This window comes from Collinsella sp. LCP19S3_H3 (genome assembly GCF_052119145.1).
Classification (GTDB): Bacteria; Actinomycetota; Coriobacteriia; order Coriobacteriales; family Coriobacteriaceae; genus Collinsella.
Window position 1 is genome coordinate 1 of the sequence record NZ_JBQKFW010000010.1, and the last position, 57,671, is coordinate 57,671.

A 57,671-nucleotide genomic window follows, 5' to 3' on the forward strand; every position below is an offset into this window, starting at 1 on the left:
GGAGAGGACCAACCGGGAGATAAAGCGCAGGTCGCGCGTCGTGCAGGTGTTCCCCTCCACGGGCTCGCTGGTGCGGCTCGCGGGCGCGGTCATGTGCGAGCAGGACGAGATATGGCAGGAGTCCAGGTACTTCTCGGAGGCGAGGATGAACGAGCTCTACGACGACGGTCGCACCCGGGGGATCGACGGTCCCGTCGATTGGGCGCGGCTCGAGGCGGAGGCAAGGAAGATGCTCGAGTCCGGCCTCGAGCTTGCGGACAGGGTCGAGGCGGCATAGGATATCAACCGTATTCCAGATTCTGGGACGCCGGGCCGACTCGCTTCGGATCGGGCACTACACCAACTTTCTCGACACTACCGCGAAACATATCGTCATCCTCCAAATGGCGGAACGCCTTTGCATTGATTTTGGGTTTATTTTTCTATCACACTCCCGATGACGCATTATCAATTGCTAATTACTGTCGCTAAAGAAAAACGCCTCGTGTCTCTTTTCAGACACGAGGCGGAGCGATGTGCAGATAGCGCAGCGATTATTTACCTTTGGCCTTTGACTCAAGCAGGTCCCTTTGCTGGTTCGCGAACTCAACCGTTTCTTTTATCGAATAGGTTTTCTCATTGTCCGCCCGCCCATTCGACTCGCCAGCGCTGTCATACTCAGTCCCGTTTAATCGAAAATACTTCCCAGCGCCCAAGCCGCTTGAATACCCAAGACCCGTAATCTCATTCCATTTGTCTGGTTCTTCTTCCTGGCTAATCTCTTCACCATTTACTCTATACGTAGACGATTGACCGCCATCGGCACTCGCCGACGGTGTCATTGTAGTGAAAACCGTTGCAGCGAGCTTTCCCTCTTTATCGGCTGTAACGACAAAATTCTCAAACGTTGTTATGTCATTAGCCATATACATCGACTGTGCAAACAACATCGTTGTTGGACGTTTATCAATTCCGTCTAAAACATATAGGTAGCTTGCGCCCTCAACCGTAGGGTATACATTGAAACAGCCTATTTGTTTAAGCTGACTGCCGTCCACCGTCCAGACTTCGATGGTTTTCAGGTAATACTGTCCGTCCATCATATTGGCATAGTCATCGCTCACTATATCCTTTGCGTCCATCGGGTGGGCAACCACCAACTCCTCAAAGCCGTTACCGTCAAGATCGACCAGATCGATAAATCCAACACCATCGCACGATGACGCACGCCAGTCATCACCACTCGACATCTCAAAATAGCGAGCTTTACCGTACTTCTTCTCAAGTCCTTCGACTTTATCTAGATACAGCTTATATTTTTCCGATACGGACAGTTTTCCCTTGTTATCACCTTTATCTTTCGTTCCGTCAGACTTCCGGTCATCCGCCTTTGTATCATCTTTGTCGGATGGCTTGAACTCGACATTCACGTTGCCGCCATTTGTCACTGACACATCGGCCTTAAGATTTGCATTTGTAGAGGGGTCCTTCGTCGAAATCGTATAACCACCCGATGTCAAACCCAGTTGAGTGGGAGAAAATTCATCCCCATCAACATGATGGGTAGTCGTCACTCCATCAGAATCAGTCACGCTCAGGTCGTAGTCCTTGAGCTTCTCGCCATCTTTACCGTACAGCGCTATCTTTGCATCGGGAGCAATTCTTACCGTTTTAGAACGCCCATATGACACAGATGATATAGCTGGAGAAAAATCAGACGATTCACCTGTCGTCCCGCTATAGTAAATAACACCGGCACCAAGTAGCACAAAAAGCGCAACGATCACGCCACCCACGACAATTCTTTTCCGCCTGATTGTCTCACCCGGCCCTTCCTCCTCAGGACGATGTCCACTCTCGCCATCCGGCGAAACATCCATCTTTTGAGTCTCTTCGTATTTCATGACCGCTTTTGCCCCAAGGGGAGCTCCGCACTGTGGGCAAAATTTCTTTCCTTCAGAAATCTCTTTTCCGCATGAGGTGCAATACATAATTCAATCCTTTATTTCTCGCTTGTTTCGTCACTTTTTGCCCTGATCGCCGATTTTACTTACACCAAGCGGCAAGAGTTGAGCAGTTGCCTCTCCGCTCATGCTTGGATTCAAAATCACATATAGATCGTCCGCCTCAACAAGGTAGGAAGCGTCATCGCAAACCACAGACTGGATATCCACCGCATCGATATCGATTCCGTTCGACTCTGCATACCTCTTAATTGCCGACTGCGCCTTCGCGTTGCGATTTTCTTGCGTTATGCCGAAATAACTTTCGGGCGAAACGGGGTCACCTGTTTGAATATCAAAAAAACTACCGGTCATGGCACTTGATTCGTCACCTGACTCATCGCCATAAGTAAATGAGCATTTTATGGAAGCCAACTCCCGCAACTGGTCAAGCATGACAGCGCTCTGGGCGTATCCAGTCTCAAGAGGATCGCCGCTTGTCTCCGTCCAGTTTCTAGCATTCTCACCCGCAGCATCAAACCGCTCTTTGAGTCTCTGGTTAATCGCCCATGAAGAAATATCGTCGTTATCTTCGGTTATCTGGACATACGCCCACTGATTCGAGTAACCATGGGTCTCGCTTCCTTTTGTATATGAAACATTTACTGTCTGTTTTGTCTCTTCGACTCCATAATGTCTAACCTGCTTGAGCCCCTCTATGCCGTCCGCAGGTTTAAAACGGATGGAATCAGGCTCACCCGCTTCATCTTTCACATCGATGACGATATGAGCGTATTCATACGCCTCCTTGCGCTGGCTTCCCTCAAAGACCCTCATACAATAGTCTCCAAGCGCGATGTCAGAAAAGCTATCGAACGAGAATGAGCCTCCTTGCTTTAGACTCAAAACTGCACCGTCTCTATCCCCGACCGCCGCACCGCCACGCGGTATAAGCTGCACGGCACCGTCATCAATTGGCTCCCCGTTAGAACCACATACGACAATCTTGGTATCGGGATTAACGCATAGGTCATCGCTCCCACCATATCGGACAATGCGAACGGCATCACTACCGCCCGAAAACACGTGCGAAAGCAGTGTCTTTCCCTCGTCGTTCACACCCACCATACATGCGCTAGCGATCGCCAGCGCGACTACGATCAACGCTCCGAGCGCGATATGCGTACCCTTTTGCCTAGATTTACGACCGCTCTGAACAGGAATCCCATGCAAATACTCGTCGTCAACGGCGCACCCACAATGTATGCAGAATTTCTTTCCGGGATCTATAATCGAGCCACACTTCGGGCACTTCATATCAAACACCTATAGCAATAGCGAACAGTTACCAATTGAATTGCGGCATCCATAGATACCATTTGTTACCGATCTTTATCGTATAGACACCAAGGCTCGCAACATCACTACTCTTGGTCTCCCCCTTCTTCAAGGCAGGTAAATCATCCAGGGCAGTGACCGTAACATCAGCCCCAAGCTTATATCCAGCCGTTACCTGATCATCGATGCCATATTCACTTATCTTGTCATTAATGCTGTCGACATCATCCGAATCAAGCTGATCACCAAGCTTAATTGTTGCATTGACGTCCATTTTGTCGAGATAATCTGCAACAGAAGACACGGAACCCATTCCATATTTGAATGCATCTTCCGCCATATCGATAATGTCCTCTTTAGTCATGCTGCTATTTTGGAGCTCAGCATTAATAACCTCGGGCGGAAAGCCGTCAATATAAGCCTCCGCGAATTCTCGAATCGAATCCTCATCAGCACCGCTCGAAAACACCTTATTCAATGGGTCATTGAGCGTCTGGGCCATCTCATTAGCGGTTCCTCGTCCACCGCCGCCCCCAACGAAATTGCCGAAAGCGCAAATCGCAACAACAACAATCACCGCGGCAACAACAGGCAGAACGAGTTTTTTATTGAATTGTACCTTATGGATCGATTGCGAGCTTGGCACAAGGCTGGGGCTTGGCTTGTGAGACGGTTCGCCGTTTTTTCCCAACTGCTGTCCACATTCGCCACAAAATAAAGCGCCCGGATCAAGCCTTGCACCACATCGTGGACAATACGAGATAAAGGTATCCTTGCGGGGAACTTCTGGCATAGGCTTGCCACAAGACCCGCAAAATGCCACTCCGTCCGGGTTATTCGCTCCGCAACTAGGACAAAACATTTTTGTTTCCCTCCTGTTTTCCTACAGCTCTTCGAATCATGCCCAATGCTAGAAATGTGCTTGCGCCAAGAATTGAAAGGTAGATGACCTTCATGAACAGAGAGTTATCGACCGCACGGGCTTTGCTGTTGGCACTTGCCTCCAACGCCCTATCCGCAAACCCATCTCCGTCATCGTCTATTTCCATGCGCGTTTTAACGTCTCCATTGATTCCCACCACCGCTTGCATCGCAGGGTTAACCGAAACATCAGTGAATGAGCGCCGATCGGAATAGTCGCCCGCACTATCCATGAAGTCGCATTCGACCGTCATATCACCAGATCCCGTTCCTTCAATTCTCAATTGATACTCATCATCTGAGCGCAGGCGTATTATCTTGACCTCGTTTGCACGTGTCGTATCGCCCGTGCCTTCGGTTTCAATCTGTACGGTCCCAAAAGACGTTCTCCTGGTTCCGGTTTCTTCAGAAGAGAGCGTTTCCCCGTTACGCGCAACACTCACGTCAACTGGACATGCAACGCGAATATATGTGTAACGAACACCGTTAATCTCTGCAGCAATGTCCTCAAAAAAGCCCTTGAGGTCATCTTCGTTGGCAACATTGAAGTAGCAGCCCTCGCTTGCTATCGAACGCATTAGATCCTGTCCCGAAGCATCGAGATTAAAACCCAAGGTATAGAGCTTGATGTTCTCACTCTTGTATTTTTCAGCGCGGGCTTGTATCTGTTCTTCGTTTTCACCTGTTGTCGGCAACCCATCAGACATCAGAACTATTATTTTCCTTTGCTCACTCTTTTCGCCCGCCCCAGCATCCGATAGTAATTCGTGACCTCCGGACAACCCCAAGCCGATATCGGTGCCACCATTCGAGTCAATCGAATTAATTGCTTCCGCAGCGTAATCTTTACTCTCGCTCAGGGCACATGATGCAACCAGGTCGGAGCTGTACGCGCAAACCCCAAAACGAGCACCTTCTACATCGATGTCGTCAATCATTTTATTGGCGGCTTTTTTGACATTAACCTCCGGATCGCCATCCATAGAACCCGATGAATCTAAAACAAGAGAAATATCTACAGGTTTTAGGCTGCTTGCATCCTGTGGATTCTGCGCTTTTCCGGAATCATTCGAAGCGGCCCACTTTAAAGCAGCGTTGAATTTCGCGCTGTCTACAGGCAAGTTGACCTCAACGAAGGCAGATTTTACACGTTGAGCACGAGAAGCATTCATGCCCATCGACGATGACTTGGCCAATCGTGCCGCCATCATAGTAAACAACCTTGCAAATTCTGGAAAATCAGCGGTCGATGAAAGCATGTTCGTAACCATGAATGTCAGTGTACCAAGTTGTTCGGTGGTTATGGGAGACCCAGTTAGGCTGTTGTCTCCACACATTAGATACGCAGCATGGGATATAACGGTGCTGTTAATATGGCAATCCCTTAGGACAAACAACGTGTTGTCGTTCCACCAGCCGTCTTTTTTGTAGCTACTCGGATACCATCCCGTCCTATCTGCCCGACGTGACGTTCCTTCCATACACCATTCGATAGAGTTATCGAATATCCCATTGTCCGCCTCATCCCTAATTACATAGGACATAATGTCGCTTATTGCTTCTCCCAGCGACTTTTTCTCCGATTCCTCGCCTACCGATGCGGGGCTTATCTCGTTGACAACTCCATGTGTATACTCATGAGCAAGCGTTGAAAGCGTGTAGTATTTCTTACTCTTGCTGACAGAAATAAGCGAAATCGGATTCCCCGGGCTCCAGCCCTGAATTTGGGCATCCGACACCCCTGCATTGGTCAAACCGTAGACGGCACCGCCCACTCCATCTGCACCGCTATAACCCAAATGATTAGCGTAGTAGTCGTATGATTTTGAGAGGGCGTCTTGAAGCGCATCCGCCTTCTCATTCGCTTTGTCGATTCTCAGGTCCTGAGTATCCCTCAGGAAATATCTCGCTTTATCTTTGCTTTCGCCAAAGCAGGGTGACCCTTCATAGGTGCCAGTAAGGACTCGATCCCCGTTCTCGTCTACCCAATAATCTAAATCGTCGCTTATCCGATATATTTTCCCGGACTCTCCATATGCAGACAGTCTTTTTTTTGCCCATTTAACTGCTTTTTCTTTAAGCTTAGTTCCATCTAAAATATAAATATGGCGTTGTTCGTCTGCATATCGGCAGGTTCCGTTATTTGACACGTGCTGCGATTTCTTCTGATCTTCCACTTGCACTGGCGACCGTATCGATTCGTTTTCATCTACCAGATTCGTCTTACAAAGCACATCTCCGCTCACAGCCGAAACAACCACTTCAGATATTCCATTATCATTGGACAGTTCGATGACCCAGGCCCTTTCGATATCTCCATTGTCGCGAGCATACAGAACCGGCTTACTGCTCAACGTCTCGGCCCCATTAAGAGCGCCTTTAGCCACATCAACGGCCCCATCTACATCAACAGATCCCTCTTCGCCAAGCCAGCGTGTCGGAACACAGTTCGACGAAATGCCGATGGCTGCTCCATCCCCAGCAACCGCAACCGTTGCACATCTACCATATACGGGAATGTTGTCGGCTGTCTGATCAAACCGATAGAACGTTATTCCGTTGCTAATGGTTTCCTTTGCAGGAATTAACTCTATTATCTTTTCGCCGCCTGAACCCTTATTAACTATATCGGAAACAAACGCAATTGCATCTTCACCGCTTTCTATCACATCGCTTGCGCCTGAACAATCAATGACTGATGAAGTTTTGATATTTGTACTTGCGCCAGGGTCAACGACCCCTGCCGCCGCAACAACGTCCTCGACAAAATCAAGTACCGATTCACGCAAGCCCAATACGTTGTGCAACCAAATGCCAGCCACCATCAGCAAAGCGAGGCCCACCACCATCAGCTTGGCAGCTGCAGACCTCGCCCGATGTCGTTTATTCCCAATCATCATTTATAAAGATTCGTTTTATCTACTTATTTATGGATGTCCGCGACAAATAGGCGCAAATGCCCGTCATGGCCGCGCTGGGTATCACGAAGAGCGAAACTTCGGGCCACACCGAATTCATAAAAGCGTAAATGCACATCGTCGTTGTGCTGTGAAACGTATTGTCATCCGCATAAGGACCGATAAAGCCCACCAGCACCAATGAAACCAGAACGATCATTCCGAACTGAACCGCGATGAATTTCCAATCTTCACAGCGCATCGAACCCGGTTTCAGACGCTTTATAACTCTTAAAAAAGCATCGAGCGGAACAAAAACAAAAGACAGGGAGAAGACTGCGTAGATAAGCACGCCCATGGCAGGCTCTATTCCGCTGTACATGCCCATAAGATTCGTAACCTTCTCGAAATTAGAGAAGAACGCGACCGCGGCACTGGCCGCCATCAAACCACCGACAATGAACGCACCCGCCAAAGCAATCTTTTCGATGGAAGACAGCGATCCCAAAAAAGCCTCTCCCGTTGCATGACCTTTTATCGGCGGCACCGGAGTCTGCAGAGCCGGAGGTGTTTGGTTTTCTCGTGAGCTGCTTTCAATCTTTTGGCCGCACGAAGGACAGAACACAGCTTCGTCTGGAATTTGTGTTCCACAATGCCCGCAAAACATAACTCTCACCCCTTGCTACAAAACTCGACCGCATTCACCGCAAAAAACATCATCTGCCTCAACCGGTGAGCCGCAGTCGGGACAGACCGCGGACCCCACAGTCACCTTTACGGCTGTGTCCTCGGGCTCTACCGGGTTCGGTTCTATACTCATTTGACTAGAGACCTGTTCATTTCGACGCCTTACTGGCGACCCGCACTGCATACAGAACTGCTTTTCCTCACCGTAGCTGGCACCGCAGGCCGTACACACCCAATCGCCTTCGAACGCACTTTCTGTCGGCATCTTTGCGCCGCAGCCTACACAAAACGCAAAGCCAGTTGAATTGACTGTGCCACATTTGGTGCATGTTATTCCATGTCCTCCGCCGCTATTCCCTTGGTTTCCGCCCTGAAGCTGTACGAGCTGTCCGCGACACACTGCCATACGCTCTTCAATATCAGAAATAGAGGCAAACTCTTGCGAAAAGGCACTACAAACATCGTCGTTGCTCCTGCATCTTTCGTAAGCAATCTGGCCAAGCTGTTGTATCAAGTCTTTTTTCTGAGATTGCAGCCTGGTGATTTCAGCCTGAATCTTCAGGCCCCTTGTTGCCTTATCAGCCGAATCGATTCCGCGACCAAGATAGTACGATGCACTGTCCATGATCCCCATGGCACCCTCCTCTTATCGACTGTCTCATTGTTTCCCGAAAAGCGTCGCATCGCATTAACATTTGATAATGCCCAAGAAGTTGGATTTATTCTGGATTGAGATTTGTTTGCTGCACAATTCATTTGGAGTAGGAAGCACGTCGACTGAGCCACTTTTAGACGTTATGCTGCACGCGAGCACTGGGGTCTGCGCTCCACAGTCCCTCAGTTGGTATAACTCCAACAACGGATTGCACTCTCATTAAGCTTAAAATTTCGGATTTCTACAGAGCAGCAGAAAGCATCCCTCAAATTTTGTCCATTTATAATTCGTTGCTTGAGAGTGCATGCCACAATCACTGGAAAGTCGAAAACGTCATCAGGCACCTCAGCGCAAAGAATCGATACGAATGGTTTCTGAGAGAATATCCTGGACTGATCGATGCTATTCCCCATAGGTATATAGCATCGTTCTTAGGAATGACTCCGGTAACCCTGTCTCATGTTCGAAGTCAGCATTGGACTCGATCGGCATCTGCGCAACAACCGCACTAGCAGCAAACGGCTCAATCTGAGCAAAAAGAGGATGCGGACTGGTGAACAATTTATACTTTGATGTGTGCCGGGCTCGTGACAATGATGTTTGTCACGAGCCCGGCACGGTATTCATCTATGGCATTCCCCATCTTCACACGTTCGGCGTGTCTTAGCTCTCATTCTCTCGTGTACGTTTCGTGGTTGATAACAAGCTCATCCCCATTGAGAAAATAGAGCATATCATTCGCCTCTTCAGCTTCCTCTTTGCTGCTAGCTTTCTTCCAATGTTGAGAGCTGATATTTCCTTGACTGCTGCTTAGAACCAATGTCTTGTCTTCTTGAATCGTATAGCGATCGCAGCTTTCCAGCCACGCACCGTTATAGGTAAAAGGAACCGAACAGTCACCATTCTCATCAAATTGGAGTATTTCGTCTCCATCGTCGTTTGCCCAAGTTCCAACAATCGACTTCTCACCACATCCAACTAGACCAATCAGCGGGACAGAAGCCGCGGCAACGGCCATTTTAATTGCTGTTCGTCTCGTAAATAATTGTGCACCCATCTTTGCTCCCAACAGACAGCACCCGTACAAAACATAATTTGATTATCCCCATAAGATTATTTAGCGCATTATCATTTAATAATAGTCCGGCGTATCCCGAGCATAAAGAAGAGCAAATGGCTCTATTAGGCTAAATTAATCTCTTGCCGGATCGCGCCTCTTGGCGAAGCAATTGGACTATGAGCATCAAGTTGTGGCAATCGTTTGCCTCAAACAACGTAGATCTCAATGCATAAAAAATGGCGGTTAAGCGTACCTCCGACGCTTAACCGCCAACACAAACCAACGACTAGTGTACCGGATCAATTGCCACCTTACCGCTCTCCAGCACGTGGACGCGGCCGTCAGCGAGCATCTGCACGACCTCGGGATACAGCACGTGCTCGATCGCATGGATGTGCTCCTCGAGTGTGTCGACATCCCAGCCTTCCTCAACGGCCAGCGCGCGCTGGGCGATGATGGGGCCGTTGTCGTAGATCTCGTTGGCAAAATGCACGGTCACACCGGTCACCTTGACGCCGCGCGTAAAGGCATCGTCGATCGCATGCGCACCGGTAAAGCTCGGCAGCAGCGCCGGATGCAGATTGACAACGCGGTTGGGGAACGCCGCCAGCAGCGGCGTATGCACCATTCGCATGTAGCCAGCCATGACCACATACTCGCAGCCGCGCTCGAGAAGCTCGTGCGCAATAATCTCGTCGGCGGCGATAGGGTCGGCGTAGACATCCTTGGAGAGCGTCAGCGTCTGGATACCCGCACGCTCTGCACGCTGCAGGCCCTTGGCCGAAGGACGGCTCGACACCACGAGCTCGATCGAAGCATTGAGCTTGCCGGCGGCGATCAGGTCGATCAGCGCCTGCAGGTTGGTGCCCGAACCGCTGATGAGCACGCCGATCTTGAGCGGCTCGGTGGTATCGGTACCGGTCGGACGGGTGTAGGGCACAAAGTCCAAGCCCTCGGCGGCAGCCGTCTGCTCGTTAGCGCTCATCGGAGTACACGACCTTACCGGAGCCCTCGACGCATTCGCCCACGCGGAACGGCTTCTCGCCCAGCGCGACCAGGGCATCGGTTACCGCGGCCTCATCTTCGGGGGCGACAATCAGGCACAGGCCGACGCCCATGTTGAAGGTCTTGCATGCCTCGTTGGGCGTAAGCTCGGCCTGGTGCGAAACATAGGTGATGACGGGCGGAATGTCCCAGCCCATCTCGGCGCCATTGCGGGTGACCACGGCGTCGACGTCGTCGGCCAACGCACGGTTAAGGTTCTCGGTGATGCCACCGCCGGTGATATGGGCGATGGCGTGCACCGGAGCGCCGCCGCGGAGCAGCTCAAGAATCGGCTTGACGTAGATGCGCGTGGGGGCCAGCAGAGCGTCTGCCAGTGATGCGCCGCCGAGCTCCTCGAGCGGACGGCTCAGCTCCTCGGCCTTAGCGGCGGCCTCGGGCGTACCCGGCTTGATGCCGTCAACGCCGATGACTTTACGCACGAGCGAGTAGCCGTTGGAGTGCACGCCGGTGGAGGGAAGGCCCAAAATCACGTCGCCGGGGCGGACGTTGGCGGGGTCGAGCATCTTGGGACGGTCGACGACACCCACGGTAAAGCCGGCGAGGTCGTAGTCGGCGGGAGCCATGACGCCCGGGTGCTCGGCCATCTCGCCGCCCACGAGCGCGCAGCCCGCGAGCTTGCAGCCGTCTGCCACGCCCTTGATGATCTTTGCCATGTGCTCGGCCTCGATGTGGCCGATGGCAACATAATCCAGGAAGAACAGCGGCTCGGCGCCCGAAGCCAAAATGTCGTTGACGCACATGGCGACCAGGTCCTGGCCCACCGTCTCGTGACGGTCCATGATCTGGGCGAGGACGAGCTTGGTGCCCACGCCGTCGGTACCGCTGATCAGAATCGGGTCTTCCATATCCTTAAGCGCGGCGGCCGAGAACAGACCGCCAAAGCCACCGATGCCGCCGATAACCTCGGGACGGTTGGTATCCTTAACCATTTGCTTAATAGCGTCGACGGCGCGGCCGCCCTCGGCGGTATCGACGCCGGCATCCTCATACGTCACATGCTTGCTGTCGCTCATCTGAGCCTTCCTCTCCCACTACCGTTTGACACACAGACGCCAAACAGTGCTCATAGTTGCGTTCATATCGGCGCACACCGCAGCGGTGCGCGCCGTCATATCAACAAAACAGCAGGTAAAACCTACCAAAATAAACCTGTCCCTAAATGGCAGGTTCTAGGCCTCGCCGTGCTTCTCTTCCCAGCTGCGGTCATCGTATTTCTCGACCACGGCGTCGTCGCCAAAGTGCAGCGGCTTATCCAGGTTGCGGGGCTTAAAGCCCTCCATAAACTTGTCGCGGCCAAAGCTCTCGGGAATAGCCACGGGATAACGGCCGGTAAAGCACGCATCGCAGTAGCCGCCCTTGGGCATGACCTTCAGCAGGCCCTCGACCGAAAGGAAGGCGAGCGAATCGGCGCCAATGTACTCGCAGATCTCATCGACCGTCTTGTTAGCGCTGATGAGCTGCGACTGCACGTCGGTATCGATGCCGTAGAAGCACGGCCAGATGACCTCGGGCGAGTTGATGCGGATGTGAATCTCCTTGGCGCCGGCGTTGCGCAGCATCTTGACGAGCTGCACCATGGTGGTGCCGCGAACGATGGAGTCGTCGATGACGACCAGGCGCTTGCCCTCGATATTGTCGCGCAGTGGATTGAGCTTCATGCGCACGCCCATGGCACGCAGCTCCTGCGTGGGCTCGATAAACGTACGGCCCACATAGCGATTCTTGATGAGGCCCTCGCCAAAGGGGATGCCGCTCTCGCGCGAATAACCCTCCGCAGGCGGCAGACCGGAGTCGGGCACGCCGATGACCAGGTCGGCATCGACGGGCTCCTCGTGTGCCAGCTGACGACCCATGTCGTAACGGCAGGCGTAGACGCTCTTGCCATTCATGATGGAGTCGGGGCGGGCAAAGTAGACCTGCTCAAAGATGCAGTTAGCGGGCTCTTCGGCAGCGGGCACACCCTGCTCGGATACCAGGCCCTCGGCACTGATGCGCAAGATCTCGCCGGGACGGACATCACGGACGTACTCGGCACCCACAATGTCGAGCGCGCAGGTCTCGGAGGCAACGACCCAGCCGCCAGCGCGCGTGACATGAGCGGCAGCGTCGACCCTCGCGGCGTCGTCTTGCGACGGTAGCTGCGAAACGGATGCGGCGTCGGCCTGGTCCAGGCCCTCGTCCACGAGCTTGCCCAGCACCAGCGGACGAATGCCATGCGGGTCGCGGAAAGCGTAGAGTGCCTGCTCGTTGATGAGCGTCATGGCGTAGCCGCCGCGCACGAGCTCCATGGTCTTGCGAATGCCCTCGCGCAGGTGGCCCGTACACTGGGTAAAGTAGCCAATGAGCTTGGTCGCGACCTCGGAATCCGAATTGGAAAGGAACGGCACGCCGAGCTCGATCAGCTGGCGGCGCAGCTCGTCAGTGTTAACCAGGGTGCCGTTGTGCGCAAGCGCGATGATGACGCTGTTGATGGTGGAAAGATGCGGCTGCGAGGCTTCCCAGCTCTTGGCGCCGGCGGTGCCATAGCGCACGTGGCCCACAGCCAACTGGCCGGAGAGCGTCGACAGGTCGGCGTTGGAGAACACGCGATCGAGCAGTCCCAGGTCTTTGCGAACCATAACCGTGCCGCCATCGCCCACGGCGATTCCCGCCGATTCCTGGCCGCGATGCTGCAGCGCACGCAGACCAAAGTACGTCAGTCGAGCCACGTCGCGATCGGGCGCCCACACACCAAAAACGCCGCATTCCTCATGCAGCTGGTCGGAGTCCGGATCGTACGTCGACATGGTCGTCACCTGTCCCGTGGCACGCTCGGCCGCGCGGATGGTTTCTTGAGACATGGCATCCCCTCAGAGCCTCGTTATTTGGCGTTACCTGCCTTATTATACGCACGGCAAGACAAGCTCCCCAGCGCATGAGCAGCGCTTTTTAAAAGCCCACCGAGCTTATTATCCGTTTTGCGACCAAACATTTTATTGGGTAGTCCACTCTCAGGGGCAACGGCCTCGAAGACTTCCCGTGCGCCGTGTCTCGCCCACCGTTAGGGCTTACATTGCTGCAATTGGGCCATTCGTCCTGTCTTTAAGCAGGTCGTCGGCGTATCCTTGTAGGCTACTACAAGACGAGAAAGGTGGCGTATGGATCGAAATCAACTCGACCCCAGTGTACCCAGCACCACGGAGGCCAAGAAGATCCCCCTTATCATCAAGGTCTACGCAGTCCTGTGCACCCTATCTGGCGTGGGCACGCTCCCGTCAGTCGCCGTCTTTATGTGGCAGGTCATCACCGCACTCATTAACGGCAACGTCGCCGCTAAGCTCGGTGATAACACCCTGGTCGCGGTTGGCCTTATCGTCGCCGGCATTATGCTCTCGGCGGCAAGCGCGATCATCTTGATCGTCTTTGGCCTGGACCTCATCAAGGACCAGCGGCGCAATGCCGCCCGCCTGTCTTACGTCCTCATCGCATTTACCGTCGTGGAGCTTTTAGTTGACGTGATGCTCCAGGGTATCGGACCCTTCCTGCTGCGCCCCGCCGTCCAGCTCGGCATCCTCATTGCGCTGTCGGCCACCGTCGACCCCACGCTACGCCAGGAGCGCGAACTGCAGCGCCGTCTGCAAGAGATGCTCGACCGCGATGCCGCCGCCGAGGGGATGCTCGGCCGCGACGAAACCGGCGAGGGCTACATCAAGCTCAACTACTTCAACCTGTTCTGGGTATTCTTCGTCTGCAGCGTGTTAGGTCTCATTCTCGAGGAAGTCTGGCATATGGTCGTCGTCGATCCCGGCGTCTATCAGGACCGTGCCGGTATGCTATTTGGCCCCTTTAGCCCCATCTACGGATTTGGCGCGGTGCTCATGACCATGGCGCTCAACCGCTTCTATAAAAAGAATCCTCTGATCATTTTCCTGGTAAGTGCCCTGATCGGCGGCGCTTTCGAGGTGTTTGTAGGCTGGTTTATGCAGACCTCATTTGGCGTGGTGTCGTGGAGCTATTCACACATTAGGCTATTCGGCATGCCCGATCCCATCGCGGTATTGACCGGGGGACGCACATGCACGCCGTTTGCCTGCATATGGGGCCTGGGTGGCCTCATCTGGATCAAGGTCTTGCTGCCGCGCCTGCTTAAGCTCATCAATATGATTCCATGGAAACGCCGCTACTCTGCTACCGTCATCCTGACCGCCGTCATGTTGATCGACGGCGTCATGACGTTGCAATCGCTCGACTATTGGTATCAGCGCGTCAACGGAACCGTTCGAAATATTCCCGTCGCACAGTTCTATGACAAGCATTTCGATAACGAATATATGGAGAACCGTTTTCAGAGTATGACCATGAGCCCCAAGGACGCCACACGCGTGTAGCAAACGCCAGAGCAAAATAGCTCCAACACATCAAAGCCCGCTGGCAGATCTACATGAACTGCCGGCGGGCTTTCGCTATAGACAGACTCGGATTGCCGACGAGGCCTTACGCCTCGCGCTCGACCTCGCTCACGCACTCGTTCTTGATGGTGCCGACGAGCGACTGCAGCGCATCGACCACATGCGGGCGGATATCCCCTCCAATAAGTACAAGCATGATGTCATCGCCCACGGCAAGCTCACCGCTCGCCAGCCATACGCGCACATAGCCGATGCCGGGCATCGCACGCGTCGCTTCGATGGCAGACCGTACCTTGTCGGCGTCGTAGCCAAACACCATGCCGCTTACTTTATGACCCGGCGCCACGCCATCGGTCTTGACACCACGGGCCTCAGACTTGGGCGTTGCGCGCACCACGCCGTTATGCGTCAGGTACATACCGCACGCCGGTGCCGAGGTGTCGGCCTTGGCCTCGCGCAGCCAGACATCGACCGAAGGCATCATCTTGCCATTCTCAAGCATCATTTCCCCTTATTGTCGTCGAGTAGCCTTGGGGCGGGGTTCCTTATAGCTACCCTTCGATTACCAGCCAGATTCTCTGTCAAACAGAATGAGAGCGACTAAAAGATCCCCGTCCCAAATTAGCCACCCTCGGGCAATTTATTCTTCAACCGGCGTGAGCACCATCACGGCACGCGTATCGCTAAAGGAAAGGGAGCGGCAGGTGATGAGCGTTACGGCCTTGGTTGCCGAAGACGCACGATCACTCGCATCATAGGCCTTCGCCGATGCTCCATCCAGCATTTCGGAAAGATAGTTCTTTAGACCGTCTTCGCCATCGAAGCTCGGTGTGCGCGCTTTGTTATACGTATCCTCAACAATCTTGGTCACGAGCGGCTTGAGTTTATACGTACCGTCGCGCGTAATGTAGTACACATACTCGATGCTATCGAACTTTGCCTGGTCGGTTGTGTCCGAAATAATGTTGAACATCGAGCCGTCGTTCATATGATGGCCATAGATCGTGGTCTGCTGGTCCACCATACCGGGGGCCGTATCGTCGCAGTCCAGGAAAATTGCACCGGAAGCGTTGGATGTACCGTCAAACAACGTGTTGAGGTACTTGGAGTTATTGTTGGCCTGAACCACCGGATAATTGATAGTAGTATCCGGAACGTAAATCCAGCCGACAATCTCGGGGTTCGTCTGCGCAAGGGCATCAAAATCAACGACGGGGATGCCGCTGCCATCCTTATCGCTCACATATTGTTTCTCGATCTTTGCATACGAGTCGCTTGCCTGTTTGTAGCCAATTTGCGCATTGATGTAGATAGCCGCTGCGGCAACAATCAATCCGATTCCGACAATGATGAGCAAGATAGGGAAAATCGACCGACGTTTTTTGCGCGGCTGTTGGACATGTCCCGCCGAGTCCTTATGGGCCGGTGGCGTAGTACGCTGCGGCGATTTCGCCGTGCTATACGCCGAAGGACGGTATGCGGCAGGCGTATTCTGGCGCTGGCGGCGCTGCCCTGTCGGCACCACGGGGCGTGGGGCACGGGCATGCTGGGGAGAGGATGCCCGACCCTGCTGAGGCGCACGGCTGTCAGCGGGCTTTGAAGGGTCGGGGATTTGAGAGGACCTAAAACGTTTTCCCTGATAGTCGGACATAACTCTCCTTATGGCACAAAAGGAATGGTGGCGATCTTACGCGTCAGCCATCTCCTGTTTCATTTTCTCAATGACCGTACGATACTCGGGGTCGCAAGCACCCAGAATCTGTGTGGCGTAGATAGCGGCGTTCTTGGCGCCGTTGATGGCAACACAGGCTACGGGCACGCCCGAAGGCATTTGCACCATCGACAACAGCGAATCCATGCCGCCCAGGTCACTCGTCTTCATAGGAACACCGATAACCGGCAGCGGCGTAAAGGCAGCCACGACACCGCCCAAGTGAGCGGCCTTGCCGGCGGCGGCGATAATCACCTTGATACCGCGATCGGCAGCAGTCGAAGCCCACTCGTGAACCTTCGCCGGCGTGCGGTGCGCGCTTGCGATCACGAGCTCATAGGGCACGCCCAGCGCCTCGAGCTCGGCGGTGCAGCCTTCCATAACGCCCAGATCGGACTTGGAGCCCATGATGATCCCGACAACCGGCTTCTGATCTGCCATAAATAAAGACCTCCTGTTGAGAGCGGTGACGCGGCGAATCCGCGACCCTTAACTACTGAGAGTAGTATAGCCACTCCCGTCCCTGCGGTCTGTGGGTGCTCTGCAGCGGCCCGGTGTTTTCATCTTCACTCCGGTTGCTACGCAAAGTCGCTCAGCTAAATAACCCAGCCCGCCGCGGGGCACCCGGGGACCTACCGGATATTGCCATGACGTACGTTGGCTGATTTGGTTTGGAATGGGAGGTTGACGAGGCTGAAAGTCCCTCCTACATAACGTGGGCGCCGTCGTTCGAATGAACGACGGCGCCCACACTCAATTTTATTCAGCCCTAATCATCGCGCAAAGTCCCTTCGACAGCACACGGTGCAGCAAAGTCACCGCAGGCCGGGGCGGGAGGGGCCGAGTTTCCTCCTGAGCGACTCTGCTTGCAGCCGGAGCGAAAGGGGGAAATCTCGGCCCCTCCCGCCCCGGCCGACCAGGTCACATTACACCGTGTACTGCGGCAGGTCCTGCAGGGCGATGACGTCCATGCCCATGTCGTTGGCGCTGCCGTGGCCCTGCTGGTCCTCGCGCACCGCCTCGATAGCGCTCACGTAGGTGTTGGCGGCAGACATCGCCGTCACACAGGTCACGCCGCGGCGCACCGCCTCGGTGCGCAACAGATAGCCGTCGCCGCGCGAGCCCGGGCCGTACGGCGTATTGATGATCACCGCGATCTTGCCATCGGCGATAAGGTCACCGATGTTGGGCCGCTCGCCGTCGTGTGGGCCGCTGATCTTTTCCACGACCTCGCACGTCACGTTGCCTCCGCGCAGCACGCGCGCCGTACCCTCGGTAGAGCAGATGTCAAAGCCCAGATAGCGCAGGATACGGGCGACCGAAAGGATATGGCGCTTGTCGCGATCGCACACGCTAATGAACACCTTGCCAGCGCTCGGATCGGGCAGCTTGTAGTCAATCGCCAGCTGTGTCTTGGCGTATGCCTCGGGATAGCTCTTGGCGACACCCATGACCTCGCCCGTCGACTTCATCTCGGGCCCCAGGATAACGTCGGCTCCCGGGAAACGGCCCCAGGGCATAACGGCTTCCTTCATGCAGAAGCAGTCCAGCTGGCGCTCGTCGCTCGGCAGGCCCAGGCTCGCGATGGAATCGCCCGCCATGATGCGCGCCGCGCACTTGGCCAGCGGCACGCCGGTGGCCTTGGAGATAAACGGCACGGTACGGCTTGCGCGCGGGTTGGCCTCGATCACGTAGACGGTCTCGCCCTTGATGGCATACTGCACATTGACCAGGCCGCGAACTCCCAGCGCCATCGCGATGCGGCGCGTGGTCTCGCGGAGCTTCGCCTGCAGACTCTCGCTAAAGCTAAACGGCGGAATGCAAGTCGCGGAGTCACCGGAGTGGATACCGGCCTCCTCGATATGCTCCAGAATACCGCCGATGTAGACCTCCTCGCCGTCGCACAGGGCATCGACATCGGACTCGATCGCGCCCTCCAGGAAGCGGTCGAGGTACACCGGGTAGTCGGGGCTAATGCGGGCAGCCTCGGCCATGTAATCGTGCAGATGCTCGGCATCGTAGGCGATCATCATGCCGCGGCCGCCCAACACATAGCTCGGACGAACCAGCAGCGGGTAGCCGATATGCGCGGCCACGGCCTCGGCCTCCTCAAACGAGGTGGCCTGACCCGCCGGCGGGTACATAATGCCCAGCTTGTCGAGCAGGGCGGCAAAGCGCTCGCGGTCCTCGGCAAAATCGATGGCATCGGGCTTGGTACCCATGATGTTCACGCCGCTCTCCTCGAGCATGCGCGCCAGCTTAAGCGGGGTCTGGCCGCCGAGCGTCACCACGACGCCGTCGGGGCGCTCAACATCGATAACGTCCATGACGTCCTCGTAGGTGAGCGGCTCAAAGTACAGACGATCGGACGTGTCGTAGTCGGTCGAGACGGTCTCGGGGTTGCAGTTGACCATGATGGTCTCGAAGCCACGGGCCGCCAGCGCGTAGCTCGCGTGCACGCAGCAGTAGTCAAACTCGATACCCTGGCCGATACGGTTGGGGCCGGCACCCAGAATCATCGCCTTGGGCTTATCTGCCGGCGTGGTCTCGTCGGGGGCAACGCACTTCTTGGCGACCGGGCTCGTGCGGTAGATGTTTTCGTAGGTCTTGTAGTGATACTCCGTGGCACTCGAGAACTCAGCAGCGCAGGTGTCGACCGTCTTCATGCTGGGAACCACGCCCAGGCCCTTACGGTAAGCGCGAACAAAGCGCTCGTCCGAGCCGGTCAGCGCGGCAATCTCGGCATCGCTCGTGCCATACTGCTTGAGCAGGCGCATCGCGTCGGCGTCGATGCCCTCCACGCGCAGGCCGCGAATGCTCTCCTGGACCTGCACCATATCGTTGATACGGTTGAGATACCACGGATCGATGCCGCAGATGGCGTGGATGCGCGCGACATCCCAGCCACGACGCAGGGCCTCGACCACAAAGAAGATGCGGTGCTCAGTCGGGGTGCCCACGGCCTGAGCGAGCTCGTCGTCGCTCAGCTTATCGGCACCTTCCTTGCCACCAGCGCAAATGCCCTGATGTCCGTCCTCCAGCGAGCGCATGGCCTTGCCAAAGGCCTCCTCAAAGGTGCGGCCGATCGCCATGATCTCGCCCACGGCTTTCATGCGCGTTGTGAGCGTGGGGTCGGTACCCTTGAACTTCTCAAAGGCAAAGCGCGGCACCTTGACCACACAGTAGTCAATCGTGGGCTCAAAGCAGGCAGGCGTGGCTTTGGTGATGTCGTTGACGATCTCGTCGAGCGTGTAGCCCACGGCCAGGCGAGCGGCGGCCTTGGCGATGGGGAAGCCCGTGGCCTTGGAGGCCAGTGCGGACGAACGGCTCACGCGCGGGTTCATCTCGATGACGATCAGGCGACCGGTCTGCGGGTTCACGGCAAACTGCACGTTGGAGCCACCGGTCTCGACGCCGATCTTCTCCAGAATGGCGAGCGAGGCGACACGCATGCGCTGATACTCAAGGTCGGAGAGGGTCTGCGCCGGCGCCACGGTGATGGAGTCGCCGGTATGCACGCCCATGGGGTCGAGGTTCTCGATGGAGCACACGATGATGCCGTTGCCGGCGTGGTCGCGCATGACCTCCATCTCGTACTCTCTCCAACCCTCGATGGACTCCTCGACCAGTACCTCGTGGGCGGGCGAAAGCTCAAGGCCCTGGCTCACGATGGAGACGAGCTCCTCGTGGGTGTGCGCGATGCCACCGCCGGCGCCGCCCAGGGTAAAGCTCGGGCGCAGCACGCAGGGATATCCCACGCGCTCGGCGATGGCCTCGGCGTCGGCCACGCTGTAGGCATAGCCCGAGCGCGCGACCTCCAGGCCGATCTCAGCCATGGCCTCGTTAAAGAGCTTGCGGTCCTCGCCGCGCTCGATGGCGGCAAGGTCGCAGCCGATCATCTCGACGCCGTACTGGTCGAGCGTGCCGTCCTTTGCCAGCTCGACGGCGGCGTTCAGACCGGTCTGGCCGCCCAGCGTGGGCAGCAGCGCGTCCGGGCGCTCCTTCTTGATCACGCGCTCGATAAATTCGGCGGTGATGGGCTCGACATAGGTGCGGTCGGCCAGGCCCGGGTCGGTCATGATGGTCGCCGGGTTGGAGTTGACCAGGATGACCTCAAAGCCATCCTCCTTGAGCACCTTGCAGGCCTGGGCGCCGGAGTAATCGAACTCGCAGGCCTGGCCAATGACGATGGGACCCGAGCCAATGACGAGGATACGCTTGATGTCAGTACGCTTAGGCATGTTAGTTCTCCTCGGTCTCGGTCGTGGCGGAACCATCGTCGGCAAAGTTCCAGCCCTGCAGGCGGTCCTTCGCGGTGTCGATGTCCAGGTAGTTCTCCTCGCCGTCCATGAGTCGCGTAAAGGCGGTAAAGAGATAGTGGGCATCGGTGGGGCCGGGCGAGGCCTCGGGGTGGTACTGGACCGAGAAGCACGGGGCGTCGAGCAGCTGAATGCCCTCGGCGGTGCCGTCGTTGAGGTTCACGTGCGTCAGGCGAATGCGGCCAAAGCGCTCGTTCATCACGACGGGCGCGATACCACGGCGCACCCAGACGCGCAGATCGCCGTCGGCCGCATGCTCGGTCTCGCCGCCCGAAAGTTCGGGGACAAGCTTGCCCAAGCTGGGGAACAGCAAGCCAAAGCCATGGTTTTGCGCGGTAATTTCCACGCGGCGGCTGACCAGGTTCATAACCGGCTGGTTACCGCCACGGTGACCGAATTTGAGTTTTTCCATCTGGGCGCCGCATGCCAAGCTGATCATCTGGTGACCCAGGCAAATGCCAAAGACGGGCACCTTGCCGATCAGCTGCTGCACCTGCTCGTAGGTCTCTACCACGGCATCGGGGTCGCCGGGACCGTTGGACAAAAAGACGCCATCGGGATTCATGTCGAGTACCTGACGCGCGGGTGTATCCCACGGCACGACGGTGAGGGCGCAGCCAGCACGGACCAGACCCTCCAGGATGCCACGCTTGACACCGCAGTCATACGCGACCACGTTGTGGCGGGCGGGAGCGGGGGCCGCAAGCGCAAAGCCATGCTCGGCGGGCAGATCGCTCCCGGCGAACGGATGGGGCGCAGGGCAGCTCACGGTCTTGACCAGGTTCTCCCCCACCAGCGTGGGAGCAGAGGCCAAGCGCTCGGCAAGCTCGTCGATGTCGAGCACCTCGGTCGAGATAATGCCCATCTTGGAGCCATTGTCGCGCAGGTGGCGCACCAGGGCTCGGGTGTCGACGCCCTCGATAGCGACGATGCCGTGTGCGCGCAGGTACTCCGGCACGCTGACGGCCGAGCGCCAGTTAGAAGGCGTGGCACACATGTCGCGCACGATCATGCCGCGCATGGCGGGAGCACTCGCAGGGCGTACGTCATCGCCGGGGAAGGCGGACTGAACATCGGTCTCGTCGATGCCATAGTTGCCAATCTGCGGATAGGTCATGGTAACGATCTGGCCAGCATAGCTCGGGTCGGTCATAACCTCAAAGTAACCCTCGAGTGAGGTATTGAAGCAGACTTCGCCGGTCGCGGTGCCCTCGGCACCACATGCACGGCCATAAAAAATGGTCCCATCCTCAAGGTACAGGATGCAGGGACCGCAAGCACCCTTGCTGGTTTTGGCCAGCATGCGCTGGCACAGTTCGCTGGGCGCGATGGTGCGGGCGGCAGCGCCCGCAATATGGTTGTTCGCCATAGTTCTCCTTCCCGGTCTCTCGGGACCGGCTTAAAGGTGTGTAGTTAGGCCTCGCGGTATTCTAACCGTAAGTATGCCGTATGGCGTTAATTACATAGAATTGTTTACAAAATGATAATTATGACTTCTTATGCATAATGATTTTCTAGGACGGGATTAAAAAATCATTCTGAAAGCAGAGCTTTGTCGCTGAGTAGTCAATTTGGGACGGGGCTATTTTAGCTGCCCCGTCCGTCAATCAACCTAACCGTCGTGCCACTAGCCGGGGTAGCTAAAATAGCCCCGTCCCAAATTGACTACTCGCCAACCGCATACATGACAGAATAATTTTTTAATCCCCGTCCCAGAAAAATCATCCCGCGTGGGCTTGCGGCTCACGCGGGATGTCATCGTTCTATGTGGCTGCGGACTACTTTTGCTTGTCCTGCTCAAGTAATTCGGACGGGGTGCGGCCAAGCTTGCCGCCACGGAAAATCTCGCGGCCGTGCAGGCGGTGCTCCAGGTCACGTTCGGCCTTTTCCTCGTCAATCTTAGTCTGGCTCACCGCCGGGTCCTCGATGAGCGACGATACCGAGTTCACCTGTTTCTGAATACGCTCGGCAATGGTGTCATCCATGCTCACGATACGCATCTTCCAGTCGATATTGGTGGCGTTGGAAGAGCTCTTGGTCCAGACGAACGTCAGGATGGCGCTCTGGTGGCCCTGGGCGGGAAACATGCCAAAGAAGGAATCATGCTGAATCCTGCTGTCCTCGTCGATATAGGCGTGGACGTTATACACCACACGGTCAATCTTGTCGTTGAGCAGGGCATTGGTTGCGAGCGCCGCCGCCTGTATCTGACCGTTGGACAGCAACTCGAGTTCATTGGCAGAAGACGTGTCCAGCACCGTCACCTCAACCGTGCCCGTACCCTCGTCGGCCTCGTCGACGGTAAAATCGAGCGGGAACTGCGTAAAGCCGTTGCCCCATTCAAGTCCACCTTTGAGCGCGGTCGAGACGGTATCCACCGAAACGCTCTCGGAGAGGTTCGCGGTGTTCAGGCGTCGCATCACGCCGTAGCCGATCTGCATGCCCACAATCAGCACCAGGATGCCGATAACAACGACCATGGCAGTCTTCGTAATGGTATGGCTCACCTGCGAACCCGAAGGATCGTCCTCGGACAGCGGGTCGATATGTTTTGCCTGGCTCGCGCGATCCTCGCTGCGCAGCCGCGCCAGTGTCGCCTTGTCACCGCGTTTGACGGCAGACTCTTTCTCGCGCATGCGCTCGGTACGCTTTTTGGCGAGCGTAGGATCCAAGACGCCGGATGCATCGATTTCGGAGAATAACTCCGTCACTTCTTCCGGAGTCAGGTGGTTCTTATCAGCCATAACCTTCCTGTCATATCAATCAGTCGAGCTCGTGCGCACGCGCACCTTCGAACTGCATTCGATAGTAACGGGCATAAGTGCCGCCACGGGCGAGAAGCTCCTCGTGCGTGCCACGTTCCACAACGCGACCATGCTCAACGGTCGCAATCTCGTCGGCATGCTTAATGGTCGAGAGACGGTGAGCGATGATGATCGTGGTGCGGCCACGCGCCAAGCGCTCGAGCGACTCCTGCACCGCCTCCTCGCTCTCGTTATCCAGAGCACTGGTCGCCTCATCCAAAATAAGGATCTTGGGATTTTTGAGAAACACGCGCGCGATGGCGACGCGCTGCTTTTGACCACCAGAAAGACGGCTGCCGCGCTCGCCCACCACGGTGTCATAGCCCTGCGGAAGCGACTCGATAAAGGTATCGATATTGGCACGGCGGGCCGCCTCGGCGATTTCTTCTGCCGTGGCGCCCGGCTTGCCATAGGCGATATTCTCGCCAATCGTTCCGTCGAACAGATAGACATCTTGCTGCACCAGGCCGATGGATTGGCGCAGGCTACGCTGCGTCACGCCGCGCACATCCTGGCCGTCAATGCTAATGGAGCCAGCGGCAACGTCGTAAAAGCGCGGCAACAGCGAACAAGTCGTTGATTTGCCGCCGCCCGAGGGACCAACCAAAGCGATGGTTTGACCGGGCTTAATGGACAGATCCATATGGTCGATAACGGGACGCGTCCCGTCGCCCGCGCCCAGCTCGACATCCTCGTAGCTAAAGCACACGTCGCGATACTCAACAGCGCCGGCCGTCACCTGCAGATCCGCAGCACCCGGCTTATCCTGAATATCGGGGACAGTCGAGAGCACCTCGTCCATGCGCTTAAAGCCGGCGATGGCTTTCTGATACGTCTCGGCCGAATTGACGAGCGTCTCAAGCGGCGTGCAGAACAGCGAAATGTAGAGCGCGAAGGTTGCCATATCGACCGCCTGCAGCTGGCCTTGGGCAACGAGCCAACCGCCCAGCAGCACCACGATCACATAGAGCACGCCCGAGAGCAGACCATACGTCGCGGTGTAGACGCCCATGGCGTGATACATGTTTTCCTTGGACGAAAGGTAGCGATCGTTAGAGGCACGGAACTTAGAGCGTTCGGTCTGCTCATTGGCAAAGCTTTTGACCACACGCATGCCCGCCAGCGAATCCTGCAGCTGTGCATTGATGCCGCTGATCCTTTTGCGGTTATCGCTAAAGACCTCGCGCATGCGCATATTCTGCCAAAACATAATGACCGCGAACACCGCCGTCACCACGGCCATGGCGAGCGCGAGCACCGGCGCAATGGTAAACAGAATCACAAACGAGCCAATGATCTCGATACCGCAAATAATGATCCATTCGGGCACGTGGTGCGCCGCCTCGCAGATATCGAACAGGTCGTTGACCACGCGGCTCATCATGTCACCCGAGCTGTTGCGATCAAAGTACGCAAAGCTAAAACGCTCGTACTGATCGAACAAGTCCTCGCGCATCTTGGACTCCATGCGCGCGCCCATCACGTGGCCCCAATAGCTCACAAAGTAGCGGCAGGCGCAGCGGGTGGCATACATCAGCACCAGTCCCACCGCGATCATACCGAGCGCCTGCATAATGGCAGTCTGGCCCTGGGTAAACAGCCCGCCGCACAGATTGCGCAGGATAATGGGAAACGCCAGGTCAATGGCAGCAAGCACCAGGGCGCAAATGGTATCAGCAACAAAAAGCCCCATCTGGGGCTTGTAGTAAGACAGAAAACGCTTCAGCATGTGATCCTCAAAGAAATATCAGCAACGTAAGACCCTGGGACAAAGCAATCAGTAGTACTTGTCCCAGGGCTATCCCCACTCGTTACAGCTCAGAACCACCAAGGCGGTGCGCGATGCTGTCGCAGGCAAGCGCGCCCACGACGGTCTTGGCATCCTCGATCTTGCCGTCGAGCACGGCATCGATCAGCTCGTGCAGCGGCACCAGGTCAACGTTGACAAACTCGTCATCGTCGGGGTTGGGCGCATCGAACTCGAGCTTGGTGGCCAAGTAGATGTGAATAATCTCGTCGCAAAAACCACAGGTCGTGACAATCGACGTTAAAAAGCGAATGCGCCCGGCCTTAAAGCCCGTCTCCTCATGCAGCTCGCGCCTGGCACAATCGAGCGGGTCCTCGCCTGGGTCGAGCTTGCCGGCGGGAATCTCAACCGTCACGCGGTCGATGGCGGTGCGGTACTGACGCACCAGTACGATCTTGCCGCTCTCGGTCAGCGCCACAACGGCCGCCGCACCCGGATGGCGAACGATATCGCGGGCGCTGCGGTGACCGTTGGGCAGCTCAACCTCAAGACGGTGGACGTCGAGGATCTTGCCCTTCCAGGCGCACTCCTCCGAAAGAATCTTCTCGTGCAGCTCGGCATCGTGCGGGTCGTCGTCGCCCAGCACCAGCGCCGGCTCGTCAGCGACCTCGCCACCAGGCTCACCCTCGGCGTGCCCATACATGCGGCTGTCCTCTTCGACGATTTGCGCGTCCACGAGCTCTTCGTTCTTCTCGTCCATCCGTCTCATTCCTCTCGGATTTTAGGCATCCCAGGCGTCGCGGCCGCGCAGCGCGCGCAGTCCAATGTCGTGACGCAGGGTCTTGCCCTCAAAATCGATCTTCTCGCAAGCCTCGTAGGCAAGGTTGCGAGCGTTCTCGAACGTGTCGCCCAGCGCGGTCACGGCGAGCACGCGGCCGCCGTTGGTCACGAGCTGGCCGTCCACCACGGCGGTGCCGGCGTGATACACGGTCACGTTCTCCATGGCCTCGGCATCCTCGATACCGGTGATGACCTTGCCCTTCTCGTAGCTGCCGGGATAACCCGCGCTCGTCAGGACAACGGCCACCGCCCACTCGTCACGCCAATCGAGCTCAATCTGGTCGAGCTCGCAGTTAGCGCAGGCAAGCATGACCTCGACCAGGTCGTTCTTAAGGCGCGGCAGCACGACCTGCGTCTCGGGGTCGCCAAAGCGGGCGTTAAACTCCAGCACCTTGGGGCCGGCGGGGGTAAGCATAAAGCCGCCGTACAGGCAGCCACGGTAATCGATGCCCTCGGCGGCGAGCTCGGCCACGGTCTGCTCCATGACCTTCACCATGGTGGCGTGCTCCTCGTCGGTCACGATGGGCACCGGGCTGTAGACGCCCATGCCGCCCGTGTTGGGACCAAGGTCGCCCTCAAGCGCGCGCTTGTGGTCCTGCGAGGTGGCCATGGGGCGCACGGTCTTGCCGTCGGTAAAGGCCAGCAGCGAGCACTCGGGGCCAACGAGCATCTCCTCGATAACCACGGTGTTGCCGGCGTCGCCAAAGGTGCCGCCAAAGCACTCGCGCACGGCCTCTTCGGCCTGCGAAAGCTCGGTTGCCACAATAACGCCCTTGCCCGCGGCAAGACCGTCGGCCTTCACGACCAGCGGAGCGCCCTGCTCGCGCACATAGGCGAGAGCCGAAGCCTCGTCGGTAAACGAGCCGTAGGCGGCCGTCGGAATGCCCGCGCGCTCCATGAGCTGCTTGGAGAACAGCTTAGAGCCCTCCATCTGAGCGCCCTCGGCACCCGGGCCAAAGCAGGGAATACCCGCCGCGCGCACGGCGTCGGCCACGCCCGCCACGAGCGGAGCCTCGGGGCCAATTACCACGAGTCCGCATTCGTGGCTCTGTGCAAACGCCGCCACGGCAGCAGGATCGCAATCGTCGAGAACCACGTTCTCGCCGCAGCTCGCGGTGCCGCCGTTGCCCGGGGCGATGTAGAGCTTGCCGGCGCGCGGTGATGCCGCGAGCTTGGCTGCCAAAGCATGCTCGCGGCCGCCGCTGCCCAACAACAGGATGTCGATGGTTTGAGTGTCCGCCTTCAAGGGTGCCTCCTCTATGGATTAACGGCCCGTCAACCATGCGGGCCCATTACAAGCAAATATACCCCTCGGCCGCCCGTCCGGGCTGCGAAGGGGTATATCGCAATAACCAAATAACGCCGATTACTTCCAGAATCGGTTGATGATCTGCTCGCGGCCGGCGCCAACACCGACAAACGTCACGCGCGTGTGCGCCAGATCCTCGACAAATGCCACGTAGTCCTGAGCCTCCTGCGGCAGCTCCTCAAAGCTGCGGCAGCCGGTGATATCGCACTTCCAGCCAGGAAGCTCCTCGTAGATGGGCTTGGCATGCTCAAAGCGCACCTGGTGCTCGGGCACGCTGGTGTAGCGCTCGCCGTCGACGTCATAGGCCACGCACACCTTAATGGTGTCGAAGACCGAAAGCACGTCGAGCTTGGTCAGGGCGATGTCGGTAAGACCGTTGACGCGCGAGGCGTAGTTGGCGATGGGACCGTCAAACCAGCCGCAGCGACGACGGCGACCGGTAGTCACGCCGTACTCATAGCCCTCCTCGGTCAGCGTATGGCCGGCCTCGGACTCATAGGAAAGCTCAGTGGGCATGGGGCCTGCACCGACGCGGGTGATGTAGGCCTTCATGACGCCCAGCACGCGGTCGACGTTTTTCATGCCAACACCAGAACCGGTGATCGCGCCGCCGGCGGTGCAGTTAGAAGACGTGACAAACGGATAGGTGCCGTGGTCGATATCGAGCAATGTTGCCTGGGCGCCCTCAAAGAGCAGGGTCTTGCCCTCATCGATCATGTTGTTGAGCAGCAGGCTCGTCTCGGTGATGTACGGGCGCAGGCGCTCGGCCATGGGCAGGTACTCTTCACAGATCTGGTCCACGGTGTAGGTGGGCAGGCCGTAAAGCAGCTCGAGCTCGGGATTCACGCGGGCAAGAGCGGTTTCCAGCTTGTCGCGGAAGAGCTCCTCGTCCAGCATGTCCTGCATACGAAGACCAATACGAGCCATCTTGTCCTGATAGCACGGGCCAATGCCGCGCTTGGTGGTACCGATGCTCTTCTTGCCGAGCTTCTGCTCAAAGGCGCCGTCCAGGTCGACGTGATACGGCATGATCACGTGTGCGTTGCCGCTGATCTTGAGGTTCTTGGTGGTGATGCCATCGGCCTCGAACATGTCGATCTCCTCAAGGACAACCTTGGGGTTGACGACGCAGCCGTTGCCAATCACCGACACGTGGTCGGCGTACATGATGCCGGAGGGCACCTGGTGCAGGCCGTACTTCTTGCCGTTGACAACGATGGTGTGGCCGGCGTTGTTGCCGCCCGAATAGCGCACGACGGCATCGAAGTCGCCGGCGATCAGGTCGCAGATCTTACCCTTGCCCTCATCGCCCCACTGGGCACCGACCAAAACGGTTGACGGCATGTTTACTCCTTACATACATGGACTGTCTGCGCGCCACACGGCGGGCAGAAGCACAAAACATTCCCAGTATACCCGTGCAACGGGCGCCTGTCCTACTCCTCGGTATGCACCCCATCAAGCTCATAGAACTTGGTGGATGCCGGCAGGAACATCAGGTCGACGTCGCCGATCGGGCCCGAACGGTTCTTGGCCACGACAATACGCGTGACGCCCTCGTCGGGTCGGTCGTCGCGCGAGGCCTCAGCCTCGTCGGCGGAACGGTCCAAGAACATGACGATATCGGCGTCCTGCTCGATGGAGCCCGATTCGCGCAGGTCGGAAAGCTGCGGGCGCTTGCCGGTACGGGATTCGACCTGACGCGACAGCTGAGACAGCGCGATCAGCGGAATCTTGAGTTCCTTGGCCATAATCTTTAAGCCACGCGACATCTCGGAGACCTCGACGGTGCGGCTCTCGGAACGGCGTCCCGGCGGAGGACTCACCAGCTGCAGGTAGTCCAAGATAATGATGGCCTTCTCCTTGTTGTGGAGCATGCGGCGGCTCTTGGCGCGAATCTCGGTCACCGTGGTGCCGGGCGTATCGTCAATCAGAATATCGAGCTTGGACAAGGTCTGCGTGGCCTCGTTGATATTGGCCCACTGCTCGGGGCTAATGCGACCCATGCGAAAATCACTGATCGAAATCATGGCATAGGCGCAAATCAGGCGCTGAGCAATTTCCTTGCCCGACATCTCCAGCGAGAAAAAGCCGACGGTGTAGCCCGCAGCGGCGGCATTGAGCGCCAGGTTTAGAGCGAACGAGGTCTTACCCACGGCGGGGCGGGCGCCGATAATGATGAGCTGGCCCTCGCGGAAGCCCATAAGCATGCGGTCGAGTGACGGGAAGCCCGTGGGAACGCCCGCTGCCTGGCCACCGGCCTGGCACACTTCCTCGGCCTCGTTATAGGCCTCGACCATAAACTCGGTCAGTGTCTTGTAGCTCGACTTAACCTCGCGCGCCGTAACCTTGAGCAGCTTGCTCTCGGCCAGCTCAACGACCTCTTTGGTATCGGTGGGGGCGTTATAGGCCAGCGCGTTAATCTCGTTGGTGGCGCCAATCAGCTCACGCAGCATCGAGTCGCGACGAACGATGGCGGCATGGTGCTGCCAGTTGACGAGCGACAGGGTCTGACCCATCAGCTCCAAAATGTACGCCTCGCCGCCCACGGCATCGAGCTTGTTGATGCTTCGCAGGTAATCGATTAGCGAGATAGAGTCGATGGGGATGCGACTGTTGTACATATCGACCATCGCGGTATAGATGGTCTTATGAATAGGCCGGTAGAAATCGTCGGGCTGCAGTTCGACCTGGGCTTCTTCGACCACCTCGGGCGATAGCAGCATGGCGGCCAGTACGTTGGCCTCTGCATCTTGGTTTTGGGGGAGACCCAACTTGGAGCCGCGGTCCTCGACCGTCAGCCATGTCTCCCTATCGTCATATGCCATGAGCATCCTCATTCATATCGCTTGCGAGCATCCATAGTATCAGCCACAGCTTTAAATCGAGGCGCGCCTTAACAATCATCACCGAACCAAACGGATGAACGGTCCCTTATGTGGAACTACATCTCAATGTATGACGTGACGCCCACTCAGCGCAAAAAATAAAAGGGCGCCCCGGTCTCCCAGAGCGCCCTTCTTAGAACAAGATTGTTGCGTTGCAGCAAATGCTACTCAGCAGCAGCCTCGGTCTCGACCTCGGCGGTCTCGGCCTCGGCGACCTCAGCGGCCTCCTCGACCTCAGCCTCGGCAGCGAGCTCCTCGGCGGTAACGCCGACGAGAACGACAACCTCGGCCTTGATCTCGCGGTACAGCGAGATGGCAACGGTGTGGGCACCGGCAACCTTGATGGGCTTACCGAGCTCGACGCGCTTGCGGTCGATGTCCATACCGAGCTGATCCTTGATGGCGTCAGCGATCATAGCGGCGGTGACGGAGCCAAAGAGGATGCCCTCGTCGCCGACCTTGACGTCGACGGTGACCTGCTTGCCCTCGAGGGCAGCCTTGGTCTCGTTGGCGGTAGCCAGACGGACGGCCTCGCGCTTGGCGATGTTGTTGCGACGCTCGTCAAGCTGCTTGAGGTTGCCCTTGGTGGCGGCAACAGCGAGCTTCTTGGGGAACAGGAAGTTCTCAGCGTAACCCTGAGCGACCTCTACGACGTCACCCTCGCCGCCCTTGCCCTTGATCTCATCGAGAAGAATAACCTTCATGATGCGTCTCCCTTCTTAGCCGCGGTCGCGGTTGCCACGGGAGGAAACCACGGGGACGGTGTACGGCAGGAGAGCCATCTCGCGGGCGCGCTTGATGGCGTTGGCGATGTCATGCTGATGCTGCGTGCAAGCGCCAGTGACGCGACGGGGCTTGATCTTGCCACGGTCGGTCATGTACTTACGGAGAAGCTGAGTGTCCTTATAGTCGATGAACTCAGTGTTCTCCTTGCAGAACTGGCAGTACTTACGACGCGGCTGACGTGCAGAAAAATCATTAGCCATGTCAAAATACCTTTCATTTGGCAACTTCGGCGAACCGAAGCCGCCTCTCACTCAAAAATAGGTGAACAACCCTTAAAACGGGATGTCCTCATCGTAGACGTCGACCGCGGGCGGCGTAGCCACCGGTGCGGCCGGACGTGCTGCGGGCGCGGGAGCTGCGGGGGCGTAACCGCCCTGATCGTAGCCACCCTGGCCACCACGGGAGCTCATAAACTCGATCTCATCGACGATGACCTCAAGCTTGCTCCTGCGCTGACCGTCGCGCTCCCAAGAGCTGTAGCGCAGCTTGCCCTCGATCGCGACCTTGTTTCCCTTTGCCAGGAAACGGCTCACGGCCTCGGCGCGGGTGCCGAACATAGTGCAGTCGACAAAGTTGGGATAGTCCTCCCACTCGCCAGTCTGCGCATTGCGGCGGCGATCGTTCACGGCGACGCCAAAGGACAGAACCTGGGTTCCGCCGGCAGTGGCGCGCAGCTCGGGATCGCGGGTGAGGTTACCGGTGATGTTCACTCGATTGATGCTCATTACTCACTACTTCCTCTTGGGGCACAAGCCCAGTCCAAAACGACAGTCTTACTCCTGGTCGTCGCGACGGACGATCATGTGGCGGACCACAGCGTCGGTGATGCGCAGGACGCGATCAAGCTCGGCGATCTGGGTAGGATCTGCGTGGAAGTTGATGAGGGTGTAGTCACCATCGGTGAGGTCGTTGATCTCGTAGGCGAGCTTGCGCTTGCCCCACTCGTCAACGGAGTCGACCTTGCCAGCGCCCTCAGCGATCGTGGTATCGATACGCTTCATAACAGCGAGACGAGTCTCGGGGTCGAGCGACGGGTCAACAAAGAACAGCAGTTCATAAGCCTTCATATTGTCACCTCCTCTGGACAAATGTGGCTTCAGGTCGTGAAGGTGCGCCTGAAGCAGGAAAAGACTTGGTAATAGTATCTTTCAACCTCCCAGGCTGCAAGAATATGCAGCTACAACCTCATGACCTCCACATATGTCCATACTCGCACGGCCTTTCTTGCGTATTCCAACCAAATGCTGTCCAAGAGCTTGACGGATTTGAGGACAAGGGCGGGTACATACCGACTTTCTGCCAGATAACCGCAAGTCGCTCGCAGCATGGCTACGGTCACAAAATGCATACCAGCGGTACAACGCGACATTTTGAATTATTAAACTTGATTCCCGACCGTCCGTAACTACCTCATTTGAACAGTTCGCCTGGGCCGATTACACAGGTCATCGATTGGTTTCGGCACGGTTGGGCAAACGACGGAGCGATGCGATTTAAAAAATGCCAAGTTTTTGGTTTGCACTTTGCGATTCCTCGTGTATACTGACTTTCGCATTTAACGGAGAGTTGTCCGAGTGGCCGAAGGAGCACGATTGGAAATCGTGTAGGCGTCAAAAGCGTCTCCAGGGTTCAAATCCCTGACTCTCCGCCAGTTAATTCCAAAGCAGGCCTTTGTGCCTGCTTTGTTTTTACCCCACGCGGAGGGGTGGCAGAGTGGTTGAATGCGGCGGTCTCGAAAACCGTTTGGCCTGTATAAGGTCACGAGGGTTCGAATCCCTCCTCCTCCGCCATTTTGGTTGAGAAAGCTCCCAACAAAGGGAGCTTTTTTGTTTTGATTCCCTTACAGACAAATACGGCGGCGGAGGAGGGGTTCGAACCCGACAGGGCGTTCAACACCAACCCAGATCTCCAAACATGTACATCACCCTCCAAAGATGTCAAAAAATGTCGTTTTTGGATGCTGATGTACATGTTTGGAACCTGTGACCGCGCCCAGTTCCGACCGTTTACCGAGCAATGGGGTCACGACCTCCCACAACCATGTACTATGTACGGGCATTTTCCAATCCAACTACCCAAAGGAACCCACCTTGCCCGTCATCGCCACTGTAATCGTTACCGCACACGCCTCGGATGCCATGGTTGCCATCCCGTTTTGGCTCGAGATGTTCGCTGTCGTCGCGGCGTCGATTTCGGGTGTACTGGTTGCGCGCGAGCACAAACTCGATCTGGTGGGCGCCGTCGCGCTCGCCGTGGTCTGCGGTCTGGGCGGCGGTCTTTTGCGCGATATGACGCTCCAGGTGGGCAACGTCTACATCCTTAACCAGCCCATGGCGCTTCCGCTGTCCATCGCCACGGCGGCCATCATCTACATCTTCCCTGCCATCGTCGACAAGCCCGACAAGCTCATCCCCCTGCTCGACATCATCTCGGTGGGTATTTATGCGGCAACCGGCGCAGATAAGGCGCTCGTGTACGGATTTGCACCGGTCGTGTGCATCATGATGGGCTTTTTTACCGCGGTAGGCGGCGGCATGCTGCGCGATGGTTTTATGGGCGTGGTGCCGGGTATTTTCCAGCGCACCAACTTCTATGCCATCGCGGCTATCGCTGGATCGGCAAGCTATGTTTGCCTTGTCATGAGCGGCTTGGTCAGCAATGTCGTCGCGCTGGTCGTTTGCGTCGCAGTGACCATGGGCCTGCGCTGGCTCTCGCTGCGCTTTGACATCAAAAGCCCCACCGAGGACGATATCGCGCGTTTCCTACATCGTAAAAAATAGATAGCACGGCCCGGCCCATCGCAAGGTGACAGCCTATCTACAACCGGCCGCAGGCCCGATATCCCACGACGCCTTACGTAGGCAATTGCCCATGCAGAATACTGCAACCGCGAGTTTCTTTTAGAGCGAAGGCGCAATGGGTACCATATTGGGCGTATGCAAATCACCAAGCAAAGGATTCACCATGCCTCACAACCAACCCGCGGCGGCACAACGTCACAACATGCGCGGACGCCTCATTATGGCCTTCGCGCTTATCGCGCTGGCGTTTACCGCGCTGCCTTCCATGGCATTCGCCGGCACCGACACCGCGGGCAATGTTTTCGTGTCCGACGGGGATTCCAGTCCATCCGGCGTCGGGGGCGATCTGTACTGGGCCGGTCAAATCCTTAGCCTGGACGACGCGTCCATCGACCGCGATATCATCGCCGCCGGCGAAAGCCTGTCGATTCGCGACTGCACCGTAGGCGGCGCCGTTCGCCTGGCGGCGCGCACCATCGATATCGCCAAGACCACCATTGATGGAAGCGTGACAGTTGCCGCTCAGCACGTCGTACTTAACTCCGGCAGTACCGCCAATTGCTTCTATGCCGCAGGTGAGACGGTTGCCCTGCGCGGCTCCGCCAAGTCGGCAGTGCTCGCGGGCAGTACGGTAACCATCGACGGCACTGTCGATGGCGATGTTGAGGTCTGGGCCGACAAGCTGGTGCTCGGCAAAAACGCCAACATCACCGGCACCGTAAACGCTCATGTCTCACAGGACCCCGAACGCGCCGACGGCGCCAAAGTGGGAGCCCTCAAGATCGACCGCACCGAGAACGAGGATACCTCCACCATCAACGACGTCATCGGCGGCATCGTTGCCGCAGCTCTTTCCACCTGCTTTGTCGCGATTCTCCTTGAGCTCGTCTTTCCGCGTGCAACAGCCAGCGCGGCCGGCATGCTTCACCAGCACCCCGCCCCGCTGTGGGTGAGCGGTCTTTTGGGCACGGTAGCCGCCGCTCCCGCCATCTTGCTGCTCATCATCTCGATTGCCGGCCTGTCGCTCGCCGGAGCCCTGATGTGCGGCGTCATCGGCATCGCCCTGGTCTCGGCGGCCTTTGCGGGCACCGCGGTCGCACGCATGGTCGGGCACAGCCAGAACCGCTACGCCATGGCCGCCGTGGGCGGCGCCATCGCCGGCGCCCTTACAGCACTTCCCCTTATGGGCAACTTTATCAGCGGCGTAGCCTTCGTCTTTATGCTGGGCTATCTCATTCAGATCATCTGGCGCAGCGCCCACGTCAAACCGCAACAGGCCCCCAACACCCCGGGCCTTCCCTCCGCCTAACCGCCAACCACCGCAAAGGTGCCCTTCCTCTTTGTGGTGGTACAAAAAGGGCGCCGGCCGCGATGGTCGACGCCCTTTCTTGTGAATACTACAGAGCTCAGCGCTTATTTGTTGACCTGACCGGCGCGAACGGCAGCCTTCTTGCGATCGGTGGCGTTGAGCAGACGCTTGCGCAGACGGATGTTCTTGGGGGTGATCTCCACCAGTTCGTCATCGGCGATGTACTCCAGCGCCTCCTCCAGCGAGAAGGTGCGAGGCGGCACCAGCTGCACGGAGATATCGGAGGTCGAGGAACGCTGGTTGCCCAGGTTCTTGGTACGGGCGATGTTGACGACCATGTCGCCGGCCTTGCTGCGCTCGCCCACGATCATGCCCTCGTAGCACTCGACACCCGGCTCAACAAACAGCTGGCCGCGCTCCTGCAGCGTGCCCAGAGCGTAGGCAACGGCCTTCTCGGTGGTCATGGAGATCATGGCGCCGTTCTGACGGTTGCCGATCTCGCCGGCGTAAGGACCGTACTCCAGGAAGGTGTGATAGAACACGCCCTCGCCGTGAGTGACGTTCATGATGCGGTTCTTAAGGCCCATGATGCCGCGGGTCGGGATCTTAAACTCAAGGTGCGTCACGATGCCCGAGGTGTCCATGCTGGTCATAATGCCGCCAGAGGTGCCAAAGACCTCGACGACCTTGCCCGAGTACTCGTCCGGGCACTCGACGACGGCCTGCTCGACTGGCTCCATCTTGTTGCCGTTCTCATCCTTCTTAAACAGAACGCGGGGACGGCCGACCTGGAACTCAAAGCCCTCGCGACGCATGGACTCCATCAGGACGGACAGGTGCAGAATGCCGCGGCCCGAGACCTCGACGCCGCTCTTGTCCTCGAGCTCCTCAATCTTCATGGTCACATTGTTCTCGGCCTCATTGAACAGGCGCTCCTTGAGCTGACGAGCGCCCACAATATCGCCATCGCGGCCGACGAGCGGAGAGGTCGAAGCCTCGAAGACGATGGACAGGGTCGGCGGATCGATCTCGATAGGCTCGAGCTCGACGGGGTTCTCGGGATCGGTGTAGACATCGCCGATGTCGGTGCGCTCGATACCCACGACGGCGGCAATGTCGCCGGCGCCGACTTCCTGGCACTCGGTGCGGCCCAGGTAGTCGAAGGTAAAGAGCTGCTTGACGGTAGCGGTGGCGCTGGAACCGTCGTTCTTGACGACCAGGATCTGATCGCCCTGGCGAATGGTGCCGGAGTACACACGGCCAATGCCGATGCGGCCGACAAAGTTGGAGTGGTCGATGGTCACGCACTGCATAGCGAGCGGCGCGGTCTCGTCAACCTCGGGCGCGGGCATGTCGTCGATGATCATGTCGAGCAGCGGGTACATGTCCATGTTGCCGTCGTTGGGGTCAAGGCGGGCAAAGCCATTCATGGCGCTGGCATAGACCACGTGCTCCATGGCAAACTCGAGCTGGTCGTCGGTGGCGCCCAGGTCGGCCATAAGGTCCAGACAGTCGTTATAGGCCTTCTCGGGGTTGGCGCCCGGACGGTCGATCTTGTTGATGACGATCATGATCTTAAGGCCGGTGTCGATGGCGTGACGTAGGACAAAGCGGGTCTGGGGCATGGGGCCCTCAAAGGCGTCGACCAGCAGCAGGGCGCCGTCGGCCATGCGCAGCACGCGCTCGACCTCACCGCCAAAGTCGGCGTGGCCCGGGGTGTCGATGACGTTGATCTTAACGTCCTTGTACTCGATAGAGATGTTCTTGGCGAGAATCGTGATGCCGCGCTCGCGCTCCTGGTCGTTGGAGTCCAGGACGCGATCCTCGACCTGCTGGTTGGCACGGAAGGCGTCCGTGGCACGCAGGAGCTTGTCAACCATCGTCGTCTTACCGTGGTCGACGTGGGCGATAATGGCGATGTTCCTCAGATTGTCTACGCGCATGTAGTTCCCCTATCTTCTATCTATATACAAACGGCACGCGTATGCGACCCGTCCAGCAACACAACGCTCGGCGGGAATATTGAGCCTTTTACCGAAAACTCGTTTATTTTAGCGATTCTAGATGAGAGGGGTTTCCTCACCTGCAGGTTCAGGGTCGCTCCACATAAAACCATCGCCGGCGCCCATGCCCTCGTACAGCACATATGCCGAAAAACCGCTCTCGAGCGTGGTCTCGAAGAAGCTAACGAGCAAAGCGTCGTGATATCCACCCTCGATCTCCACACAGCCGGTGTAGCCGATGGCATAGCGGGCGATGCGGCCCAGGCCTTCGTCCTTGAGACCCATCTTGTGCTCGGAGATAAAGTTGGTGGCAGCCTCCAGGCATGCTTCCTCACCGTCCTCGTCGAGAGCCGCAAGGTAGCGGTTGGAGGCGGCATCCTCGATCGCCACGACAACGCCCGGGTTTTCACCGGCGGCAAGGTCGTCCAAAAACGCACCGATCAGATCGCACACCATGGCGTCGAGCTCGGCGGAGACGTTACCGGCGTCCTGCATATCCTGTGCCATCTTTTGACCTTCCCATCGCATTCGGCGTCGTTATAACTCCTGTGCCTCGGCCGCGATTCTGGCGGCAGCGTCACGGGCGCGAACCATATCCGCCGCGCGCTTGTCGAGCACCTTGATCTGGTTGGTCAGCATTACCGCATCGACCACGCCCCAGATCACCAGGCCCGTCGAAATCGAAAACCCAAGCGCACCAACTGTACCACGAAGCCGCGACAAGATTACCGCGGCAAGCGCGGAGACAACAACCATCTTGATATAGGAGTCACGGCGCTCGCGAAGAGTGCGAGCCTGCGTCACATACGCAATGCGCGCGGCCTCAAATGCCTCGGCGCGCATATGGGCCTCACGCGCGATAGCGGCTGCTTCGGCCGACACGCTGGTGCCCATCAGCGCTCGCCGTGCATCGTGCTCAACCGACATTTAGAAATCATCGGGCGAGAGCGTGTGGACAAACTCGTCAAACTTCTCGAACTCACTCTCGTCGTCAACCTCGTCGGCAAGCGGAGAGACGGTGCCCAAGCGATTCATGATGTCGTCCTCCACAAACATGGGGGCATTGCTGCGCACGGCAAGGGCGATAGCGTCGCTCGGTCGTGCGTCAAGCATATGCTCGCCCCTATCGGTGTGCACGACGACCGTCGCGTAGAACACCGGCGGCTCGGCGCGCACGATCTCGATACGCTCGATCTTCGCTCCCACCACTTCGATGGTATCGAGCAAAAGATCGTGGGTGATGGGGCGATCGGTGCGGCCGGTATCGATACCGCGGCTGATGGCCGCTGCCTCGTAGGAACCGGTCTGGATGGAAAGAGAGCGCAGCGGCGCGGACGAATCCGACTTACGGCAACGCTCGCGCAAGACGATCAGCGATGGCACGGGACCGGCGGCCATGACGATGGTCTCTATGTCGACACGAACCATGGAACACCTCCGGTACGTTGTTATTGGCATGCGCGGCAGCTCCGCCGCGTTGAATAGCTATACTACCCAAACTTTCGCACCGCACACAAAAACTTATTGGATAGGTAAGAAAAGAGCCCCGAGGCAATAGCTCGGGGCTCTTTACGTTTTAGATGGTGGACCTGACAAGATTCGAACTTGTGACCTCCCGGTTATCAGCCGGACGCTCTAACCAACTGAGCTACAGGTCCATCATGGTGGAGGTTAGGGGGATCGAACCCCTGACCTCAGGCTTGCAAAGCCCGCGCTCTCCCAGCTGAGCTAAACCCCCACGGAGACAGTAATAAACACCCCAGCGGCGACTCGGCTCTCGCTGGGGTGTTTATTGCGAAAGAAAGTGGTGGACCTGACAAGATTCGAACTTGTGACCTCCCGGTTATCAGCCGGACGCTCTAACCAACTGAGCTACAGGTCCATCGCGCAAGGGATATATTAGACGAGTCGTTACGCACGCGTCAACAACTTTTTTGAAAATCTTTGAAGGGTGTCGGCCCCGGCTGCCCGGCGTGGGGTTCAAAGATTGTCAAAAAAGCGGTCGGCGCGCAGTGCGCCGACCGCCGATATATGGGGTCTGATGATTTTTACCAGCTAGGTCCTCTTACTCGTCTAGGAGATCCTCTGGCATGTCGTTGCCGTCGCCTAGGTCGACTGGGGCCTCTTCGGTGACGTCTGCGGTCTCGGCACTTTCGCCCTCGGGCTTCTCTTCGGCGGCCGTCATGCGGGCAACGGCGCACACGCGGTCGTCATCGCTTACGGTCATCATCTTGACACCCTGCGTGGTTCGACCGGTCTGGCTGATCTCGTCGGTCTTGACGCGAATGACCGTCGCGCCCTCCGTCACGATAAACAGCTCATGCTGCGGGCCGACCGCCTTCATGGCCGCAAGGTTGCCCTTGCGCTCGGTCATTTGGATGGTGTAGACACCCTGGCCGCCGCGGTTTTGCTCCGGATAATCCGAGACCGGCGTGCGCTTGCCGTAGCCGCACTCGGTAATGACAAACAGGTCGCCCTCGCCGTTGGTGACCTCCATGCCCAGGACACTCACGCCGTCCTTCATGCCAATGCCGCGGACACCGCTGGTGTCGCGGCCGGTAGCGCGAACCTGGTCCCCGGGGAACATGATCGCCTTGCCCGCAGTGGTGGCCATGATGATCTTGTCGCCCTCGCGTACGCGGCGCACGGCGAGCAGCGCGTCGTCGTCCCTCAGGTTGATGGCGATTAGGCCATCGCGGCGGCTGCGATCATAGGCACTCATCACGGTCTTCTTGACCATGCCGTTCTTGGTGGCAAACATCAGGTACTCATCGGCGGGGAACTCACGACAGCTAATGACGCTCGCGATCTTCTCGCCCTCCTCAAAGGGAAGCAGGTTGACGATTGCGGTGCCGCGCGCCTGGCGCGTACCAACCGGCAGCTCGTGCACCTTCAGACGGTAGACCTTGCCCTTGCTCGAGAAGAACAGCACATACTCGTGGGTGGACGCGATAAACATCTCGTCGATAACGTCGTCCTCTTTAAGGTTGACGCCCGACACGCCCTTGCCCCCGCGCTTCTGGGCGCGGTAAGCGGCCACCGGGATACGCTTCACATAGCCGGTGTGGGTGATCGTCACGACCATGTCCTCGTCGGCGATGAGGTCCTCGACGTCCAGATCCTTCTCGACCTGGCTGATCTCGGTACGGCGCTTGTCGCCAAACTTCTTGGAGATCTCGCGCATCTCTTCCTTGATAACGCCCAGAATCTTCTCCTCGTGCGTCAGCAGGTCCTCGTAGTAGGCGATAGCACGGCGCAGGCCGTCCAGCTCTTCCTGGATCTTGTCGCGCTCCAGGCCGGTCAGGCGACGCAGCTTCATCTCGAGGATGGCCGTGGTCTGCTCGGGCGTAAAGCCAAAACGCTCAATCAGGCGGCTGCTGGCCTCGGCATCGGTCTGCGAGGAGCGGATGATGCTAATGACCTCGTCGATATGGTCGAGGGCCATAAGGTAGCCCTCAAGGATATGTGCACGGGCCTGGGCCTTTTTAAGGTCAAAGTGGGTGCGGCGGGTGACTACGTCGACCTGGTGGTCGATGTAGTGCTGCAGCATCTCGCGCAGGCTCAGGCATTTAGGAACGCCATTGACGAGCGCCAGATTGTTGGCACCAAAGGTGGTCTGCAGCGAGGTGTACTTATACAGGTTGTTAAGTACGACCTGCGGGATAACGCCCTTCTTGAGCTCAATGACCAGACGGATGCCCTTTTGGTTGGACTCGTCGCGCATGTCCGAGATGCCCTCGATGCGCTTGTCGTTTACGAGCTGGGCGATTTTCTCCTGCAGGGTGCCCTTGTTGACCATGTAGGGAATCTCGGTAAAGACCAGGCGGCTGCGGCCGGTCTTGGTGGACTCCACATGGGCCTTGGCACGCACGGTGATGGAACCGCGGCCGGTCTCGTAGCTCTGCCTAATGCCGGCGCTACCCATGATGATGGCACCGGTGGGAAAGTCCGGGCCGGGCATAATCTGCATGAGCTCGTCGACGGTGGCGTCGGGGTTGTCGATCAGGTAGCAGGTGGCCTCGATCGCCTCGGTGAGGTTATGCGGGGCGATATTGGTGGCCATGCCTACAGCGATGCCTTGGCTGCCGTTAACCAGCAGGTTGGGGAAGCGTGCGGGCAGTACCACGGGCTCGGCGAGCGACTCGTCGTAGTTGGGCTGCCAGTCGACGGTATCCTTCTGCAGGTCGCGGAGCAGTTCCATGGCGGGCTTTGCCAGACGGCTCTCGGTGTAACGCATAGCTGCGGCACCGTCGCCGTCGATGTTGCCAAAGTTGCCGTGGCCGTCGATAAGCGGCGTGCGCATGGAGAACCACTGCGCCAGACGAACCATGGTCTCATAGACCGCGGAGTCGCCGTGGGGGTGGTACTTACCGATAACTTCGCCGACCGTCCAGGCCGACTTCTTGTGCGGGCGGTTGGGGTAGATGCCGCTCTCGTTCATGGCGTACAGGATGCGGCGGTGCACCGGCTTTAAGCCGTCGCGCACGTCCGGCAGGGCGCGTGCCGTAATGACCGACATCGAGTATTCGATAAACGACTGTTTTATCTCGCGGCCAAACTCCGAAATCTGGAGCTGGCCGCCGTTGATGTCCTCGCCGGCCGAGGCACCGCGATCGACCGCGCCAAAGCTCTCCTCGAGCTCGGCGTCGTCATCCTCTTCCTCTTCATCCTCGACATCGGGGTTGTAGGAATCCGGATCGCCATCCTCGCCCTGCTCGGCGCGGGCGAGCAGGCGCTTCAGATCATCGGGCATACCGGCGTCGCCGGCCGCGTCCATACCCTCGTTGTTGTTGATATCGTCTGCCACGTTACCTCCTCATGGTTTGCGTGGTCCATTAGTTCCCTACCACGGAGACGGCTTTTCCAGGTGCCGCAGATTCGCCCGAAAGAGGAGGGAAGCGTACTTGGGTACGCAACCGACGATTGAGGGCGAAGGTGCGGTGGCTGGGAAAGCCGAACAGGTTAGGCATCTAAGAAGCGTGCATCATGCGCGTGTTTTTCAATGTACTCGCGGCGATAGCCCACCTCGGAACCCATGAGCTCGCGTACGGCACGGTCCGCCACCACGGCATCCTCGATCGTCACGCGCTGCAAAATGCGGGTCTTGGGGTCCATCGTCGTCGAGGCAAGCTGCTTGGGGTCCATCTCACCCAGGCCCTTGTAGCGCTGGACGGTATAGCCCTTGCGCTTCTTGGTGATCTTGCCATCCTTGGCCTTGCCGCCCTCGTCGTTGTCGTCGGGGTTCAGGCCCAGGCTCTGAATGGTGTCGCGCAGAATCTCGTCTTCGGGCTGTCGGCCGTTGGGATACACGTAGTGGATCTTGTTGCGCACCTTAATGCCAAAGATGGGCGGGCAGGCAACATAGACATAGCCGGCATCGATCAGCGGACGCATGTACTTGTAGAAGAACGTCAGCAACAGGATGCGGATATGCGCACCGTCGACGTCTGCATCGGTCATGATGATGATCTTGTGGTAGCGCGCCTTGGTGATATCGAAGTCGCCGCCGTCGCCGGCGCTCGTCGTGACGCCGCAACCGATCGCGGTGATCAGCGACTGGATGGTGTCGCTCGAGAACGCACGATGGTCACCCACGCGCTCGACGTTCAGAATTTTGCCGCGCAGGGGCAGAATCGCCTGGATGTCTCGGCGGCGGCCGTCCTTGGCCGAACCGCCTGCCGAGTCTCCCTCTACGATGAAGAGCTCGGTCAGCTCGGCATCGCGCACCGAGCAGTCGGCGAGTTTGCCGGGCAGCGACGCCGTCTCGAGCAGGCTCTTGCGACGGGTCGCCTCGCGCGCCTTGCGGGCGGCGTTGCGGGCCTTGCAGGCCTGCTGCGCCTTCTTGACGATCTCGCGGGCGGGCTTGGGGTGCTCCTCGAGGTAGTCGGCAAGACCGTCGGTCACGATCTTGAGCGTAAGCGCGCGCATGTAGGAACTACCGAGCTTGGCCTTGGTCTGGCCCTCAAACTGCGGATCGGGCAGCTTGACCGAGATGACGGCCGAGAGACCCTCGCGCACGTCGTCACCGCTCAGGTTGGCCTCTTTCTCCTTAAGCAGGTTCTGCTTGCGGGCGTAATCGTTAATCACGCGGGTGAGGGCGGTGCGGAAGCCCTCAAGGTGCATGCCGCCCTCGGGGGTGTAGATGTCGTTGGCAAACGACATGACGTTCTCGCCATAACCGGCGTTCCACTGCAGGGACACCTCGACCTCGCCCATCTTGGCCACGGGCGCATCCGGGTCCGATTTGCCCTCAATGTAGATGGGCTCCTTAAAGGCCTCGGGGACGTCCTTGCCGTCGTTGAGGAACTTGACGAAGTCGATGATGCCGCCCTCGTAGCAAAACTCCTCCACGCGGGGAGCCGCCTCACGCTCGTCAGTCAGCACGATCTTGAGGTTCTTGTTGAGAAACGCCGTCTCTTGCAGACGATTGTGCAGTGTATCGAAATCGTAGACGCAGGTCTCGAAGATCTCGTCGTCGGGCCAGAAGGAGACGGTGGTGCCCGTCGAATCCGAGGTGCCCACGACCTCCATCTTCTTGACGGTCTTGCCGCGCGAGAATTCCATCTCGTAGATATTGCCGTCGCGGCGCACCTGCACGACCACGCGCTTGGACAGGGCGTTGACAACGGAGATGCCCACGCCGTGCAGGCCGCCGGAAACCTTATAGGCCGAGTTATCGAACTTACCGCCGGCGTGAAGGATCGTCATGACGACCTCGAGCGTCGGAATCTTTTTGACAGGGTGCTCGTCGACGGGGATGCCGCGCCCGTTATCGACGACCGCAATGGAGTTGTCGGCGTGGACCGTCACCTGAATCTCGGTGCAGAAACCGGCCATGGCCTCGTCGACGGAGTTGTCAACGATCTCCCACACCAGGTGGTGCAGACCGCTGGCGCTCGTCGAGCCGATATACATGCCCGGGCGCTTACGGACGGCCTCGAGACCCTCGAGGATCTTAATTTCGCCGCCATCGTAATCGTTTTCGTTTGCCACACGTCCTCCTTCGGTTAAGAAAATCTGTATAGCCTTACTATTTTATCGTAAAAAATACCCTCGGGGACGAGGGTATTTGCCTATACAAGGCCACCAGATGCGATTTAAGACTCTTTTTTGCTTTGCACGCCCTTGGCCCACTCGGCACTGGCCCTCATGGCGTTCTGGAGGGCCTCACGCAGTTTTTGGTCTTCGATGGGCGACACCTGGCGCTCGATCTCGGCGCGCTCGGCTTCATTCAGGTCGGCATGCGGCGCGGGCGGGCGCTCGGTCGCGACCGGGCGCAGGCGCTCTTTTGCCGCAGGCGGCGTGTGGCCGGGGCGGGTCGTCTTAAATACCAGGCCATCCACATGCGCGCCGGCACGCTCCATGCGTGCGCGGATTATCTCGCGCAAAAGTGTCATCTCCTGTGTCCACGAGGGCGAATCGAGATACACCAGCAGCTCGTTGGACTCGGGAAGATAACGCAGCCCCGTCACGTGCCGGCCCTCGCGCGTGCCCGAGCACACCGCGTTCCAAGCACGGTAGACCGCGCGCGATTCCTCGGCGGCCTCCATTTGCGCACGACGCTCGGGCGTAGCCGACGCCAAGATGCGCTGGCGCTCGGCACCCAAAAAGTCACTGAAGGCAGCCGTGCCGTTCTCACGCTCGTAATTAGCATGCCTCACCCATGCTCACCACCTTGGCTCGATCAAGTAACTCATCGGTAAAGTATCCCAAATTGGTGGTGGTTATGACTGTCTGGATGTCGTCGCCGATCAGCTGCAAAAAAGCGGCGCGGCGATCGCCGTCGAGCTCGCTCATCACGTCATCCAAAAGCAGCAGCGGGGCGGTACCCAGAATATCGCGGGCTACGGCCACCTCGGCCACCTTCCAAGCCAGGACCAACGTACGTTGCTGACCCTGACTGGCAAACGATCGGGCCGAGCGGCCGGCGACCGAAAACTCAATCTCGTCGCGGTGCGGACCCACGAGTGTCACGCCGCGGCGGATTTCCTCGTCGGCGCGCTCGTCGAGCGCCGCGAGCATGCGCTCGTATGCCCAGCCCCTCAGCTCCTCGCGGTCATCGGTCTGGGGCAGCTCCCCCAACGTGGACGCATAGGCCACATCGGCCTCCTCCCCGGACGCAACCAGCCCGTAGGCGTTGCGCACGTGGGCGTCCAAGCGATCGAGCAAGGCCAAGCGGTGCACCAGCAGGGCCGATCCGGCGCGGGCAATCGACTCATTCCACGCACCAAGCATCTCACGGCAGCACCATGTCTCTTTGAGCAGGGCGTTACGCTGCGTCACGCAGCGGCCATAGGCGCTTGCCAGATCGGCATAGCGGGCGCTCAGCTGCACACCAAAGTCGTCGAGCGCGGCGCGACGCACGCTGGCACCGCGCTTAACCATATCCAGATGATCGGGGCAGAACAAAACACTCGGCAGCACGCCGCGCACGCCAGAGGCGGCACATCGCTTGCCGTTGCGGCTAAACGAACGCTTACCGTCCTCCACGCATAGGCCCATGTCCAGTACGCGGCCATCGCCCTCGAGCCTAAGCTCGGCCTTGCACAAACCCGTGCCGTCGTGCACAAGCTCGGCGGCAGTGGAATGCCTAAACGAGGCGCCGCTCGTTAGCAGCTGCAGTGCCTCTATGAGGTTGGTCTTTCCCGCCGCGTTGGGCCCCGCGAGCACCGTCACGCCATCGCTCAGTGCCAGGCGATAGCTATCGAAGCTGCGGTAGCGCGCGACAGAAAGGTCGCGGGCGAACATGGCCATAGGGCGCCGCTAGATGCGCACCGGCATGACCAGGTACAGATAGTTGATCTTGTCGTAGGACTTAAAGATGCCGGCCTGCGAGTAGCTCTTGAGCTCCAGCGTGATCTCCTTCTCCTTGGACAGGGCGTTGAGACAGCCAAAGATGTAGTGGTAGTTAAAGGCAATGGTGCCCGACTCGCCCTCGGCCTCGACATCAATCGTCTCCTGCGCCAGATCCTGGTCATTGGAGATGGAGGACAGGCCCATCTGGCCGTTCTCGACATCGATCTCAAACTTGACGGCGGGGTTGGCGCTCGCGATGACCGCCACGCGCTTGAGGGCGGCATTAAAAGCTGCCACGTCGATCTTGACGCTCGTTACGCATGAATCGGGGATGAGCTGCTTGTAGTTGGGATACACACCCTCTATGCGGCGCGACACGTAGGTGGTGTTGCCGGCTTCAAAGACAACCTGGGTGTCGGTGGCACCGATCATAATGGTCGCCTGGCTCGCCATGATGCTCAGGGCGTCGTTGAAGGCATCGGCCGGCACGTTGAGCTCAAAGGAACCCTCGAGCGTCGAGGTCTCCACCTGCGTATCGCACACGGCCAGACGGAAGGAGTCGGTCGCCACCAGGCGCACGGTGTTGTTTTCGACTCTCATATGCACACCGCCCAGGATGGGGCGGGCCTTGTCGGTCGAGGTGACGCGCCACACGCGGCTGACCATCTCGGACAGAATGTCGGTCGGGAGCTCAACGGCGCTCTCGATGGCATAGGCCGGGAACTCGGGGAAATCGTTGGCATCGAGCGTATTCAGGCGGAAGGAACTCTTCTCGCAACCGATCAGCACCTGGCGCTCCGAAAGCTCAAAGGTAACTGGGGCATCGGGAAGGGTCTTGGTGATGTTGGAGAGCATCTTGCAGGGGATTACCATCTCACCTTCCTCTTCCACATGTGCCGCGATGCGGTGACGAATCGAGATAGTGTAGTTAGAGGTCTGGAATTCCAAGATGCCGTCTTGTGCCTTGATGAGCACGCCCGACAGAATGGGGAGGGTGGATGCCGAAGCGACGCCCTTCATGACGACGCCGATTGCTTGCGTAAGCGAGCTCTGGCTGACGGTGAACTTCATCTTTTAATACCTTTCTATAGATATAAATATCTTAATAATAGTAATAGTACTGACGAAACTGTTGATTACTCCCAAACATGCAGGTCAAACCCAAAAAGAGAATCGACAGTTCCCTGTGTGCAACAGGGGTCGTTTTCCACGTTCAAAACCTGCGCAAAACTTTTCATCGGAGCGGGCTGGGTTTTAGACACCTTATGCCCGCGGTTTCGACAAGTTTTCAACAGGTGTGCCTATTTCCCTACGAGCGCAGTGTAATTTTGTCTCGTAGCGATTTGAGGTCCTCGGTCACGGTCCGGTCTTCCTGGATCATCTTCTGGACTTTTTTGTAGCTCGTGCTGACGGTCGAGTGGTTGCGGTTGCCAAACTCCGCACCCACGGCGGTGGTTGTCATCTCGCACATCTCGATCGCTAGGTAAATGGCGATATGGCGCGCCTTGGCGATATTGGCATTGCGGCGCGGACCAATGAGCTCCTCATGCGTCACGCCGTATTGCTCCTCGATAACAGACTGAACTGTCTGCACGTTGATCTTTTTGGCCGACGTGTCGAAGTACTGGCTGGCGATGGCATCGATGTCGTCGAAGCTCAGCTCGCTACCCTCGCGCTCGCGGTCGCCCGCCTCCCCGGCGCAGCGCTCGCAGAAGCTCTCGAGCTCACGGATGTTGGTGCCCGATACCTCCGCCATATGTTTAAAGTGCTCGTCGGTCAGATGTCCGCTGTCGCCACCGTAGGCCGCCAGCAGCGAGTCGTCGCCCGCTTCGGGCGCCGCCGCGATCGTGTTCTCGTAATAGCGCTGCAGAATCTTGTATTTCATCTCGTAGCTGGGCTCTGCTACCAAGCAGAGCATGCCGGCGTTAAAGCGGCTGGTCAGGCGCTCGTCCATGTTCAGGTCCTTGGGCGCACGGTCTGCGGCAATCACGACTTTCTTGTTGTTGCGGATAAACTCGTCCATGAGCTGGAAAAAGTAGTCCACGCTCGCGCGTTTGCCGATGATGTTTTGGATGTCATCGATGATGAGCACGTCCACGCCGTGGTATGCCTGCATGATGGGAGCGTTACTCTTCTTTTGGCGGTCGAATTCTGTCATCAGATCATCGATGTATGCCTGTGAGTTGGCATATTTCACTTTGATCTCGGGCGACTTCTCGGCGAGCTCGTTTTTGATGGCGAGCAGCAGGTGGGTCTTGCCTAAGCCCGATTTGCCATAGATGAACAGGGATGTGCAAGTACCGCGTTCGTCTGCGAGTGCGGCGAATTTAAGCGCCGAACGATAGGCGTGGCTGTTTTCGGGGCCGTAGACAAAGTTTTCGAAGGTGAATTTTGAGTTGGCCACGAGGGGTGCGCCATCGGCGTTCTGCTCGCCCGGCGCCGCAGCCGTGGGGACGCTCACAGGCGATGTCGAGACTGGTTTTGCGCTCTTGGCGGGTGCCACGCCCTTCATCTGATTCATCATGCGGCGGAAATCGTCGGCCGACAGCGTGTTTTTGATCGCGACGCCCGGTTCTTCGCCCGGCGTCGCGTCGTGCGCGACGGGCATGTGTGAAACGCTGGGCGCGGTTGCTACCGGCACGGCTGTTGCGTGGGGCATGGTTTCACGGGAAACATCGCTCGCATTGGTCTCCGGAGCCGCCACGGGGGCGACGGTCGTCAAAGGGGGAGTGACGGGTGCCGTCCCTGTGGCGCCTGTCGTGGGACCCTGCGGGGCCACGATGTTGAGCGCGATCGGCGCAAAGGCAATCTCTTCTAGGTAGTGCTCGATAGTCGGCTGGTGCTTTTTGAGCTGCGCAATGGCAAAGCGCGACGGTGCCTCGATGGTCAAGGTGTCCTCGGTCAGGCTCACGGCACGCGATTGCCCCAACATGTTGATGAGGCGTGCATCTTGGCCGTCGCGCTGGCAAAAGGCGATGGCATCCTCCAGGATGATGCTTGCTTCCTCGTCCACTGTCTCTCCCGTTCCTTAACTTTGGGCACGCACGCGAGCGCTGCCGAGTTCGGTCAGATGGTATTTCTGACCGTGTTTGATTACCAAGCCGGCCTGCGCCAAGTCATTGAGTGTGCGTGACCATGTGGGCGCGGAGTTTCCAAATGCTCGCGCCAGGTCGGTGGCGCCGCACTCTTGGTTTTGAGACAGATATCCCAGCGCCGCGTTGCCGCGCTCGCTCACAAACACGTCCGGTTGCGGCTGTGCGTATTGATTCGCCGCATTAGGATACATCATTTGAGCTGCTGGTTGTTGAGAACTCTGCATGGTTGGCATCGGCTGTTGAAAACTTTGCGGCCACTGTTGGTATGGCTGCGGCGGCATCTGCTGGGCCCAGGGATGGTACGGCTGCGGCATCTGCTGATACGGCTGCTGATAGCCCTGGGGATACTGCTGCATATATTGCTGGGAGTATCCCTGCTGCGGCATATATTGTCCCGGATATGCCTGCGGGTACGGTTGGAAGCCCATCTGCCGAGCTCCTTGCATGCCCGTCACCTGCTGCATCGCGGCTGCATCCAAATCGGCCGGGACCATGGACTCTGCCGAGCCTTGAGTTGTCGTCTGTCCCGCGGGCTGGGGGTCCTGCATGGGCGGCATGCTGGGTTGATGCATCTGCTGCGAAGCCATGGGCCGTTGCAGTGGGGACGCGGCCATGGTTTGCTGCGGAGTCATCATTGCTTGCTGTGGAAATGCTCCCGGCAGTGGGTATTCCGACCCCTGGGCCTCGGGGCGCACGGCTGCCCCGCGCCCTCCCGCGCGCTCAATTTCCTGCACGCGCTTGGGGTCGAGGCTCACCGTGACGACGGTGCCGTTGCCCATGTTATCTTCGATGGAGACTGCCCCGCCGGCGTTTTCCAGGTATTCCTGCACCATGGGAAAACCTGCCCCGGTGCCGCGTATATACCGCTTCATCTTGCTGTTTGCGCTGGTGACGCCAAAGTCGAAGGCGCGCTCTTTGTCGTCGATGCCCGGACCTTGGTCGGCAAAGCGGATAGTTTCCCCGCCGTCCAGGATCGAGATAATGGGCTCGGCAAAGTGGGCGTGGATAAAGTTTTCGACAATCTCGCGGATAACCATGAGCGAGATGTGTCCGCCTTGCTCTTTCATGCACTGGTAGACGGTGTTAGTCGTCTCTTCCAGATACGTGCGGATGTCTTGCGGCTCGATGACGATCACGCGCGGGGTCGAAAGCATGTCGTCATAGACGGCGACGCGCGCCGCATACATGGTTTTCGGTGTCTGTTTTGATGTCTGCTCGCCCTCTTCGCGCTCTTCGCGTACGCCGTTGATGTGCTCGTTGTCGGGTGCCGGGTCACCGGAATCGACCATGGTGTAAAAGTCGTCAGACATGCCGCTCGCAATCTTTCAAAAGGTTTCGGATAAATAGTAGCTCACCGCGCAATGTTTCTCATCTTTCGACAAGTTTTCAAAACATGTTGAAAACTTTGGAAAATGGGCGAAAAGTTCTCAACATTGCCAACATGACCTGTCGAAAACTCGGTGAAATATCGTGAAAAGTTGGAGTCATACTCAAAAACTCATCCGGCTTATGGCGGAACCGTGTGAACTGCGCAACCTTTTACCTTTGATTTCTTGACATTTGAACATTGATTTCCCTACAATCTTCAAGCTCACGTGTCTATATCTGCGTCCGCGCCCTCGCGGACACTCGAAATGCAGCAGGAGGAACTTAAGATGAAGCGTACGTATCAGCCTAATAAGCGTAAGCGTGCCAAGACCCATGGCTTCCGTGCCCGTATGGCCACCAAGGGTGGTCGTGCCGTGCTCGCCCGTCGCCGCGCCAAGGGCCGCAAGCGTCTCACTGTCTAGCAGCGATACACACATCTCGCATGAAGACTATTAAGTCTCGGCAAGATTTCGAGCATGTGTTCAGTCAGGGGCGTCGTTTCAATCATCCTCTGATTCGAATGACCATATGTGAATCGGTTGGCGAAGGCGACTCTGGAAGGGTCGCCTTCGTTGGTGCTAAACGACTCGGTTGCGCAGTTGTGCGCAACCGTTCTAAGCGTGTGATGCGCGAGGCCGCCCGCAGCTGCGGATTTCCCGTTGCGGGTTATGACATCATCTTGTTCGCGACCCCCAAGACGAGGATCTCGTCGCCGGAGGAAATGAACGAGGCATTGCGTTCGCTTGTGATACGCGCCGGCGTTGCCGGGGAGGAGCGATGAGCAATCACGTTTTGCGACGTGTTGCCATCGCTCCTATTCGCATATATCAACAGGTTATTTCGCCCTTATTGCCTGACGCCTGCATTTATTATCCAACGTGTTCTCATTACGCCGTCCAGGCTATCGAGAAATACGGTGTTTGTAGAGGCTGCTGGCTTGCCGTGAGGCGCATCGCTCGCTGCAATCCCCTGCACGTCGGCGGTTATGACCCTGTGCCCTAGCGGGCACTCGCTATCGGAGGAAAAATTACATGTGGGATTGGATTGTTAACATCCTTTTCGAGCTGCTCAAGCTCATCCAGACCTTTGCGGTCGACTGGGGCCTGTCCATCATTATCCTGGTGGTCATCGTCCGTCTGCTGCTGACGCCGCTCATGCTCAAGTCGACCAAGTCGACGGCCCGTATGCAGGTGCTGCAGCCCAAGATGCTCGAGATCCAGGAGCGCTACGCCGACGATCCCCAACGTCAGGCCGAGGAGATGCAGAAGTTCTACAGCGAGAACAAGTTCAATCCGCTGTCCGGCTGCCTGCCGCTTCTGATTCAGATGCCTATCCTCATTGCCCTGTTTACGCTTCTGCGCAACCTGCCGCATTACTTTAACGAGGGCACCTTCTCGTTCTTCAACATTCTGCCCGATCTGACTACCACGCCGAGTGCCTCTTTTGCCGATGGCTTTATGGTCGCACTGCCTGCGCTGGTTTGCCTGATTCTGTTTGCTGTCCTGACCCTGATTCCGCAGCTGTACATGTCGCGCAATCAGACTGGTCAGCAGGCCCAGAGCATGCGCATGATGGCCGTCGTCATGACCGTCATGATGCTCTGGATGGGTTGGAGCCTGCCCGTTGGTGTTCTTTTGTACTACGACGTGTCTTCTGCCTGGCAGGTCATCCAGCAGATCTTTGTGACGCAGAAGGTTATCGATAAGGCTAAGGCCGAAGAGGAGGAGCGTCTTAAGAACGCCCCGCTGCAGGTTGAGGTCATGCGTCGCGAGAAGAAGCCGCGCCCGCACAAGAAGAAGTAGCGGTATAGTAATCTTATTTAGGTACCTAACTTTTGGAGTACGTTATGTCTGAAGAGATCGTCGAGGATATGCTTGAGGAGGTTGCCCCGCAGGCCGCGGGCGATTATCTCGAGATTGCACAGCGCTACAAGGCTGGTGAAGAGCTTACGGACGAAGAACTCGACACCATTGCCGATGTTGCGATTTCTATTCTTCGTTCCATCCTTTCGCATTTCGACGCGGCCAACTCTCCTATCGATGAGTATGAGGGCGACGAGGGCGAACTGATTCTTGATGTAACGGCTCCCGACCTTGCCGTCCTTATTGGTCGTCATGGTCGCACCCTTGATGCCCTTCAGGTTATGTTCTCGCTGTTGGTGAGCCGCAAGCTTGGCTTTAGGTATCCGGTCGTCGTCGACGTCGAGGGATATAAGAGCCGCCGCCAGGACAAGGTTGCCTCTATGGCTCAGTCTGCTGCCGAGCGGGCAGTTCGCACTCACAAAAGCGTTTCACTTCCTCCCATGAATGCCTACGAGCGCCGTCTTGTTCATATTGCTCTTCGCGGCAACGACGCTGTCGACACGCATTCTGAGGGTTCTGACCCCGATCGTCATGTTGTGATTGTTGCTCGATAACCTAAACGAGCTTATCTTAAGGGGGCGTGGTTTCCACGTCCCCTTTTTTTGTCAAAAGTTCTTGATACACTGATTTTTGTCAGATAGGAGTTTGTCTTGTTTGTGCTAACCGATGAGCAGACAAGCCAGATGCTTAGTCGTCTAATTTCGTATTGCGAAGACTATTCTTTGAAGGTCTCCCATGATGCCCTTCGCTCCTGTATTGAGCATCTAGATCTTGTTTTGGAGGCTAATAAGACCACCAATCTTACGCGCATCCTAAATATCGAAGATGCGGCTGTTCTTCATATTCTTGATTCGCTTGTGTTGCTTCCCTATATAGACATAGCTCCAGAAGGCGCTTTGTTAGACATGGGTACTGGTGCTGGGTTTCCTGGTATCCCTTTGACAATTGCTTGCGGACGTAAGGCTACCTATATCGATTCGGTTGGCAAGAAGGTTGATGCCGTCAACTCATTTGTTGAGGCTCTCGGTCTCAAGCATGCTCACGCAGTTCATGATCGTCTTGAAGAATATGCCCGAAGCCATAAGAAACAGTTTGCTGTTGTAACTGCTCGTGCACTTGCACCGTTACCAGTTCTCGTCGAGTATGCTTCACCATTTCTAATAGATAGTGGTCTCTTTGTTATTACTAAGGGAAACCCGTCAGACGTCGAACTTCAGTCTGGTCTAACTGCCGCTAGCATATGCGGGTTCACCAAACTTTTGACAGATGATTTAGATTTGCCAAATGGCTTGGGTCATCGCGAGTTTATCATTCTAAAAAAATCTCGTCCGGCAGCTATTTCGCTTCCACGTGCTAATGGCATGGCGAAGAAGAATCCGCTTGCCTAGATGTTTCACGTGAAACATAATGGATAGTAATTACTTGTTATGTTTCACGTGAAACATAACAGATGATGAATCGGAATGTTTCACGTGAAACATCCTCCGTTTAACAGCTTAAAATACACCAGGAGGGACCGTGGGATTTCGCGACGTTAAGCGTTCGAAGAGCGCAAAAGACACGCGTATCATTGCAATCATCAATCAAAAGGGTGGTGTGGGTAAGTCCACCACAGCAGTAAACCTTGCAGCAGCACTGGGTGAACAGGGTCGAAAGACGCTGATTGTCGATTTTGATCCACAGGGTAATAGCACGAGCGGCTTTGGAATCGAAAAAGAAGAACTCGATAACTGCATCTATGATGCATTGCTGAATGATGTTCCGGCTGAATCGCTTGTTCTTGATACAAATTGCAATAAGGTATTTGTAATTCCGGCTACTATTCAGCTTGCAGGTGCCGAAATTGAGCTTGTAAGCGCAATTGCACGAGAAACACGCTTGAAGGATCTGCTTGAGCCTGTTAAAGATGAGTTTGACTTTATATTTATTGACTGTCCGCCTTCACTTGGCTTGTTGACCATTAATGCGTTGACGGCGGCGGACAGTGTTCTGATTCCGATTCAGTGTGAGTATTACGCACTCGAAGGTGTCACCAAGCTGCTTGAGTCGATGAAGATGGTCAAAACACGCCTAAATAAGAGCCTTGATACCTATGGCGTGCTTATGACGATGTATGATTCGCGAACATCGCTCTCAAATCAGGTTGTCGAAGAAGTGCAGTCGTACTTTGGCGATAAGGCATTTAAGACCTTGATTCCGCGTACGGTTAAAATATCAGAAGCACCGTCGTTCGGTGAGCCGGTAATTACATATGCGCCGCAAAATAAGGGTGCAAAGGCGTATATGAACCTTGCCAAAGAGGTGATCAAGCGTGCCTAATCCTAGGAAGCGTGGCGGTTTGGGTCGCGGACTCAATGCATTGGTATCCGAAGCAGAATATGAGACCGGTGGATCTGCGACGTCCGCATCCAATACTGCTTCGAAAACTAAACTTCCAATCGAAGATATCGTTCCAAACCCCAACCAACCCAGAATTCATTTTAATGAGACCGAGCTTCGAGAGTTGAGTGAGTCGATTCAGGAGCATGGTGTTCTTCAGCCGCTTCTTGTACGCAAGCACGGTAATGGCTATGAGATTATCGCGGGTGAGCGCCGTTATCAGGCTTCTAAGCTCGCTGGACTTGAGGAAATTCCTGTCATCATAAAAGATGTTGATGATGAACAGATGCTTGCGCTTGCATTGATTGAAAATCTGCAACGCTCTGATCTCAATCCCGTCGAAGAGGCTAAGGGATATCGACAGCTCATCGATGCGAGTGGTATGACTCAAGAGGCCTTGTCGAAGGCTGTTAGCAAGTCTCGCTCTGCAATCACCAATTCGCTGCGCCTACTTGATCTTCCAGAGGTTGTTCAGCAGATGATCTTTGAAGGTAAGCTGACTGCTGGCCATGCTCGTGCAATTCTTGCAGTTCCATACGAAGATGCACGAATTAAGTTAGCTGAGAAGGTTGTTGCGGAAGGATTGTCCGTCCGCGCGACAGAAAATCTTGCTCCGTTGTTTTCTGCCGGAGAGACACCAAAAACGCCTCGAACCGCAACGCCTCAGTCTTTTAAGAAGGCGGCACGCGTTCTGCGTCAGGTGTTTAACACGAACGTTCGCGTAAAGAGCTCGCGCGGCAAGAACAAGATCGAGATTGAATTTAAGGATGAAGAGGAACTCTCTCGCATTCTGGGCGAAATCATTCAGTTTGATCAAGGAGGTCAGGATGAGGAATAAAGTTCTGACTGCTGTCGCTTTGGCTGCTACTGTTGCAGTTGGCGCTTTTGCCGGTTATAAGATTGCGACAGATGATGAATTGCGTGGTCGTTTACTTCGCGGAGCGCAGGATATCGTTGATACCTCAAAAAAGAAAATGGATGTTATGACCGAGGACGTTGCCATGCGTACGGCTCAGATGACTAAGAATCCCAAGATCAACCAAGATTGGGTTAATCATCAATGGGAAAATGTAGGCTTTTAGGTACCTAACAATAACTCATCTATTCTGAAGGGTTCCTTGTCTGATCACCAGTACAGGGATCCCTAATATCGTCCTAAATAATGCTGGACATTCGTATGATGCAGATAATCGATGAATATGAAACAGCCCCGGTTGCAATTAAGCAACCGGGGCTTTCTGATGTTTCACATGAAACGTTTGGGCTGGTCGCCCCTACGCATTCTTCTGAACTTTGAAACGCTGCTTGAGTTGGCCGCAAGCCGCATCGATATCGTTACCACGGGAGTTGCGGATCGTGGTCTCGATACCACGGGACTCAAGACGGCGTTGAAGGTCTTCTACCTTATGGATCGGTGACGGCTTGAGCGGGCTGCCCTCAATATCGTTGAGCTGAATCAGGTTGACGTGGCACAGCGTGCCCTCACAGAAGTCGCAGAGCGCCTGCATTTCGGGGTTGGTGTCGTTGACGCCCTCGATCATGGCATATTCGTACGTCGGACGGCGGCCGGTCTTCTCGGTGTAGAGCTGCAGTGCCTCGTGAAGGCGCAGGAGTGTGTACTTCTTGACACCGGGCATGAGCTTATTGCGTGTAGACTGGATAGCGGAGTGCAGCGAGACAGCTAGGGTGAACTGCTCGGGAATATCGTCAAACTTACGGATACCAGGAATAACACCGCTGGTAGACACGGTGAGATGGCGCGCTCCAATGCCGATACCGTCGGGGTCATTAAGGATGCGCAGCGCCTTAAGAACCTCATCGTAGTTGGCAAAAGGCTCGCCCTGGCCCATGAACACTACGCTTGTCGCGCGCTCGCCAAAATCATTGGAAACGTGAAGTACCTGGTCGACGATTTCCTGGGCGGTCAGCGAGCGCCTGAGGCCGTTGAGACCGGTAGCGCAAAAAGCACAGCCCATTCCGCAGCCGGCTTGGGTGGATACGCAGACAGAGAGCTTGTTACGACGGGGCATGCCGACGGTCTCGACAGAAATGCCATCGTGGTACTCGAGTAGGTATTTACGAGAGCCGTCCTTGGACACCTGCTTGGTGAGCTCGGTCGGCGTGTCGAAGGCAAATGCCTCCTTTAACTGCTCGCGGAAAGCCTTGGGAAGGTTGGTCATATCGTCAAACGAACAAACGTTCTTCTCAAAAACCCATTCAATGAGCTGCTTCGCGCGGAAAGCGGGCTGGCCGAGTTCGGCCACGAGCTCGCGAATATCGTTTTGGCTCAAGTCGCGAATGTCCTGAGATTTAGTCCTGGGATTCATGGAAGCCTTTCGATTTTGGGGAAACGTAGGGGGTATCGCTACAATATGGTATCAGCTGCAGAAATCATAGAGGAGGAGTCTGCCCATGCCGGGTAAAAGCCTAGAGAACATGCACGTAGCGGTCTTGGCGGGCGGCCATTCCGCCGAGCGCGAGATTTCGCTCAATTCGGGAAAGAACGTCGTGGTGGCCCTAAAGGAGGCTGGCTACACTTCGGTGGAGCTGCTCGATACGGCTGCCGATGATTTTATGGTGACTATGGCAACTGGCGATTTTGACGTGGCGTTTATCGCCATGCACGGCGCCGGCGGCGAGGATGGCGCCATGCAGGGAGCCATGGAGACGCTGGGTATCCCCTACACGGCGTCGGGTGTGCTCGCCAGCGCGTGTGGCGCC

51 protein-coding genes and 5 tRNA genes (1 of these 56 running past the window's edge) are annotated in these 57,671 nt (G+C 57.2%); 16 read left to right on the plus strand and 40 right to left on the minus strand.

The window, feature by feature from the left end; genetic code table 11:
* The coding region (locus ACTQZF_RS06420) for a transposase (RefSeq protein ID WP_441554848.1) at positions 1 to 277 on the plus strand (277 nt) is incomplete at its 5' end.
* A gap of 256 nt (positions 278 to 533) precedes the next feature.
* Here the strand turns inward: ACTQZF_RS06420 and ACTQZF_RS06425 are convergent.
* The 10 genes from ACTQZF_RS06425 to ACTQZF_RS06470 form a co-directional block, all read right to left on the minus strand.
* On the minus strand, positions 534 to 1,970 hold the full coding sequence (locus ACTQZF_RS06425) for a zinc-ribbon domain-containing protein (protein WP_441554849.1): 1,437 nt from the start codon (positions 1,968 to 1,970) through the stop codon (positions 534 to 536).
* 30 nt (positions 1,971 to 2,000) lie between these two features.
* Entirely contained in the window at positions 2,001 to 3,239 is a 1,239-nt protein-coding gene (locus tag ACTQZF_RS06430; protein WP_441554850.1) for a hypothetical protein, read from the minus strand.
* 28 nt (positions 3,240 to 3,267) lie between these two features.
* Entirely contained in the window at positions 3,268 to 4,122 is an 855-nt protein-coding gene (locus tag ACTQZF_RS06435) for a zinc-ribbon domain-containing protein (protein ID WP_441554851.1), read from the minus strand.
* On the minus strand, positions 4,109 to 7,081 hold the full coding sequence (locus ACTQZF_RS06440; RefSeq protein ID WP_441554852.1) for a VWA domain-containing protein: 2,973 nt from the start codon (positions 7,079 to 7,081) through the stop codon (positions 4,109 to 4,111). The genes ACTQZF_RS06435 and ACTQZF_RS06440 overlap by 14 nt, the downstream gene beginning before the upstream one ends.
* Before the next feature lie 19 nt (positions 7,082 to 7,100).
* Positions 7,101 to 7,745: a zinc-ribbon domain-containing protein gene (locus ACTQZF_RS06445; protein WP_441054634.1), complete on the minus strand. Its 645-nt coding sequence runs from the start codon at positions 7,743 to 7,745 to the stop codon at positions 7,101 to 7,103.
* 15 nt (positions 7,746 to 7,760) lie between these two features.
* Positions 7,761 to 8,399, minus strand: coding sequence for a zinc-ribbon domain-containing protein (locus ACTQZF_RS06450; protein WP_441554853.1), 639 nt, complete (start codon positions 8,397 to 8,399; stop codon positions 7,761 to 7,763).
* Positions 8,400 to 9,090: 691 nt separating this feature from the next.
* The gene (locus tag ACTQZF_RS06455) at positions 9,091 to 9,477 is read right to left on the minus strand and encodes a hypothetical protein (RefSeq protein ID WP_441554854.1); all 387 of its coding nucleotides are present in this window, start codon (positions 9,475 to 9,477) and stop codon (positions 9,091 to 9,093) included.
* 289 nt (positions 9,478 to 9,766) lie between these two features.
* Positions 9,767 to 10,465 (minus strand): phosphoribosylglycinamide formyltransferase, encoded by a 699-nt coding sequence (gene purN / locus ACTQZF_RS06460; protein WP_441554855.1) that lies wholly within the window; start codon positions 10,463 to 10,465, stop codon positions 9,767 to 9,769.
* Positions 10,455 to 11,558 carry a phosphoribosylformylglycinamidine cyclo-ligase gene (gene purM, locus ACTQZF_RS06465; protein ID WP_427717964.1) on the minus strand — a complete coding sequence of 368 codons (1,104 nt, stop codon included), beginning with the start codon at positions 11,556 to 11,558 and terminating at the stop codon, positions 10,455 to 10,457. Before purM ends, purN begins: the two co-directional genes overlap by 11 nt.
* A 156-nt stretch (positions 11,559 to 11,714) precedes the next feature.
* Complete coding sequence (locus tag ACTQZF_RS06470; protein WP_441054644.1) at positions 11,715 to 13,385, minus strand: amidophosphoribosyltransferase; 1,671 nt, start codon at positions 13,383 to 13,385, stop codon at positions 11,715 to 11,717.
* Positions 13,386 to 13,682: 297 nt separating this feature from the next.
* Between ACTQZF_RS06470 and ACTQZF_RS06475 the strand changes: the two genes are divergently transcribed.
* Positions 13,683 to 14,912 carry a putative ABC transporter permease gene (locus ACTQZF_RS06475; protein ID WP_441554856.1) on the plus strand — a complete coding sequence of 410 codons (1,230 nt, stop codon included), beginning with the start codon at positions 13,683 to 13,685 and terminating at the stop codon, positions 14,910 to 14,912.
* A 106-nt stretch (positions 14,913 to 15,018) separates the two neighbouring features.
* Here ACTQZF_RS06475 and ACTQZF_RS06480 read toward each other — a convergent pair whose 3' ends face one another.
* The 15 genes from ACTQZF_RS06480 to rpsF all read right to left on the minus strand — a co-directional run bounded on the left by ACTQZF_RS06480 (position 15,019) and on the right by rpsF (position 32,404).
* A complete protein-coding gene (locus tag ACTQZF_RS06480) occupies positions 15,019 to 15,438 on the minus strand; it encodes a molybdenum cofactor biosynthesis protein MoaE (protein WP_441554857.1) in 420 nt (139 codons plus the stop codon).
* 135 nt (positions 15,439 to 15,573) lie between these two features.
* Entirely contained in the window at positions 15,574 to 16,290 is a 717-nt protein-coding gene (locus ACTQZF_RS06485) for a class B sortase (RefSeq protein WP_427795609.1), read from the minus strand.
* 330 nt (positions 16,291 to 16,620) lie between these two features.
* Positions 16,621 to 17,085 carry a 5-(carboxyamino)imidazole ribonucleotide mutase gene (purE, locus tag ACTQZF_RS06490; protein WP_373575402.1) on the minus strand — a complete coding sequence of 155 codons (465 nt, stop codon included), beginning with the start codon at positions 17,083 to 17,085 and terminating at the stop codon, positions 16,621 to 16,623.
* A gap of 485 nt (positions 17,086 to 17,570) precedes the next feature.
* On the minus strand, positions 17,571 to 20,885 hold the full coding sequence (carB, locus tag ACTQZF_RS06495; RefSeq protein ID WP_441554858.1) for a carbamoyl-phosphate synthase large subunit: 3,315 nt from the start codon (positions 20,883 to 20,885) through the stop codon (positions 17,571 to 17,573).
* 1 nt (position 20,886) lies between these two features.
* Complete coding sequence (carA, locus tag ACTQZF_RS06500) at positions 20,887 to 22,332, minus strand: glutamine-hydrolyzing carbamoyl-phosphate synthase small subunit (RefSeq protein WP_441554859.1); 1,446 nt, start codon at positions 22,330 to 22,332, stop codon at positions 20,887 to 20,889.
* 409 nt (positions 22,333 to 22,741) lie between these two features.
* Positions 22,742 to 23,707: a hypothetical protein gene (locus tag ACTQZF_RS06505; protein ID WP_427729200.1), complete on the minus strand. Its 966-nt coding sequence runs from the start codon at positions 23,705 to 23,707 to the stop codon at positions 22,742 to 22,744.
* 19 nt (positions 23,708 to 23,726) lie between these two features.
* The gene (locus tag ACTQZF_RS06510) at positions 23,727 to 25,496 is read right to left on the minus strand and encodes an ABC transporter ATP-binding protein (RefSeq protein ID WP_441554860.1); all 1,770 of its coding nucleotides are present in this window, start codon (positions 25,494 to 25,496) and stop codon (positions 23,727 to 23,729) included.
* Between the two features lie 82 nt (positions 25,497 to 25,578).
* On the minus strand, positions 25,579 to 26,274 hold the full coding sequence (locus ACTQZF_RS06515) for an NUDIX domain-containing protein (protein WP_195838565.1): 696 nt from the start codon (positions 26,272 to 26,274) through the stop codon (positions 25,579 to 25,581).
* Positions 26,275 to 26,295: 21 nt separating this feature from the next.
* On the minus strand, positions 26,296 to 27,600 hold the full coding sequence (gene purD / locus ACTQZF_RS06520) for a phosphoribosylamine--glycine ligase (RefSeq protein WP_441554861.1): 1,305 nt from the start codon (positions 27,598 to 27,600) through the stop codon (positions 26,296 to 26,298).
* 120 nt (positions 27,601 to 27,720) lie between these two features.
* Positions 27,721 to 29,007, minus strand: coding sequence for an adenylosuccinate synthase (locus ACTQZF_RS06525; RefSeq protein ID WP_427717940.1), 1,287 nt, complete (start codon positions 29,005 to 29,007; stop codon positions 27,721 to 27,723).
* Between the two features lie 92 nt (positions 29,008 to 29,099).
* On the minus strand, positions 29,100 to 30,497 hold the full coding sequence (dnaB, locus tag ACTQZF_RS06530; RefSeq protein WP_427718155.1) for a replicative DNA helicase: 1,398 nt from the start codon (positions 30,495 to 30,497) through the stop codon (positions 29,100 to 29,102).
* 218 nt (positions 30,498 to 30,715) lie between these two features.
* On the minus strand, positions 30,716 to 31,255 hold the full coding sequence (gene rplI, locus ACTQZF_RS06535; RefSeq protein ID WP_154516756.1) for a 50S ribosomal protein L9: 540 nt from the start codon (positions 31,253 to 31,255) through the stop codon (positions 30,716 to 30,718).
* 15 nt (positions 31,256 to 31,270) lie between these two features.
* Complete coding sequence (rpsR, locus tag ACTQZF_RS06540) at positions 31,271 to 31,537, minus strand: 30S ribosomal protein S18 (protein ID WP_006235829.1); 267 nt, start codon at positions 31,535 to 31,537, stop codon at positions 31,271 to 31,273.
* Between the two features lie 72 nt (positions 31,538 to 31,609).
* Positions 31,610 to 32,062, minus strand: coding sequence for a single-stranded DNA-binding protein (locus ACTQZF_RS06545; protein WP_006235830.1), 453 nt, complete (start codon positions 32,060 to 32,062; stop codon positions 31,610 to 31,612).
* A gap of 48 nt (positions 32,063 to 32,110) precedes the next feature.
* The gene (gene rpsF / locus ACTQZF_RS06550) at positions 32,111 to 32,404 is read right to left on the minus strand and encodes a 30S ribosomal protein S6 (RefSeq protein ID WP_006235831.1); all 294 of its coding nucleotides are present in this window, start codon (positions 32,402 to 32,404) and stop codon (positions 32,111 to 32,113) included.
* A 493-nt stretch (positions 32,405 to 32,897) separates the two neighbouring features.
* On the opposite strand from rpsF, the gene ACTQZF_RS06555 reads away from it, so the two are divergent.
* From ACTQZF_RS06555 to ACTQZF_RS06570, 4 genes are all read left to right on the plus strand, one after another.
* Positions 32,898 to 32,988, plus strand: a tRNA-Ser gene (locus ACTQZF_RS06555).
* A gap of 48 nt (positions 32,989 to 33,036) precedes the next feature.
* Positions 33,037 to 33,127: transfer RNA gene (locus ACTQZF_RS06560), tRNA-Ser, on the plus strand.
* Positions 33,128 to 33,427: 300 nt separating this feature from the next.
* Positions 33,428 to 34,117 (plus strand): trimeric intracellular cation channel family protein, encoded by a 690-nt coding sequence (locus ACTQZF_RS06565; RefSeq protein WP_229770653.1) that lies wholly within the window; start codon positions 33,428 to 33,430, stop codon positions 34,115 to 34,117.
* Positions 34,118 to 34,301: 184 nt separating this feature from the next.
* Positions 34,302 to 35,447, plus strand: a complete 1,146-nt coding sequence (locus ACTQZF_RS06570; protein ID WP_427795613.1) for a polymer-forming cytoskeletal protein — start codon at positions 34,302 to 34,304, stop codon at positions 35,445 to 35,447.
* Positions 35,448 to 35,551: 104 nt separating this feature from the next.
* Here ACTQZF_RS06570 and typA read toward each other — a convergent pair whose 3' ends face one another.
* The 14 genes from typA to ACTQZF_RS06640 form a co-directional block, all read right to left on the minus strand.
* Complete coding sequence (typA, locus tag ACTQZF_RS06575; protein ID WP_154516764.1) at positions 35,552 to 37,390, minus strand: translational GTPase TypA; 1,839 nt, start codon at positions 37,388 to 37,390, stop codon at positions 35,552 to 35,554.
* A gap of 117 nt (positions 37,391 to 37,507) precedes the next feature.
* Positions 37,508 to 37,957 (minus strand): hypothetical protein, encoded by a 450-nt coding sequence (locus ACTQZF_RS06580; protein WP_154516767.1) that lies wholly within the window; start codon positions 37,955 to 37,957, stop codon positions 37,508 to 37,510.
* 30 nt (positions 37,958 to 37,987) lie between these two features.
* Positions 37,988 to 38,377, minus strand: a complete 390-nt coding sequence (locus tag ACTQZF_RS06585) for a hypothetical protein (protein WP_441015226.1) — start codon at positions 38,375 to 38,377, stop codon at positions 37,988 to 37,990.
* A complete protein-coding gene (locus ACTQZF_RS06590; RefSeq protein ID WP_441042203.1) occupies positions 38,378 to 38,878 on the minus strand; it encodes a bifunctional nuclease family protein in 501 nt (166 codons plus the stop codon).
* Between the two features lie 153 nt (positions 38,879 to 39,031).
* Positions 39,032 to 39,108: transfer RNA gene (locus ACTQZF_RS06595), tRNA-Ile, on the minus strand.
* Positions 39,109 to 39,112: 4 nt separating this feature from the next.
* Positions 39,113 to 39,188, minus strand: a tRNA-Ala gene (locus ACTQZF_RS06600).
* Positions 39,189 to 39,255: 67 nt separating this feature from the next.
* A tRNA-Ile gene (locus tag ACTQZF_RS06605) sits at positions 39,256 to 39,332 on the minus strand.
* A 183-nt stretch (positions 39,333 to 39,515) separates the two neighbouring features.
* Complete coding sequence (gene gyrA, locus ACTQZF_RS06610; RefSeq protein WP_441554874.1) at positions 39,516 to 42,227, minus strand: DNA gyrase subunit A; 2,712 nt, start codon at positions 42,225 to 42,227, stop codon at positions 39,516 to 39,518.
* A 185-nt stretch (positions 42,228 to 42,412) separates the two neighbouring features.
* On the minus strand, positions 42,413 to 44,443 hold the full coding sequence (gyrB, locus tag ACTQZF_RS06615; RefSeq protein WP_441554862.1) for a DNA topoisomerase (ATP-hydrolyzing) subunit B: 2,031 nt from the start codon (positions 44,441 to 44,443) through the stop codon (positions 42,413 to 42,415).
* 104 nt (positions 44,444 to 44,547) lie between these two features.
* Positions 44,548 to 45,111 (minus strand): DciA family protein, encoded by a 564-nt coding sequence (locus tag ACTQZF_RS06620; RefSeq protein ID WP_441042208.1) that lies wholly within the window; start codon positions 45,109 to 45,111, stop codon positions 44,548 to 44,550.
* On the minus strand, positions 45,098 to 46,204 hold the full coding sequence (gene recF, locus ACTQZF_RS06625) for a DNA replication/repair protein RecF (protein ID WP_441554863.1): 1,107 nt from the start codon (positions 46,202 to 46,204) through the stop codon (positions 45,098 to 45,100). The genes ACTQZF_RS06620 and recF overlap by 14 nt, the downstream gene beginning before the upstream one ends.
* 9 nt (positions 46,205 to 46,213) lie before the next feature.
* Complete coding sequence (gene dnaN, locus ACTQZF_RS06630; RefSeq protein ID WP_427748154.1) at positions 46,214 to 47,317, minus strand: DNA polymerase III subunit beta; 1,104 nt, start codon at positions 47,315 to 47,317, stop codon at positions 46,214 to 46,216.
* A 238-nt stretch (positions 47,318 to 47,555) separates the two neighbouring features.
* The gene (locus ACTQZF_RS06635) at positions 47,556 to 49,259 is read right to left on the minus strand and encodes a DnaA ATPase domain-containing protein (protein WP_441554864.1); all 1,704 of its coding nucleotides are present in this window, start codon (positions 49,257 to 49,259) and stop codon (positions 47,556 to 47,558) included.
* A 15-nt stretch (positions 49,260 to 49,274) separates the two neighbouring features.
* Positions 49,275 to 50,651 carry an ATP-binding protein gene (locus ACTQZF_RS06640; RefSeq protein WP_441068196.1) on the minus strand — a complete coding sequence of 459 codons (1,377 nt, stop codon included), beginning with the start codon at positions 50,649 to 50,651 and terminating at the stop codon, positions 49,275 to 49,277.
* A 345-nt stretch (positions 50,652 to 50,996) separates the two neighbouring features.
* Between ACTQZF_RS06640 and rpmH the strand changes: the two genes are divergently transcribed.
* From rpmH to ACTQZF_RS06685, 9 genes are all read left to right on the plus strand, one after another.
* On the plus strand, positions 50,997 to 51,131 hold the full coding sequence (rpmH, locus tag ACTQZF_RS06645) for a 50S ribosomal protein L34 (RefSeq protein WP_019127408.1): 135 nt from the start codon (positions 50,997 to 50,999) through the stop codon (positions 51,129 to 51,131).
* Between the two features lie 20 nt (positions 51,132 to 51,151).
* Complete coding sequence (rnpA, locus tag ACTQZF_RS06650; protein WP_154516785.1) at positions 51,152 to 51,490, plus strand: ribonuclease P protein component; 339 nt, start codon at positions 51,152 to 51,154, stop codon at positions 51,488 to 51,490.
* The gene (gene yidD, locus ACTQZF_RS06655; protein WP_154516787.1) at positions 51,487 to 51,711 is read left to right on the plus strand and encodes a membrane protein insertion efficiency factor YidD; all 225 of its coding nucleotides are present in this window, start codon (positions 51,487 to 51,489) and stop codon (positions 51,709 to 51,711) included. The genes rnpA and yidD overlap by 4 nt, the downstream gene beginning before the upstream one ends.
* A 29-nt stretch (positions 51,712 to 51,740) precedes the next feature.
* Positions 51,741 to 52,511, plus strand: a complete 771-nt coding sequence (locus tag ACTQZF_RS06660) for a YidC/Oxa1 family membrane protein insertase (protein WP_441554865.1) — start codon at positions 51,741 to 51,743, stop codon at positions 52,509 to 52,511.
* Between the two features lie 44 nt (positions 52,512 to 52,555).
* On the plus strand, positions 52,556 to 53,125 hold the full coding sequence (locus ACTQZF_RS06665; protein WP_154516793.1) for a Jag family protein: 570 nt from the start codon (positions 52,556 to 52,558) through the stop codon (positions 53,123 to 53,125).
* A gap of 102 nt (positions 53,126 to 53,227) precedes the next feature.
* Complete coding sequence (gene rsmG / locus ACTQZF_RS06670; protein ID WP_441554875.1) at positions 53,228 to 53,959, plus strand: 16S rRNA (guanine(527)-N(7))-methyltransferase RsmG; 732 nt, start codon at positions 53,228 to 53,230, stop codon at positions 53,957 to 53,959.
* A gap of 130 nt (positions 53,960 to 54,089) precedes the next feature.
* Positions 54,090 to 54,890 (plus strand): ParA family protein, encoded by an 801-nt coding sequence (locus tag ACTQZF_RS06675; protein ID WP_441546453.1) that lies wholly within the window; start codon positions 54,090 to 54,092, stop codon positions 54,888 to 54,890.
* A 19-nt stretch (positions 54,891 to 54,909) separates the two neighbouring features.
* Positions 54,910 to 55,788, plus strand: a complete 879-nt coding sequence (locus tag ACTQZF_RS06680) for a ParB/RepB/Spo0J family partition protein (RefSeq protein ID WP_441554866.1) — start codon at positions 54,910 to 54,912, stop codon at positions 55,786 to 55,788.
* A complete protein-coding gene (locus ACTQZF_RS06685) occupies positions 55,778 to 56,032 on the plus strand; it encodes a hypothetical protein (protein WP_154516796.1) in 255 nt (84 codons plus the stop codon). Before ACTQZF_RS06680 ends, ACTQZF_RS06685 begins: the two co-directional genes overlap by 11 nt.
* 192 nt (positions 56,033 to 56,224) lie before the next feature.
* Here ACTQZF_RS06685 and rlmN read toward each other — a convergent pair whose 3' ends face one another.
* Positions 56,225 to 57,277, minus strand: coding sequence for a 23S rRNA (adenine(2503)-C(2))-methyltransferase RlmN (gene rlmN / locus ACTQZF_RS06690; protein ID WP_441554867.1), 1,053 nt, complete (start codon positions 57,275 to 57,277; stop codon positions 56,225 to 56,227).
* An 85-nt stretch (positions 57,278 to 57,362) separates the two neighbouring features.
* Here rlmN and ACTQZF_RS06695 point away from each other — a divergent pair, with 85 nt between their 5' ends.
* Positions 57,363 to 57,671, plus strand: partial view of a D-alanine--D-alanine ligase family protein gene (locus ACTQZF_RS06695; RefSeq protein WP_427748142.1) — the beginning only. 657 nt of this gene lie beyond the right edge of the window; the window shows 309 of its 966 coding nt (coding positions 1–309); it begins with the start codon at positions 57,363 to 57,365; the stop codon falls past the right edge of the window.

Excerpts from the sequence above, each read along its gene's own strand:
- ACTQZF_RS06425 (WP_441554849.1), bottom strand. The coding sequence starts at position 1,970 with ATGTATTGCACCTCATGCGGAAAAGAGATTTCTGAAGGAAAGAAATTT.
- ACTQZF_RS06430 (WP_441554850.1), bottom strand. The coding sequence starts at position 3,239 with ATGAAGTGCCCGAAGTGTGGCTCGATTATAGATCCCGGAAAGAAATTC.
- ACTQZF_RS06435 (WP_441554851.1), bottom strand. The coding sequence starts at position 4,122 with ATGTTTTGTCCTAGTTGCGGAGCGAATAACCCGGACGGAGTGGCATTT.
- ACTQZF_RS06440 (WP_441554852.1), bottom strand. The coding sequence starts at position 7,081 with ATGATGATTGGGAATAAACGACATCGGGCGAGGTCTGCAGCTGCCAAG.
- ACTQZF_RS06445 (WP_441054634.1), bottom strand. The coding sequence starts at position 7,745 with ATGTTTTGCGGGCATTGTGGAACACAAATTCCAGACGAAGCTGTGTTC.
- ACTQZF_RS06450 (WP_441554853.1), bottom strand. The coding sequence starts at position 8,399 with ATGGGGATCATGGACAGTGCATCGTACTATCTTGGTCGCGGAATCGAT.
- ACTQZF_RS06455 (WP_441554854.1), bottom strand. The coding sequence starts at position 9,477 with ATGGGTGCACAATTATTTACGAGACGAACAGCAATTAAAATGGCCGTT.
- purN (WP_441554855.1), bottom strand. The coding sequence starts at position 10,465 with ATGAGCGCTAACGAGCAGACGGCTGCCGCCGAGGGCTTGGACTTTGTG.
- purM (WP_427717964.1), bottom strand. The coding sequence starts at position 11,558 with ATGAGCGACAGCAAGCATGTGACGTATGAGGATGCCGGCGTCGATACC.
- ACTQZF_RS06470 (WP_441054644.1), bottom strand. The coding sequence starts at position 13,385 with ATGTCTCAAGAAACCATCCGCGCGGCCGAGCGTGCCACGGGACAGGTG.
- ACTQZF_RS06475 (WP_441554856.1), top strand. The coding sequence starts at position 13,683 with ATGGATCGAAATCAACTCGACCCCAGTGTACCCAGCACCACGGAGGCC.
- ACTQZF_RS06480 (WP_441554857.1), bottom strand. The coding sequence starts at position 15,438 with ATGATGCTTGAGAATGGCAAGATGATGCCTTCGGTCGATGTCTGGCTG.
- purE (WP_373575402.1), bottom strand. The coding sequence starts at position 17,085 with ATGGCAGATCAGAAGCCGGTTGTCGGGATCATCATGGGCTCCAAGTCC.
- carB (WP_441554858.1), bottom strand. The coding sequence starts at position 20,885 with ATGCCTAAGCGTACTGACATCAAGCGTATCCTCGTCATTGGCTCGGGT.
- carA (WP_441554859.1), bottom strand. The coding sequence starts at position 22,332 with ATGGCGAACAACCATATTGCGGGCGCTGCCGCCCGCACCATCGCGCCC.
- ACTQZF_RS06505 (WP_427729200.1), bottom strand. The coding sequence starts at position 23,707 with ATGGCTGATAAGAACCACCTGACTCCGGAAGAAGTGACGGAGTTATTC.
- ACTQZF_RS06510 (WP_441554860.1), bottom strand. The coding sequence starts at position 25,496 with ATGCTGAAGCGTTTTCTGTCTTACTACAAGCCCCAGATGGGGCTTTTT.
- ACTQZF_RS06515 (WP_195838565.1), bottom strand. The coding sequence starts at position 26,274 with ATGGACGAGAAGAACGAAGAGCTCGTGGACGCGCAAATCGTCGAAGAG.
- ACTQZF_RS06525 (WP_427717940.1), bottom strand. The coding sequence starts at position 29,007 with ATGCCGTCAACCGTTTTGGTCGGTGCCCAGTGGGGCGATGAGGGCAAG.
- dnaB (WP_427718155.1), bottom strand. The coding sequence starts at position 30,497 with ATGCTCATGGCATATGACGATAGGGAGACATGGCTGACGGTCGAGGAC.
- rplI (WP_154516756.1), bottom strand. The coding sequence starts at position 31,255 with ATGAAGGTTATTCTTCTCGATGAGATCAAGGGCAAGGGCGGCGAGGGT.
- rpsR (WP_006235829.1), bottom strand. The coding sequence starts at position 31,537 with ATGGCTAATGATTTTTCTGCACGTCAGCCGCGTCGTAAGTACTGCCAG.
- ACTQZF_RS06545 (WP_006235830.1), bottom strand. The coding sequence starts at position 32,062 with ATGAGCATCAATCGAGTGAACATCACCGGTAACCTCACCCGCGATCCC.
- rpsF (WP_006235831.1), bottom strand. The coding sequence starts at position 32,404 with ATGAAGGCTTATGAACTGCTGTTCTTTGTTGACCCGTCGCTCGACCCC.
- ACTQZF_RS06570 (WP_427795613.1), top strand. The coding sequence starts at position 34,302 with ATGCCTCACAACCAACCCGCGGCGGCACAACGTCACAACATGCGCGGA.
- typA (WP_154516764.1), bottom strand. The coding sequence starts at position 37,390 with ATGCGCGTAGACAATCTGAGGAACATCGCCATTATCGCCCACGTCGAC.
- ACTQZF_RS06580 (WP_154516767.1), bottom strand. The coding sequence starts at position 37,957 with ATGGCACAGGATATGCAGGACGCCGGTAACGTCTCCGCCGAGCTCGAC.
- ACTQZF_RS06585 (WP_441015226.1), bottom strand. The coding sequence starts at position 38,377 with ATGTCGGTTGAGCACGATGCACGGCGAGCGCTGATGGGCACCAGCGTG.
- ACTQZF_RS06590 (WP_441042203.1), bottom strand. The coding sequence starts at position 38,878 with ATGGTTCGTGTCGACATAGAGACCATCGTCATGGCCGCCGGTCCCGTG.
- gyrA (WP_441554874.1), bottom strand. The coding sequence starts at position 42,227 with ATGGACGCGGCCGGCGACGCCGGTATGCCCGATGATCTGAAGCGCCTG.
- recF (WP_441554863.1), bottom strand. The coding sequence starts at position 46,204 with ATGGCCATGTTCGCCCGCGACCTTTCTGTCGCGCGCTACCGCAGCTTC.
- dnaN (WP_427748154.1), bottom strand. The coding sequence starts at position 47,317 with ATGAAGTTCACCGTCAGCCAGAGCTCGCTTACGCAAGCAATCGGCGTC.
- ACTQZF_RS06640 (WP_441068196.1), bottom strand. The coding sequence starts at position 50,651 with ATGTCTGACGACTTTTACACCATGGTCGATTCCGGTGACCCGGCACCC.
- rpmH (WP_019127408.1), top strand. The coding sequence starts at position 50,997 with ATGAAGCGTACGTATCAGCCTAATAAGCGTAAGCGTGCCAAGACCCAT.
- rnpA (WP_154516785.1), top strand. The coding sequence starts at position 51,152 with ATGAAGACTATTAAGTCTCGGCAAGATTTCGAGCATGTGTTCAGTCAG.
- yidD (WP_154516787.1), top strand. The coding sequence starts at position 51,487 with ATGAGCAATCACGTTTTGCGACGTGTTGCCATCGCTCCTATTCGCATA.
- ACTQZF_RS06660 (WP_441554865.1), top strand. The coding sequence starts at position 51,741 with ATGTGGGATTGGATTGTTAACATCCTTTTCGAGCTGCTCAAGCTCATC.
- ACTQZF_RS06665 (WP_154516793.1), top strand. The coding sequence starts at position 52,556 with ATGTCTGAAGAGATCGTCGAGGATATGCTTGAGGAGGTTGCCCCGCAG.
- ACTQZF_RS06685 (WP_154516796.1), top strand. The coding sequence starts at position 55,778 with ATGAGGAATAAAGTTCTGACTGCTGTCGCTTTGGCTGCTACTGTTGCA.
- rlmN (WP_441554867.1), bottom strand. The coding sequence starts at position 57,277 with ATGAATCCCAGGACTAAATCTCAGGACATTCGCGACTTGAGCCAAAAC.